General features: G+C 31.7%; 54 protein-coding genes (2 of these 54 only partly in view). 23 read left to right on the top strand and 31 right to left on the bottom strand.

Going from position 1 to position 57,671, the window contains the following annotated elements; translation table 11 throughout:
* The 6 genes from INR78_RS09365 to uvrB all read left to right on the top strand — a co-directional run.
* Positions 1-863: the final stretch of a T9SS type B sorting domain-containing protein gene (locus tag INR78_RS09365; protein ID WP_223076305.1), read on the top strand. It extends 2,461 nt beyond the left edge of the window; the window shows 863 of its 3,324 coding nt (coding positions 2,462-3,324); the start codon falls outside the window, past its left edge; it ends in the stop codon at positions 861-863.
* 33 nt (positions 864-896) lie between these two features.
* Positions 897-2,738 carry a gliding motility-associated C-terminal domain-containing protein gene (locus INR78_RS09360; RefSeq protein ID WP_223076304.1) on the top strand — a complete coding sequence of 614 codons (1,842 nt, stop codon included), beginning with the start codon at positions 897-899 and terminating at the stop codon, positions 2,736-2,738.
* Between the two features lie 104 nt (positions 2,739-2,842).
* Positions 2,843-7,681 (top strand): T9SS type B sorting domain-containing protein, encoded by a 4,839-nt coding sequence (locus INR78_RS09355; protein WP_223076303.1) that lies wholly within the window; start codon positions 2,843-2,845, stop codon positions 7,679-7,681.
* A 60-nt stretch (positions 7,682-7,741) separates the two neighbouring features.
* Complete coding sequence (locus tag INR78_RS09350) at positions 7,742-10,069, top strand: T9SS type B sorting domain-containing protein (protein ID WP_223076302.1); 2,328 nt, start codon at positions 7,742-7,744, stop codon at positions 10,067-10,069.
* 66 nt (positions 10,070-10,135) lie between these two features.
* Positions 10,136-13,252: a T9SS type B sorting domain-containing protein gene (locus tag INR78_RS09345; protein WP_223076301.1), complete on the top strand. Its 3,117-nt coding sequence runs from the start codon at positions 10,136-10,138 to the stop codon at positions 13,250-13,252.
* A 46-nt stretch (positions 13,253-13,298) separates the two neighbouring features.
* Positions 13,299-15,302, top strand: a complete 2,004-nt coding sequence (gene uvrB / locus INR78_RS09340; RefSeq protein ID WP_223076300.1) for an excinuclease ABC subunit UvrB — start codon at positions 13,299-13,301, stop codon at positions 15,300-15,302.
* Here the strand turns inward: uvrB and INR78_RS09335 are convergent.
* Positions 15,299-15,700: a TerB family tellurite resistance protein gene (locus INR78_RS09335; RefSeq protein ID WP_223076299.1), complete on the bottom strand. Its 402-nt coding sequence runs from the start codon at positions 15,698-15,700 to the stop codon at positions 15,299-15,301. The genes uvrB and INR78_RS09335 overlap by 4 nt on opposite strands.
* A 165-nt stretch (positions 15,701-15,865) precedes the next feature.
* On the opposite strand from INR78_RS09335, the gene INR78_RS09330 reads away from it, so the two are divergent.
* Positions 15,866-16,186 carry a DUF1456 family protein gene (locus INR78_RS09330; protein WP_223076298.1) on the top strand — a complete coding sequence of 107 codons (321 nt, stop codon included), beginning with the start codon at positions 15,866-15,868 and terminating at the stop codon, positions 16,184-16,186.
* A 149-nt stretch (positions 16,187-16,335) separates the two neighbouring features.
* The gene (locus tag INR78_RS09325; protein WP_051169886.1) at positions 16,336-17,037 is read left to right on the top strand and encodes a phosphoadenylyl-sulfate reductase; all 702 of its coding nucleotides are present in this window, start codon (positions 16,336-16,338) and stop codon (positions 17,035-17,037) included.
* A 67-nt stretch (positions 17,038-17,104) separates the two neighbouring features.
* On the opposite strand, the gene sucC is transcribed toward INR78_RS09325, so the two are convergent.
* The gene (gene sucC, locus INR78_RS09320; protein WP_027880780.1) at positions 17,105-18,298 is read right to left on the bottom strand and encodes an ADP-forming succinate--CoA ligase subunit beta; all 1,194 of its coding nucleotides are present in this window, start codon (positions 18,296-18,298) and stop codon (positions 17,105-17,107) included.
* A gap of 204 nt (positions 18,299-18,502) precedes the next feature.
* Here sucC and lysA point away from each other — a divergent pair, with 204 nt between their 5' ends.
* From lysA to INR78_RS09305, 3 genes are all read left to right on the top strand, one after another.
* Positions 18,503-19,711 (top strand): diaminopimelate decarboxylase, encoded by a 1,209-nt coding sequence (gene lysA, locus INR78_RS09315; RefSeq protein WP_223076297.1) that lies wholly within the window; start codon positions 18,503-18,505, stop codon positions 19,709-19,711.
* An 80-nt stretch (positions 19,712-19,791) separates the two neighbouring features.
* The gene (locus INR78_RS09310; RefSeq protein ID WP_223076296.1) at positions 19,792-20,901 is read left to right on the top strand and encodes an ATP-binding protein; all 1,110 of its coding nucleotides are present in this window, start codon (positions 19,792-19,794) and stop codon (positions 20,899-20,901) included.
* Entirely contained in the window at positions 20,898-21,296 is a 399-nt protein-coding gene (locus tag INR78_RS09305; RefSeq protein WP_223076295.1) for a response regulator, read from the top strand. Before INR78_RS09310 ends, INR78_RS09305 begins: the two co-directional genes overlap by 4 nt.
* A gap of 3 nt (positions 21,297-21,299) precedes the next feature.
* On the opposite strand, the gene INR78_RS09300 is transcribed toward INR78_RS09305, so the two are convergent.
* The 4 genes from INR78_RS09300 to INR78_RS09285 all read right to left on the bottom strand — a co-directional run bounded on the left by INR78_RS09300 (position 21,300) and on the right by INR78_RS09285 (position 24,271).
* Entirely contained in the window at positions 21,300-21,674 is a 375-nt protein-coding gene (locus INR78_RS09300; protein ID WP_223076294.1) for a VOC family protein, read from the bottom strand.
* 4 nt (positions 21,675-21,678) lie between these two features.
* A complete protein-coding gene (locus INR78_RS09295) occupies positions 21,679-21,888 on the bottom strand; it encodes a PLD nuclease N-terminal domain-containing protein (protein ID WP_027880775.1) in 210 nt (69 codons plus the stop codon).
* A gap of 11 nt (positions 21,889-21,899) precedes the next feature.
* Complete coding sequence (locus tag INR78_RS09290; protein WP_223076293.1) at positions 21,900-23,300, bottom strand: M20/M25/M40 family metallo-hydrolase; 1,401 nt, start codon at positions 23,298-23,300, stop codon at positions 21,900-21,902.
* Positions 23,301-23,392: 92 nt separating this feature from the next.
* Positions 23,393-24,271 carry a PPK2 family polyphosphate kinase gene (locus INR78_RS09285; protein ID WP_223076292.1) on the bottom strand — a complete coding sequence of 293 codons (879 nt, stop codon included), beginning with the start codon at positions 24,269-24,271 and terminating at the stop codon, positions 23,393-23,395.
* A 64-nt stretch (positions 24,272-24,335) separates the two neighbouring features.
* Between INR78_RS09285 and INR78_RS09280 the strand changes: the two genes are divergently transcribed.
* Entirely contained in the window at positions 24,336-25,547 is a 1,212-nt protein-coding gene (locus INR78_RS09280; protein WP_223076291.1) for a hypothetical protein, read from the top strand.
* A 34-nt stretch (positions 25,548-25,581) separates the two neighbouring features.
* Here INR78_RS09280 and INR78_RS09275 read toward each other — a convergent pair whose 3' ends face one another.
* The 7 genes from INR78_RS09275 to INR78_RS09245 all read right to left on the bottom strand — a co-directional run bounded on the left by INR78_RS09275 (position 25,582) and on the right by INR78_RS09245 (position 32,800).
* Entirely contained in the window at positions 25,582-26,745 is a 1,164-nt protein-coding gene (locus tag INR78_RS09275; protein WP_223076290.1) for a sigma-54 dependent transcriptional regulator, read from the bottom strand.
* A complete protein-coding gene (locus INR78_RS09270; protein WP_223076289.1) occupies positions 26,745-27,626 on the bottom strand; it encodes a DUF6268 family outer membrane beta-barrel protein in 882 nt (293 codons plus the stop codon). The genes INR78_RS09275 and INR78_RS09270 overlap by 1 nt, the downstream gene beginning before the upstream one ends.
* Complete coding sequence (locus INR78_RS09265; protein WP_223076288.1) at positions 27,607-28,515, bottom strand: mechanosensitive ion channel family protein; 909 nt, start codon at positions 28,513-28,515, stop codon at positions 27,607-27,609. Before INR78_RS09265 ends, INR78_RS09270 begins: the two co-directional genes overlap by 20 nt.
* Positions 28,515-29,828, bottom strand: coding sequence for an ABC transporter permease (locus tag INR78_RS09260; RefSeq protein ID WP_106679251.1), 1,314 nt, complete (start codon positions 29,826-29,828; stop codon positions 28,515-28,517). Before INR78_RS09260 ends, INR78_RS09265 begins: the two co-directional genes overlap by 1 nt.
* A 2-nt stretch (positions 29,829-29,830) precedes the next feature.
* Positions 29,831-30,754 (bottom strand): ABC transporter ATP-binding protein, encoded by a 924-nt coding sequence (locus INR78_RS09255; RefSeq protein ID WP_223076287.1) that lies wholly within the window; start codon positions 30,752-30,754, stop codon positions 29,831-29,833.
* Positions 30,755-31,074: 320 nt separating this feature from the next.
* On the bottom strand, positions 31,075-32,199 hold the full coding sequence (dnaJ, locus tag INR78_RS09250) for a molecular chaperone DnaJ (RefSeq protein ID WP_223076286.1): 1,125 nt from the start codon (positions 32,197-32,199) through the stop codon (positions 31,075-31,077).
* A gap of 43 nt (positions 32,200-32,242) precedes the next feature.
* Positions 32,243-32,800 (bottom strand): nucleotide exchange factor GrpE, encoded by a 558-nt coding sequence (locus INR78_RS09245; RefSeq protein ID WP_223076285.1) that lies wholly within the window; start codon positions 32,798-32,800, stop codon positions 32,243-32,245.
* A gap of 161 nt (positions 32,801-32,961) precedes the next feature.
* Here INR78_RS09245 and INR78_RS09240 point away from each other — a divergent pair, with 161 nt between their 5' ends.
* Positions 32,962-33,606, top strand: coding sequence for a YceI family protein (locus tag INR78_RS09240; protein WP_223076284.1), 645 nt, complete (start codon positions 32,962-32,964; stop codon positions 33,604-33,606).
* A 57-nt stretch (positions 33,607-33,663) separates the two neighbouring features.
* Here INR78_RS09240 and INR78_RS09235 read toward each other — a convergent pair whose 3' ends face one another.
* From INR78_RS09235 to INR78_RS09220, 4 genes are all read right to left on the bottom strand, one after another.
* Entirely contained in the window at positions 33,664-34,569 is a 906-nt protein-coding gene (locus INR78_RS09235) for a TIGR01777 family oxidoreductase (protein WP_223076283.1), read from the bottom strand.
* Between the two features lie 83 nt (positions 34,570-34,652).
* Positions 34,653-35,330, bottom strand: coding sequence for a tRNA (5-methylaminomethyl-2-thiouridine)(34)-methyltransferase MnmD (gene mnmD, locus INR78_RS09230; protein WP_255593048.1), 678 nt, complete (start codon positions 35,328-35,330; stop codon positions 34,653-34,655).
* A gap of 5 nt (positions 35,331-35,335) precedes the next feature.
* Positions 35,336-35,773 (bottom strand): hypothetical protein, encoded by a 438-nt coding sequence (locus INR78_RS09225; RefSeq protein ID WP_223076282.1) that lies wholly within the window; start codon positions 35,771-35,773, stop codon positions 35,336-35,338.
* 2 nt (positions 35,774-35,775) lie between these two features.
* A complete protein-coding gene (locus INR78_RS09220) occupies positions 35,776-36,291 on the bottom strand; it encodes a DUF4920 domain-containing protein (RefSeq protein WP_223076281.1) in 516 nt (171 codons plus the stop codon).
* 105 nt (positions 36,292-36,396) lie between these two features.
* Here INR78_RS09220 and INR78_RS09215 point away from each other — a divergent pair, with 105 nt between their 5' ends.
* A complete protein-coding gene (locus tag INR78_RS09215) occupies positions 36,397-37,464 on the top strand; it encodes a branched-chain amino acid aminotransferase (protein ID WP_223076280.1) in 1,068 nt (355 codons plus the stop codon).
* Between the two features lie 111 nt (positions 37,465-37,575).
* Here INR78_RS09215 and INR78_RS09210 read toward each other — a convergent pair whose 3' ends face one another.
* On the bottom strand, positions 37,576-37,965 hold the full coding sequence (locus tag INR78_RS09210) for a nucleoside triphosphate pyrophosphohydrolase family protein (RefSeq protein WP_223076279.1): 390 nt from the start codon (positions 37,963-37,965) through the stop codon (positions 37,576-37,578).
* A gap of 62 nt (positions 37,966-38,027) precedes the next feature.
* Here INR78_RS09210 and INR78_RS09205 point away from each other — a divergent pair, with 62 nt between their 5' ends.
* Positions 38,028-38,213 carry a hypothetical protein gene (locus INR78_RS09205; protein WP_027880757.1) on the top strand — a complete coding sequence of 62 codons (186 nt, stop codon included), beginning with the start codon at positions 38,028-38,030 and terminating at the stop codon, positions 38,211-38,213.
* A gap of 84 nt (positions 38,214-38,297) precedes the next feature.
* Here INR78_RS09205 and INR78_RS09200 read toward each other — a convergent pair whose 3' ends face one another.
* The gene (locus INR78_RS09200) at positions 38,298-40,337 is read right to left on the bottom strand and encodes a dipeptidyl peptidase 3 (protein ID WP_223076278.1); all 2,040 of its coding nucleotides are present in this window, start codon (positions 40,335-40,337) and stop codon (positions 38,298-38,300) included.
* Between the two features lie 92 nt (positions 40,338-40,429).
* Between INR78_RS09200 and INR78_RS09195 the strand changes: the two genes are divergently transcribed.
* Together INR78_RS09195 and crcB are read left to right on the top strand one after the other, a co-directional pair.
* On the top strand, positions 40,430-41,449 hold the full coding sequence (locus tag INR78_RS09195; protein ID WP_223076277.1) for an SRPBCC family protein: 1,020 nt from the start codon (positions 40,430-40,432) through the stop codon (positions 41,447-41,449).
* A 1-nt stretch (position 41,450) separates the two neighbouring features.
* A complete protein-coding gene (gene crcB, locus INR78_RS09190; RefSeq protein ID WP_223076276.1) occupies positions 41,451-41,816 on the top strand; it encodes a fluoride efflux transporter CrcB in 366 nt (121 codons plus the stop codon).
* A gap of 1 nt (position 41,817) precedes the next feature.
* On the opposite strand, the gene INR78_RS09185 is transcribed toward crcB, so the two are convergent.
* Entirely contained in the window at positions 41,818-42,420 is a 603-nt protein-coding gene (locus INR78_RS09185) for a DUF1684 domain-containing protein (RefSeq protein ID WP_223076275.1), read from the bottom strand.
* 275 nt (positions 42,421-42,695) lie between these two features.
* On the opposite strand from INR78_RS09185, the gene INR78_RS09180 reads away from it, so the two are divergent.
* On the top strand, positions 42,696-43,916 hold the full coding sequence (locus INR78_RS09180; RefSeq protein WP_223076274.1) for an MFS transporter: 1,221 nt from the start codon (positions 42,696-42,698) through the stop codon (positions 43,914-43,916).
* A 67-nt stretch (positions 43,917-43,983) separates the two neighbouring features.
* Entirely contained in the window at positions 43,984-44,955 is a 972-nt protein-coding gene (locus INR78_RS09175; protein WP_223076273.1) for a YpdA family putative bacillithiol disulfide reductase, read from the top strand.
* Here the strand turns inward: INR78_RS09175 and INR78_RS09170 are convergent.
* Positions 44,952-45,392, bottom strand: coding sequence for an Lrp/AsnC family transcriptional regulator (locus INR78_RS09170; protein WP_027880750.1), 441 nt, complete (start codon positions 45,390-45,392; stop codon positions 44,952-44,954). The genes INR78_RS09175 and INR78_RS09170 overlap by 4 nt on opposite strands.
* 116 nt (positions 45,393-45,508) lie before the next feature.
* Between INR78_RS09170 and INR78_RS09165 the strand changes: the two genes are divergently transcribed.
* Complete coding sequence (locus tag INR78_RS09165; protein WP_223078052.1) at positions 45,509-45,904, top strand: hypothetical protein; 396 nt, start codon at positions 45,509-45,511, stop codon at positions 45,902-45,904.
* Here INR78_RS09165 and INR78_RS09160 read toward each other — a convergent pair.
* The 7 genes from INR78_RS09160 to INR78_RS09130 form a co-directional block, all read right to left on the bottom strand.
* Positions 45,901-46,440: a sigma-70 family RNA polymerase sigma factor gene (locus tag INR78_RS09160; RefSeq protein ID WP_223076272.1), complete on the bottom strand. Its 540-nt coding sequence runs from the start codon at positions 46,438-46,440 to the stop codon at positions 45,901-45,903. The genes INR78_RS09165 and INR78_RS09160 overlap by 4 nt on opposite strands.
* 230 nt (positions 46,441-46,670) lie before the next feature.
* Entirely contained in the window at positions 46,671-47,756 is a 1,086-nt protein-coding gene (locus INR78_RS09155; RefSeq protein ID WP_223076271.1) for an SMP-30/gluconolactonase/LRE family protein, read from the bottom strand.
* Positions 47,757-47,767: 11 nt separating this feature from the next.
* Positions 47,768-48,280 (bottom strand): VOC family protein, encoded by a 513-nt coding sequence (locus tag INR78_RS09150; RefSeq protein ID WP_223076270.1) that lies wholly within the window; start codon positions 48,278-48,280, stop codon positions 47,768-47,770.
* Positions 48,281-48,357: 77 nt separating this feature from the next.
* Complete coding sequence (locus tag INR78_RS09145) at positions 48,358-48,975, bottom strand: DEAD/DEAH box helicase (protein ID WP_223076269.1); 618 nt, start codon at positions 48,973-48,975, stop codon at positions 48,358-48,360.
* 33 nt (positions 48,976-49,008) lie between these two features.
* Positions 49,009-49,467 (bottom strand): RES family NAD+ phosphorylase, encoded by a 459-nt coding sequence (locus tag INR78_RS09140; RefSeq protein ID WP_223076268.1) that lies wholly within the window; start codon positions 49,465-49,467, stop codon positions 49,009-49,011.
* Between the two features lie 4 nt (positions 49,468-49,471).
* Complete coding sequence (locus INR78_RS09135; RefSeq protein WP_223076267.1) at positions 49,472-49,975, bottom strand: antitoxin Xre-like helix-turn-helix domain-containing protein; 504 nt, start codon at positions 49,973-49,975, stop codon at positions 49,472-49,474.
* Positions 49,976-50,240: 265 nt separating this feature from the next.
* On the bottom strand, positions 50,241-53,684 hold the full coding sequence (locus tag INR78_RS09130) for a methylmalonyl-CoA mutase family protein (RefSeq protein WP_223076266.1): 3,444 nt from the start codon (positions 53,682-53,684) through the stop codon (positions 50,241-50,243).
* 146 nt (positions 53,685-53,830) lie between these two features.
* Between INR78_RS09130 and purU the strand changes: the two genes are divergently transcribed.
* From purU to INR78_RS09115, 3 genes are all read left to right on the top strand, one after another.
* Positions 53,831-54,679, top strand: coding sequence for a formyltetrahydrofolate deformylase (purU, locus tag INR78_RS09125; protein ID WP_223076265.1), 849 nt, complete (start codon positions 53,831-53,833; stop codon positions 54,677-54,679).
* Between the two features lie 183 nt (positions 54,680-54,862).
* On the top strand, positions 54,863-55,564 hold the full coding sequence (locus INR78_RS09120; protein ID WP_223076264.1) for a DUF4197 domain-containing protein: 702 nt from the start codon (positions 54,863-54,865) through the stop codon (positions 55,562-55,564).
* Positions 55,565-55,810: 246 nt separating this feature from the next.
* Complete coding sequence (locus tag INR78_RS09115; protein ID WP_223076263.1) at positions 55,811-56,008, top strand: Lacal_2735 family protein; 198 nt, start codon at positions 55,811-55,813, stop codon at positions 56,006-56,008.
* Here INR78_RS09115 and INR78_RS09110 read toward each other — a convergent pair.
* The 3 genes in view from INR78_RS09110 to INR78_RS09100 are tightly spaced (at most 24 nt apart) and all read right to left on the bottom strand, a layout consistent with a single transcriptional unit that may run on beyond the window.
* A complete protein-coding gene (locus tag INR78_RS09110) occupies positions 55,976-56,776 on the bottom strand; it encodes an ABC transporter substrate-binding protein (protein ID WP_223076262.1) in 801 nt (266 codons plus the stop codon). The two genes, INR78_RS09115 and INR78_RS09110, sit on opposite strands and share 33 nt — an antisense overlap.
* Positions 56,776-57,591 carry an orotidine-5'-phosphate decarboxylase gene (gene pyrF / locus INR78_RS09105; RefSeq protein ID WP_223076261.1) on the bottom strand — a complete coding sequence of 272 codons (816 nt, stop codon included), beginning with the start codon at positions 57,589-57,591 and terminating at the stop codon, positions 56,776-56,778. Before pyrF ends, INR78_RS09110 begins: the two co-directional genes overlap by 1 nt.
* Positions 57,592-57,615: 24 nt before the next feature.
* A protein-coding gene (locus INR78_RS09100; protein ID WP_223076260.1) for a hypothetical protein crosses the window boundary here: on the bottom strand, positions 57,616-57,671 show its end. It continues 391 nt past the right edge of the window; only the last 56 of its 447 coding nucleotides appear in the window; its start codon lies beyond the right edge, outside the window; the stop codon is at positions 57,616-57,618.

Genomic DNA, 57,671 nt, shown 5'->3' with positions numbered 1-57,671 from the left:
ACAATGATGCGTTGACAGAAAGTAATGCCTTACCTTCAAATTTTACCAATAATTCTGCTTACTTTCAAACTATATACGCTCGTGCAGAAAATAATAACAATTGTTATGGTATTAGCGAAGTCGATTTAATTATTAATGAAAGACCAGATTTAGATGAAGACGAAACTGTTTTTTACTGTCTTAATTTCTTCCCAGAAACTATTACATTAAGTGCTACTTCACCTATTAACAACAACTATTATTTTAATTGGTCAACAGGACAAAACACAAATAGTATAGAAGTAAATCAACCAGGAAATTATACCGTAACTGTTACAACGGTTGATGGTTGCGAAAAACTAAAAACTTTTACTGTAGAAGCATCTAATATTGCTACAATTGAAAATATCGATATTTTAGACGGAAATACAACTAATAATCAAGTTAGTATTTTAACCTCTGGAGAAGGTACTTATGAATACGAATTAATCAATAGTGAAGGAGAAAGTACAGGCTTCCAAAGTGACTCTGTTTTCACTCAAGTACCTCCAGGAATATATACCGTTAATATAATTGACGTAAAAAATGATTGCGGATTAATTTCAGACACATTATCTGTTATTGGTTTTCCTCAATTTTTTACACCTAATAACGATGCAATTAACGATTATTGGCAAATTTATGGTGTATCAAATCAATTTCAACCAAATTCTAAAATATATATTTTTGATAGATACGGTAAATTGTTAACCCAAATAGATCCTAAAAGCAAAGGTTGGGACGGTACTTATAATGGACAACCAATGCCAAGTAATGATTATTGGTTTTCTGTAACACTACAAGATGGTCGTGTTTTTAAAAGTCATTTTACTTTAAAAAGGTAGTTTTTTGTAATTTTAGAAAGTAATGTCCTAAATATGAAAAACTTTACTTTCTTATACTTAGTAATTTTACTTTGCTTTTTTAATACTTTAAAAGCTCAGGATATTACATTATTTCAGCAATTTAATGGTAGGTATGATTACACTGCAATTGGCAATACTTTAAATCCTGCAGAGAATAACCTTGATAGTAGTTTTTGTACGTTGCCTACCTCTGCTTCAGCTAATTTAAACTTACCTAATAATGTTAATATAATTGCGGCTTACCTGTTCTGGTCTGGCTCTGGTAATGGAGATACTCAAGTTTCATTAAACAATATAACTATTAATGCTCAAGACACTTATAACGTAAATTATGATGCTGGCAGCAATGGACAACTCACTTACTTTGCGTGCTCTGCAGATGTGACAAATCAAATAATTAACGAAGGTAACACAACATATAACCTTTCTAATTTAGATGTCAATTCTGACCTAATAAATACACCTGGCTTTTGTAATAATCGTACTAATTATGCTGGTTGGAGTTTATACGTTATTTACGAGGACAGCAACTTACCTCTTAATCAAATTAATCTTTTTCAAGGTTTAGAAATTATAAATTCTGAAGTTCAAGAAAAAACAATTATCCTAGACAATATTGATGTTTTAGATAATGACAATGCTAAAATTGGTTTTTTAGCTTGGGAAGGAGACAATGCTCTAAACTACGGAGAAAGTCTTTCTATAAACGGAAACATTCTATCCAATCCACCTTTAAACCTACCAGATAATGCTTTTAATGGCACAAACACATTTACAAATTCTACAAATTTTTACAATGCAGATTTAGATGTTTATAATATTGAAAACAACATATCTATAGGCGACACACAGGTTACCATTATAATGACTACTGGCGGTGTGGACCAATTTGGAATTTTTAGAGCAGATTTAATTATTCTTAACAACATAATTACGGTTTTAAACAGTCAATTACCAGACGCCACAATTACAATAAACAATTATGATGTGTTTTGTGCAAATCGGGAAATAGATATAAATTACACCGTTTACAACACTAATAGCACAGACGTTTTACCTGCCAATACACCTATTTCTTTTTATATTGATAATGTTCTAATTGGTCAAAGTACAACACAAAATGATATACCAATTAATGCTTCAGAAAATAACCAAACTACCTTAACAATACCGCCTAATTATCCCGATAATTTTATTTTAGAAATCGTCGTTGATGACGATGGTTCTGGTAACGGAATTGTTACTGAAACAAATGAAAATAATAATAACACGTTTCAAACTATTCAATTAATTCCATTACCTGAAACCATAATATTAAATCCTATTTTAGCTTGTGATGAAGGTAATAATCAAGCCTCTTTTGATTTAACTCAAGTACTATCGCAAATAAACCAAACAGATTATAACAGCTTTAGTTTTTTTGAAAGTTTAGAAGATATAAATGAAGATTACCCAATCCTTTCACCAGTAAATTACATTTCAAACTCTACGCCTCAAACAATATATATAACCGCAGAAACAGAAGATTGTTTTGATATTTTTCAATTTGATTTACAAACTGAAAATTGCCCACCTTACGTTCCGCAAGGTTTTTCTCCTAATGGAGACTCAAAAAACGATTTCTTCAATATTCAAGGATTATATGATATTTTTGAAAATCACGAGCTTTTAATATACAATCGCTACGGAAAGCTTATTTTTAAAGGCAATAATGATCTGAAGTGGCATGGTCAAACCAATCAAGGCATATTAGCTTTTAGTGATATTGTACCAACAGGAACTTATTTTTACGTATTAAAACTTCATGATCCTAAATACGATGATTTGGTTGGTTGGGTATATCTTAATAAATAGTTAATAACATTTTAACGCTAAAATTTGCATTTTATCGATTAATTAAATACGTTTGTTCGCAACATAAACGTACCCCAAGTTTATTTAATTGACTGATACATAGCATGAAAGCGCATAAAACCTACAAAAACAGCCTAATATTTTGGCTAACAGTAACTCATTTTCTTATAGGTTACTTAACTTTTGGACAGCAAATAACTGTAAATGACAGTTTTACCTCACAACAACTTATTGAAAATAATTTAGTACAAGGTTGTGTAGAGGTTAGCAACATAAATTCTAACTTTAATGGTCAAGTTGATGGTTTTCAAAGTTTTGGATATTTTGAAAGAGCAAACTCAAACTTTCCATTTGAAAATGGTATTGTTTTATCTACAGGACAAGTAACTTCTGCAGGAAATACAACTAACACTAGTGCCTTAAACGAAGGTAGCGATAGCTGGACTACAGATCCTGATTTAGAAGCTGCACTTGGAATAAATAATACACTTAATGCTACGTCTATTGAGTTTGATTTTATTTCTACCTCTAGTACAATTTCTTTTAATTACATATTAGCATCAGAAGAATATTTTGCAGATTACCCATGCCAATACTCAGATGGATTTGCTTTTTTAATTAGAGAAACAGGAAGCAGTAACCCGTATCAAAATATTGCATTGGTACCAGGCACATCAATACCTGTAAACACGAATACAATTCATGATGAAATAGTTGGTTTTTGCCCAGAAGAAAATAGTAATTATTTTGAAGGTTATAATATTGGAGACACTAACTTTAATGGTCGCACTACTGTAATGACAGCTTCGGCAAATATTACTCCTAACGTACAATACAGCATAAAACTAATCGTAGCCGATCAAACAGACAGAAACTTTGATACTGCTGTATTTATAGAAGGAAACAGCTTTACAGATTCTGTAGATTTAGGTGAAGATATTACAACTTGTGATGCTTTTGTAACTTTAGATGCAAATACTAACAATCCACAAGCTACATACCAATGGTTTTTAGACGGAAATATAATTAATAACGAAACTAGTAGTACTTTAAATGTAACTACAGATGGTAATTATACTGTTGAAGTTACAGTACCACTTAGCTCAGATTTTTGTTCTTTTCAAGATAGTATTAATGTTGTATTAAATACCATTCAAAATGGACCAACAATTTCTGATATTGAAGTATGTGATGATGCTTCAAATGATGGCACAGAGATATTTGATTTAACACCAAAAACTTCTGAAATCGAAGCTACGCTTCCGCCTTCAACTTATGACATTACATTTCATACTTCTCAAAATGATGCAACTAATGACCAAAACCCAACAACATCTGTAACTAGTACTACAGCTGTTCAACCTATCTTCTACAACGCTCAAGATACCACGTCAGGTTGTATTTACATAGGTACTTTCAACTTAATAATTAATCCTTTTCCTACAATAGTTAATCCATCTCCTTTATCAGTTTGTTCTGATGGTGGAGGCAATGTAGATATGACTGTTAAAGATGATGAAATAACGTCTTCAAACACAAACTATGTAGTGTCTTATCATTTTTCTAATGCAGATGCTTTAACAGGAGATAATCCAATACCTCAACCTTATACACCTTCTAACCCAACCGAAACTGTTTTTGTACGAGTTGTAGATATAACTACAGGCTGTTTTACAACTACAACGCTTGATATTGAAGTCAATACAAATCCACAAATTAACCCTGAAACTATTCAATTAGATGCTTGCGAGCAAGATGGCGATGGTTTTGACACATTTGATCTTACTCAAGAGATTGATCAAATACTACAAGGGTTAACAAACGTAACTGTGACTTATCACGAGTCTCAAGAAGATGCTAATAATGGAACAAATCCAATAGCTAATTCAACAAGTTATGATAATATAGACCAAGATGTACAAACTGTTTTTGTGCGTGTGGAAGACAATACAACTGGTTGTGCATCTGTCGTCCCAATGGAGCTTCATACATTTCTTTTAGAAACAGGTACAAATATTACCGATTTTTATGAATGTGATGATGCATCCAATGATCAAATTGTAGATTTTGATTTATACCATATAGGATTAGAAATTATTAATGATTTAGAAAACGTTACTATTGATTTTTACGAAACAGAAACTGATCAAATCAATAATACCAATGCTATTAATCAATCTGTACCATATACAATTAATGCTAGTCCTACTCTATTATACATAACATTAAATAGTAGTAGCTGTAGTCATTTTTCAAATATTCAACTATTAATAAACGAAGGTTTTGAAGTAATTTTAACAGATACACAAACTTACTGCGATACTGATGACGACGGATTTACAAGTATAGATTTAACCTCTTTTGATGCGTATTCTGGTAATGGTATACCTAATCCATCTGTAGATTACTTCTTAACACAAGCAGATGCAGATAATAATACTAATAGCTTGCCTGCATTTTATACTAACACGACAAATCCTTTAACATTATATGTACGTGTACAAAACACCATGACTGGTTGTTACGCAACGTCTTCTTTAGATATTGAAGTTTTACCAGCTCCAACCATTAATCAACCTTCAGATATTATAATTTGTGATGATGATCAAGATGGTTTTTTTATAGTAGATTTAGATGCAAAAATTCCAGAAATTGTTAATACCACTACAGATAGAGCTTTTAGTTTTCATAACTCACTAACTGATGCAGAAACTAATAGCAGTCCGATTACAGATACGCAAAATTACAATGCTAATACACAAACTGTATATTGTCGTGTAGAAAACACTAATACCGGTTGTTACGCTGTGCAATCTATTACTATAATAGTAAACACATTACCTATATTTACACCAATAGAAACTTATACCAATTGTGAAAATGATGGTAATCAAACCGCAGACTTTATCTTTCAAGAAAAAGATGCAGAAATTTTAAACGGTCAAACAGGAAAAGAAGTTTTATATTTTGAAACTGCTCAAAATGCTATAAACAACGTAGCTCCTATTGATAAAACTGTTGCGTATCAAAATACATCTTCGCCTCAAACTATTTTTGTTAGAGTACATAATATCACAGATCAAAGCTGTTACGATACAACTTCTTTTGATATAGAAGTTGGAGCTTACCCAATTTACAATACTCCAACAGATATATTTGTTTGTGACGACAACTCTAATGATGGATCAGAAACTTTTAATCTAGATGATATTACTTCAGAAATCACTCAAGGTTCATCAGAAAACTTGACTGTTACTTATTATTTATCTCTAACTGAAGCTGAAGCGCAAACTAATCCTTTACCAAATTCTTTTACAAATACAGTAAATCCTCAACAGATTTTTGCTGTTGTAGATAACGGCACTTATTGTAAAGGTATTTCTAGCTTTGAGTTTAATGTTATACAAGTCCCGTTAACAAACACACCAAACAGCTTAGAAACTTGCGATAATGATACAGACGGTTTTACAACTTTTGATTTAACCGTTTCAGAAATTGAAGTATTACCAATTAGACAGAATAATACAGAGATTGAATATTACACAAACCTTACAGATTTAGAGCAAGGTACAAACCAGATTGCTAACCCAGAAAACTTTACAAACACAGTAAATCCACAGACAGTGTTTATTAAAGTTGTAAATACTATTTCTAATTGTTATGCAGAAATTCCTTTAGATTTAATTGTTGAAGTACCACCTGTTATTAATCCAAATGTAACTACTCAAATTTGTGAAGAAAGCACTTTTTCATATAATTTAACTAATACATTACCAGACTTAGTAGACACAACACAAGCTATAGAAACTGAGTTTTATTTATCTTTAAACGACGCTCAACTTCAACAAAATGCTTTGGACTCAAATTACAATTACAACGTTGGTAATCAGACTATTTTTGTAAGAGCTAATTTTACTGGAAGTAACTGTTTTAACATAGAGTCTTTTACACTACGCGTAAACCCTTTACCAACAGCAAATAATATTCAAGATTTAGAAACTTGTGATGAAGATGATGACTTGTTTGCTAATTTTGATCTAGGCGAGCAAACTCAGGTTGTATTAGGTAATCAAAACTCTTCAAACTTTACGGTAAGCTATTATACATCTCAATTAGATGCTAATAATAATGAAAACGCCTTAACAGATTTAAATGTATTTAGTGAAGATGGCTCAACGTATTTTATCCGTATAGAAAACAACACTACAGGATGCTACAACACTACAAGCTTTAATACAATTGTACATAGAAAACCAGAATTAGATATTGAAGACCAAGTACTTTGCTTAGATAATTTACCATTGTTGGTTTCTGCCGAAACAAATGTACCAACAGACAGTTATTTATGGTCTAACGGAAGTACAAATTCTTATATTGAAATTAATCAAACTGGAACATATTCTGTAACTGTTACAACACAATTTGGTTGCTCTACTTCTACAAGTTTTTCTGTTTCTCAATCTGAAGCTGCTACTATTGACTTTACAGAAACTATAGACTTTTCAGACCCAAACAATGTTACTGTAGAAGTTTCAGGAATTGGAGATTATTTATATCAATTTGATGATGAAGATCCACAAGAATCTAATTTCTTTTACAACGTACCAATTGGTCCTCATACAATAACAGTAATAGATTTAAACGGATGTAATTCGACTTCAAAAGACATAGTAATTATTGATGTACCTAAATTTGTAACACCAAACAATGATGGATATTTTGATACTTGGCATATTACAGGTGTAGAGCAGTTAGAAGGAACAATAGTACATATCTTTGATCGTTACGGTAAACTTTTAAAAACACTAAATCATACCTCTCAAGGTTGGGACGGAACTTATAACGGAAATCTACTACCTGCAACAGATTATTGGTATGTTGCTAATGTTAAAAAAGGCGCTATAGAATTTGAAATTAAAGGGCATTTCACTTTAAAGCTTTAACATTTTTATAGTCCTAATAATTAGATTTGTTACGTACATTTGCATGCCAGTTTAAAATGTATGAGACAAGCATTTATTTTATTTATTTTACTAAGTATAAATTTAGCTGTATCACAAAATGTAACTACAGATTGGACATCTTACACACCACAACAATTAATTGAGGATGTTTTAATAGGTAATGCGTGTATATCTAATGTTCAAGTCACTAATGTTGTTGGTGGTAATTTTAATACAAACGATTTAAGTTACGGATATTTTAATGCTAACGGATCTTCATTTCCGTTTCAAGAAGGTGTTGTTTTAAGTACAGGTAAACTATCTAACGTAGATGGACCAAACACAAGTCTTAGTGATGATAATGCTAATAATTGGCAAGGTGACACAGATTTAGAACAAATTTTAAATGAAAGTAATACAATTAATGCTACCATTATAGAGTTTGAATTTACTGCTCCTGCAAACCAAATAAGCTTTAGATATTTATTTGCATCAGAAGAATATCAAGAAGGTAATCCCAACACCTGTCAATATTCAGATTTATTTGGATTTTTAATTAGGCAAAGTGGCACACAACAGTACGAAAACATCGCTTTGGTACCAGAAACCAATACTCCGGTAAAGGTAACGACTGTTCATCCAGGAATACCTGGTGCTTGTCAAGAAGAAAACCAAGCTTACTTTGGTAGTTGGAATAACAGCAATGCACCAATAAATTTTAATGGTCAAACAGCTGTACTTACTGCTATTGCAAACACAACTCCTAATGTTACTTATGAGGTTAAATTAGTTATCGCAGACGAGCAAAATTTCCGTTATGATTCAGCAGTATTTTTGGAAGCAAGTAGTTTTGAATTATACACAGACTTAGGTCCTAATCTATTGCAAGACACTAATAATGCATTATGCGAAAATGACACCACAACATTAGACGCCTCACAACCAAACGCAACAACTTACACATGGTTTAAAGATAATGTTTTACAGCCCGAAATTACTTCTGATTTTTTAGTAGATTCTCCAGGAACCTACAGTGTAGAAGTTACTTTAAATAATGGATGCATTTCTTATGGTGAAGTTGTTATTGAAGAGTTTCAACAACCTATTGTTCAAAACACATCACTAACAAATTGCGATATTGATCAAGATGGATATACCACATTTAACCTAAACTATGCAGAGCAGACTATTATAAACAATGATAGCAATTTATTTGTAGTAGATTATTTTACTGATTTTAATGATGCGCAACAACAAATTAATCCAATACAAACACCTGATAGTTTTAATAACACACAAATAAATCAAACTGTATTTGCACTGGTTAGCTCTACTCAATCTAATTGTTTTAACATAGCAGAAGTTAACTTAAGTATTTCAAATAATACATTATCAAGTTTTTCTTTAGACGCATGCGATGAAGGTGAATTAGACGGTTTTACAACCTTTGATTTAACCCAAGTACAATCTCAAATTGCTAATGCTGTTCCTGCAAATTCAACAATAACATTCTATCAAAATTTAGATAACGCTTTCGCGGAAACAAACCCTTTACCTTTAAGCTTTGAAAATACCGAAGTTAATTTTCAAACTATATATGCTAAAGTTACTAGTAATGGTAATGAATGTTTTGCAGTTACTAATGTAGATTTATCTGTGTTATACACACCACAAATAGAAGCAGATCAATCTTTAGATTACTGCTTAAATAGTTACCCTGAAACTATCACGCTTTATGGTGGTGTTTTAAATGACTCGCCAAGCAATTATTATTACCAATGGTTATTAAATGGTGTTGACACTGGAGTTAACACAAGTTTTATTGATATTAATGAAATTGGTACCTATACCGTAATTATTACAGATCCTAACGGTTGCTCAAACTCAAGAAATATAATTGTAAATCCAATTGAAGCACCAATAATAGAAAGTATAGATTACACCGACTTTTCTAATAACAATACAGTAACTATTAATTTAGAAAATACTGGTCAATTTAGTTACGCAATAGATGGTCAAGCTTATCAAAACAGTAATACATTTACTAATGTTTCAGCTGGTTTACATACTGTTTATGTTACAGAAATTAACGGTTGTCAAACTGTAGAGCAAACAATAGCAATAATTGGTTTTCCTAAATACTTTACACCAAATAATGATACAATACATGATTTTTGGAAACCATACGGAATGACAGATGGTTACAACACTAATCTTGATGTTAAAATTTTTGATCGCTACGGTAAACTTATACATATTATTAACCCAAACACAAAAGGCTGGGACGGAACTTACAGAGGACGGTTAATGCCAGCAAATGACTATTGGTTTTTACTTACAGACACAAATGGTAGAACATATAGAAGTCACTTCACTTTAAAAAGATAAACAACTAACTTTTACTTAACACAAATAAGATAAAATATTATTTTATTTGCCCTCTAATTTATACAAATGAAACATATTTATTTTCTATTAGCATTAATAGTTCTTTCAAGTAATACGCTTTTAGCTACAAGTTGTCCAGACCCAATAATTAATACAATTAACCCTAGTTCTGGTCCCGCAAACACGTTAATTACTATAAATGGCAGCAATTTTTCTACAACATCTCAAATCACTATTGATGGTATTTCTGCGACTTATAACATCATTGACAATACTCATATAGAAGTTCTTATTCCTACAGGAACTAATGGTTTATCAGATTTAATAATAAATACTTCTGGTGGTTGTTCTACAACAGCATCAACACAAATAAATGTATCAGATTCTTCTTGTAATGCTAGCGAAATTTATATTTCAGAAATATATGACTCAGAACCTGGAAGTTATGGAGTTATAGAACTTTACAATCCTTCCAACACTACTGTAACTTTAGATGGCATTTATGATATAGAACGCTACGGAGATATTGGTAATGCTACACCTTCTATAACTGTTCCTTTAGTTAACACTATTGGGCCACAACAGACTTACATCTTGCAAATGGGTAGCAATGGAAATACCTGTTCGGTTTCTGCAGACGCAAGTGTTGGTTCTGGTTTTAACGATAATGATGAATTTAAATTACTTAAAAATGGTGTCGTTATCGATGTAGTAGAAGCTTTAAACGAAAGAGGCTATAGTTTTATAAGAAACCCTAACGCTATTGCTCCTATTAGTATTTTTAACGCTTCAGACTGGTCTATATCTGGCACAGAAGACTGCAGTGATTTAGATAACCATACAACAAACTTTAATAGTAGTAATCCAACGATAACTCACCCAAACTCTCAAACAATTTGTGATAATTCAAATATAAGTTTTACAACAAATGTAGACACAGGTTCGTATACTTACCAATGGTTTACTTTAAATTCTGTTGGTGTTTGGATTCCATTAAATAACGACTCTACTTTTTCTGGAGTTAACACTAATACTTTATCGATTACAAATGCATCAATTGCTTTAGATAACAGTCAATATTACTGTCAAATGGTTTCTGCAGATTGCAATTTATATAGTAATACCGCTCAACTTTATATTTTAAATCCACAAGTTGATACTCTTTCAGACCAAACCGTTTGCCAAGATTATACCTTACCTACTCTAACTAACGGAAGTTATTTTTCTGGTGCTAACGGTAGCGGTACGATGCTAAACGCTGGCGATGTTATTTCTACATCACAAACTATCTATATTTATAATGAAATTGGTACTGCGCCAAATACTTGTAGCAACGAGTCTAGCTTTACGGTAACAGTTTCTGGGAATCCGCCAGTTGACACTATAACAGATCAAACCGTTTGTCAAGATTATACCTTACCTACTCTAACTAACGGTAATTATTTTTCTGGTGCCAATGGTAGCGGAACGATGTTAAACGCTGGAGATGTTATCTCAACATCGCAAACCATTTATATTTATAATGAAATTGGTACTGCGCCAAATACTTGTAGTAACGAGTCTAGCTTTACGGTAACAATTTCTGGGAATCCGCCAGTAGATACGATTGCTGACCAAACCGTTTGCCAAGATTATACCTTACCTACTCTAACTAACGGAAGTTATTTTACTGGTTCCAACGGTAGCGGAACCATGCTAAACGCTGGTGATGTCATTTCTACATCACAAACTATCTATATTTATAATGAAATTGGTACTGCGCCAAATACTTGTAGCAACGAGTCTAGCTTTACGGTAACAGTTTCAGGCAATCCAAATGTTGATACAATCTCAGATCAAACCGTTTGTCAAGATTATACCTTACCTACTCTAACTAACGGTAATTATTTTACTGGTGCTAACGGTAGCGGAACGATGTTAAACGCTGGAGATGTTATCTCAACATCGCAAACCATTTATATTTATAATGAAATTGGTACTGCGCCAAATACTTGTAGTAACGAGTCTAGCTTTACGGTAACAATTTCTGGGAATCCGCCTGTTGATACAATCTCAGACCAAACCGTTTGTCAAGATTATACATTACCAACATTAACTAACGGTAATTATTTTTCTGGTGCCAATGGTAGCGGAACGATGCTAAACGCTGGCGATGTCATTTCTACATCACAAACTATCTATATTTATAATGAAATTGGTACTGCGCCAAATACCTGTAGCAATGAGTCTAACTTTACCGTAACAATATCTGGTAATCCATCAGTAGATACGATTGCTGACCAAACCGTTTGTCAAGATTATACTTTACCAACATTAACTAACGGTAATTATTTTTCTGGTGCCAATGGTAGCGGAACGATGTTAAACGCTGGCGATGTTATTTCTACATCGCAAACTATCTATATTTATAATGAAATTGGTACTGCGCCAAATACTTGTAGCAACGAGTCTAGTTTTACGGTAACAATATCTGGTAATCCACCTGTTGATACTATCTCAGATCAAACCGTTTGTCAAGATTATACATTACCAACATTAACTAACGGTAATTATTTTTCTGGTGCTAACGGTAGCGGAACGATGCTAAACGCTGGTGATGTCATTTCTACATCACAAACTATCTATATTTATAATGAAATTGGTACTGCGCCAAATACTTGTAGCAACGAGTCTAGCTTTACGGTAACAGTTTTAAATATTGATTTCACTTTAGATCAAAACAACATAACAATTATTGAAGATACTATAACAGTTTCTATGTCAGACAATACTATATTTTATGAGTATTCTTTAGACAATACAACTTATCAAAACAGTAATATTTTTTCAAACTTATCAAACGGAACGTACACATTATTTGTAAGAGATATTAATGGTTGTGTAGTTAGACAGTTAAATTTTGATATTAATGTTTCTGTTGTAAATGAGCTTTTCATCCCTAAGTATTTCACTCCAAACGGAGATGCTTACAATCAAGTATGGCAAATTATAGATCCTAATCAAATCATAAAAGAAATTTACATTTTTGATAGGTATGGAAAATTATTAAAACAAGTTTCTACTGTTCATTTAAGTTGGAATGGTATGTATAACGGAAACGTTTTACCTACTAACGATTATTGGTATCTTATTAACTTAAAATCTGGAGAACAGCTTAAAGGTCACTTTACCTTAAAACGTTAACTTTTATAAAAGAAAATATCTGATTTTTATTCAGTAATTTTACAATATGAAATTCAAAATAAAATCAGAATTTAAGCCAACAGGTGATCAACCACAAGCTATTAAGCAATTAGCAAGTGGTTTAGATAATAATGAAAAATACCAAACCTTACTTGGTGTTACTGGATCTGGTAAAACATTTACAGTTGCTAATGTTATAGAAGAAGTACAAAAACCAACGTTAGTTTTAGCACATAACAAGACTTTAGCAGCTCAGTTATATTCTGAATTCAAACAGTTTTTCCCTGATAATGCTGTAGAGTATTTTGTATCGTACTATGATTATTACCAACCAGAAGCTTATATACCAACATCTGGTGTTTATATAGAAAAAGATTTATCAATTAATGAAGAAATCGAAAAAATGCGACTTAGCACAACATCATCTTTACTTTCTGGTAGACGCGATGTTTTAGTAGTTGCTTCTGTTTCGTGTTTATATGGTATTGGTAATCCTATTGAATTTCAAAAAAACATAATAAGTTTAGAAGTTGATCAAGAAATATCACGCACTAAACTACTTCACATGTTAGTTCAAAGCTTGTACTCTCGTACCGAAGCAGATTTCAGACATGGTAATTTTAGAATTAAAGGAGATACCATAGATGTATTTCCTAGTTATGCTGATGATGCATTTAGAATTCACTTTTTTGGTGACGAAATTGAAGATATAGAGCAATTTAACATCCAAACTAACGAAGTCATAGAGCATTATGATCGCTTAAACATTTATCCTGCAAATATGTTTGTAACATCACCAGATGTACTGCAAGGTGCAATAAGACAAATTCAGGATGATTTAGTTAAGCAACACGATTATTTTAAAGATATTGGTAAACATCTTGAAGCAAAACGACTTAAAGAACGTACCGAATTTGATCTTGAAATGATTAGAGAATTAGGCTATTGTTCTGGTATAGAAAATTACTCTAGATACTTAGATGGTCGCGAGCCTGGTACGCGTCCATTCTGTTTATTAGATTATTTTCCTGATGATTATTTAATGGTAGTAGACGAGAGTCACGTTACCATTTCTCAAGTTCACGCAATGTATGGTGGCGATAGAAGTCGTAAAGAAAATTTAGTAGAATATGGTTTTAGATTACCTGCTGCAATGGATAACAGACCTTTAAAATTTGAAGAGTTTGAAGCATTACAAAACCAAGTAATTTATGTATCTGCAACGCCTGCAGATTACGAACTTGAAAAAACAGATGGTGTTTACGTAGAACAAGTAATTAGACCAACAGGTTTATTAGATCCAATTATCGAGGTAAGACCAAGCTTAAATCAAATTGATGATTTAATTGAAGAAATCCAGCAACGTGTAGAAAAAGACGAGCGCACGTTAGTTACGACCTTAACAAAACGAATGGCTGAAGAGTTAACAAAATACCTAAGCCGAATTCAAATACGTGTACGCTACATACATAGTGATGTTGACACTTTAGAACGTGTTGAAATTATGCAAGACTTACGTAAAGGTTTGTTTGATGTATTAGTTGGTGTAAACTTGCTTCGTGAAGGTTTAGACTTACCAGAAGTATCTTTAGTTGCTATTTTAGATGCCGATAAAGAAGGGTTTTTAAGATCTAACAGATCCTTAACCCAAACTGTTGGTCGTGCTGCACGTAACTTAAATGGTAAAGCCATAATGTATGCAGACAAAATAACCAAAAGTATGCAACAAACTATTGACGAAACTGAGTACAGACGCCAAAAACAAATTGCTTACAACACAGACAATAACATCACACCAAAAGCACTAAAGAAAAATTTAGATAGTGTTTTAGCTAAAAACTCTGTTAGTACTTATAGTTACGAATTAGAAGCTGCTAAAGCAGCAGAACCAGAAAGCGAATATTTAAGCAAACCTGAGTTAGAAAAGAAAATTAGAGAAAAACGAAAAACTATGGAGCAAGCTGCAAAAGCTTTAGATTTTATTGTTGCTGCACAATTACGTGATGAGATTAAAGCCTATCAAGAAAAATTAGAAGCCATTAAAAGTTAATTATACTGAGTTCTAAATATATCTATTAAAACTGCAGCTGGAACAATACGATCTGGAAAACCGTCCATAAGATAAAGAACACGCAAAATAGAATCGTGATTTAAGCCCATTTTAAGCCCGTAATTAAATAATTTAGCTTCTTCTGCTGGATTTTTACTACTATCTAAATGGGCTAATAAAACTAACCTATGAAACTGTACAATACGTTCACTATAAGATTTTAAAGTAATACCTCCTATCGGGTTAGAAATTAAATAATCAAAATCTTCTCTAGAAATATTTAGTTGTTTAGATACACCTAATAAAAAATTAAACTCAATAGGTTTTAAAGTATCATCTTCTTTTGCAAAAGCGATCATTTCAGATAAAAGACTTAATTTCTCAACTCGGTTAGACATAACTTATTTTTAGTTTCATAAAATTACGTATAATGTTTTTTTTATAGTCGTTAAAAGTGTGCCACTTATCGAAAAATGAGTAGTTTTACAACCTATTAAAACGTATTTTATCTTTACAACCCAATAACAATACAGTTTTAATTATTGACTTTCAAATACTTAAACATGACAAACAACGATATTTTCAAAAAACTAAGAGTTGCTCATAAGCTTCGTGACACTGATATAATTGAAATTTTAGCTCTTGTTGATTTTAGAGTTACAAAGTCTGAATTAAGTGCTTTTTTTAGACGTGAAGATCATCCTAATTATGTAGAATGTGGCGACCAAATCTTACGTAATTTTTTAAACGGTCTTATTATTCATTTACGTGGACCAATGCCTAAAAAAGGAGAGCAACCAAAAGGTAATCCTACAACAAAAACAAACACAAAAAAATTTAATAACAAGAAAAACTTTAATAAGCCAAAGTCCAAAAAAGACTAATAAACAAGTTTTTATATTGTATTAAAAACACCATTAAACAGACAATTCAATAATTAAACTGTAGTTTTTATTGTAATTACTTAAAAATTTTTCGACAAATTTCATATCAAAAAAATCATTGCTATCTTGCAAGTTCGTAAAGATTGATTATGTTCGAGACAACTCCCAAAACAATAGTTAAGCCTAACATTTCTGAAGAAGAAATAAAAGCGCTAAATAAAAAGTATAAAACCTTATCGGTTACAGAAAGAATAGCAGAACTTTATAAAGATTTTAAACAAGAAGACGTGATGTTAACCAGCTCTTTTGCTGCAACATCCGCTTTTTTATTAAAATTAGTTTCTGATGTAAACAAAACTCAAAAAGTATATTTTATTGATACAGGTTATCATTTTGAAGATACTTTAAAATATAAAGAAGCATTAACTAAAAAATATGGTTTAAATGTTGCTTCCATAGGTGCTTTAAAAGAAGAACATGAGTTTACTACTAAAGACGAAACTTGGCGAAAAAACCCTGACTTTTGTTGCTCTATTAACAAAGTAAAACCCTTAGACCTTATTAAAAACCAATATAAAGTTTGGGTTTCTGGTTTAATGAAATGGCAAAGTGACCACAGAGCTACTTTGGATATTTTTGAGCTTAGAGGTGATATTTTAAAATTTTATCCGCTTTTAGATGTAACAAAAGAAGAGCGTGATGCTTATATTGAAGAGCATCAACTTCCTTTTCATCCTTTAGTATCTAAAGGGTATCACTCTATAGGTTGTAAGCATTGTACTGTTCCAGGAGAAGACCGATCTGGTCGATGGAATAACAACCCAAAAACAGAATGTGGTTTACATTTATAAGACAATAAAAACAAATAAAAAAAGAGCAACTATTAAGTTGCTCTTTTTTTTATATCTACTTAAAGTATTAAGATAATACTTCTTGTACTTTATCTGCAGCTTCTTGGAATTCAGTTGCACTTAATACATCTAATCCTGAGTTGTCAATTAATTCTTTTGCGATATCTGCGTTAGTACCTTGTAATCTTACAATAATTGGTACTTGTATTGCATCACCCATATTTTTATAAGCATCTACAACACCTTGCGCAACACGATCACAACGTACAATACCACCAAAAATATTAATTAAGATAGCTTTTACGTTTGGATCTTTTAAAATAATTCTAAAAGCAGCTTCTACACGAGCAGCATCTGCAGTACCACCAACATCTAAGAAGTTAGCTGGCTCACCACCTGCTTGCTTAATTAAATCCATTGTAGCCATAGCTAAACCAGCACCATTAACCATACAACCAACGTTTCCGTCAAGGTCTACATAGTTTAATCCTAATTCTCCAGCTTCAACTTCAATTGGGCTTTCTTCACGTAGGTCACGTAATTCTGCTAAATCTTTATGCCTGTATAATGCGTTAGCATCTAAAGTTACTTTAGCATCTACTGCCATAATTTTATCATCACTTGTTTTTAATACAGGATTAATTTCAAATAATGAAGCATCAGATTTGTCGTAAGCGGTATATAATGCTGTAACAAATTTTGTCATTTCTTTAAAAGCAGTACCGCTTAAACCTAAGTTAAAAGCTACACGACGTGCTTGGAAAGGTAAAATTCCTGTTGCTGGATCTATTTCTTCAGTAAAAATTAAATGAGGTGTTTTTTCTGCTACTTCTTCTATATCCATTCCTCCTTCTGTAGAGTACATAATCATGTTACGACCATTACCTCTATTTAAAAGTACAGACATGTAAAATTCGTTTGGCTCAGAATCTCCAGGATAGTATACATCTTCTGCTACTAATACTTGGTGAACACGTTTACCTTCGGCAGAAGTTTGAGGCGTTACAAGGTCCATTCCTATAATTTGACCAGCTATTTCTTTAACTTCGTCTAGGTTTTTAGCAAGTTTAACTCCGCCACCTTTACCACGTCCACCAGCGTGAACTTGTGCTTTAATAACGTGCCAACCTGTACCTGTCTCTTCTGTTAATTGTTTAGCTTTTGCAACTGCTTCGTCTGCTGTTTGGGCTACTAATCCGCGTTGGATGCGTACACCAAAACTGCTTAATAATTCTTTTCCTTGATATTCGTGTAAATTCATCTTGTTTAAAGTAAAATTTTAAGTTCAACAAAAATAAATAATCACATTTACTTACCCTAATATTTAGTTGCTAAAAAAGATATTTCTTTTAAATAGAATTATCTTATTTGTTAAATAATTAACAGTTTGTATCAAATTTGTAATATTATAAAGTATTCCTTTATATATCCTTCTAAAAAAATACCTTTGACAAAAAATTGATGTATGGAAAACAGTCAACTTCTACAAATTGCTATGGACTTTGGTAGTCCTGTTTACATTTATGATGCCGATAAGATTGTAAGTCAATATAATAGACTAACAGCTGCATTTAGTAATGTTAAAAGTTTAAAAATTAACTATGCTGTAAAAGCATTATCTAATGTTTCTGTACTAAAATTAATGAAAAAATTAGGATCAGGAATTGATACTGTTTCCATACAAGAAGTACAGCTTGGTTTAAAGGCTGGTTTTAAGCCAGAACAAATAATTTACACACCAAACGGAGTGTCTTTAGAAGAAATAGAAACCGCTGCAAAACTTGGTGTACAAATTAACATTGACAACCTTTCTATTTTAGAACAATTTGGCACTAAACATCCAAAAACACCTGTTTGTATTAGGATAAATCCACATGTTATGGCAGGTGGAAACACTAATATTTCTGTTGGTCATATTGATAGCAAATTTGGAATTTCTATACACCAAATCCCACATATACTTCGTATTGTAGAGAATACTAAAATGAACATTAACGGTATACACATGCATACTGGTAGTGATATTTTAGATATAGATGTGTTTTTATATGCTAGTGAGATTTTATTTGATACCGCTAAGCATTTTAAAAATTTAGATTTTATAGACTTTGGTTCTGGTTTTAAAGTCCCATATAGACAAGGTGATATAGAAACAAACATAGAAGAGTTAGGAGAAAAACTAAGTAAAAGGTTTAATGAGTTTTGCAAAAACTATGGAAAAAAATTAACCTTAGCTTTTGAGCCTGGAAAATTTTTAGTCAGTCAAGCTGGACAATTTTTAGTAAAAGTAAATGCTGTAAAGCAAACTACATCAACTGTTTTCGCGCAAGTAGATAGTGGTTTTAATCATTTAATTAGACCTATGCTTTATGGCGCACAACACGAAATAAGAAACATTTCTAACCCTGATGGACGCGAACGTTTTTACAGTGTTGTTGGCTACATATGCGAAACTGATACTTTTGCTAATAATCGAAGAATTACGGAGATTAACGAAGATGACATACTAGCTTTTAGTAACGCTGGTGCGTATTGTTATAGTATGTCTAGCAATTACAACTCAAGATACCGACCTGCAGAAGTACTAGTATATAATGGAGATGCGCATCTTATAAGAAAAAGAGAAACGTTTGAAGATATAATAAAAAATCAAATAGAAATTAATATTGAATAGATAATCATTATACTTTTTAATTTAAAAAAAAAAGCTATTTTTGAAGTCCCTTAAAAAAAACTGATTAATAGCATTTTAAATTGAAAAACGATTTTATTCTCCCAAAAACAGACATTTCACACAAAGACTTATTTTTATTCATACAACAAGCTGCAACAATTGGTAGTTGGGAATATGATATTGAAAATAACGATCTTACATGGAGTCAAGTTACTAAAGACATACATGAAGTAGAAGATGACTTTGTCCCTAATTTAGAAAACGCAATAGAATTTTATACTGAAAAAGAATGTAAAGAAACTATTACTAATGCAGTTAATGATGCTATAATAGAAAATAAAAGTTACGACCTAGAATTAAAAATTACAACTAAAAAAGGTAATAAAAAATGGGTAAGAGCTATAGGTTACCCAGTACATTCAAGTAATAAATGCGTTAAACTTTATGGTCTTTTTCAAGACATAACACCTTCTAAAAGTCTAGAGATTAACATTAAGTCTTTATTAAAGATAACAACTAACCAAAATAAGCGTTTATTAAACTTCGCGCATATCGTATCTCATAACTTAAGATCACACTCAACTAACTTTAACATGTTGCTAAATCTTATGAAGGATGAATATCCTGAAATAGAGAAAAACGAGTTTTATCCTATGCTTACTAAAGCGTCTGCAAAACTTAACGAAACAATACATAATTTAAATGAAGTTGCTCAAACAGATATTCATTTGAAAGAAAACTTTGTAGAAATTAATGTTTACGAAGAAATTAATAAAATAATAGAAAGCTTATCAGGTAAAATCAAATCTTCAAATGCTAAAATTGTCAATAAAGTTGATCGTAACATAAACATAAAAACAATACCTGCTTATTTTGAAAGTATTTTCTTAAATTTAATTTCTAATTCAATTAAATACAAAAAGGACAGTAAAGACCCCGAAATTTTAATAAGCTCCTTATTAAAAGACGAATTCTTTATAGTCAAATTTAAAGATAAAGGAAAAGGAATAGACCTAAAACTTAATAAACATAAGATTTTTGGTATGTATAATACTTTTCATGAAAACAAAGACTCTAGAGGATTAGGTCTATTTTTAATAAAGAACGAAATAGAAGCTATGCAAGGTAAAATTACCGTAAAAAGCAAACTAGACCTAGGAACCACTTTTTATCTACACTTTAAGTTATGAGAAAAATAAAACTTACCTACTTAATTGATGATGACGAAATATACATCTTCACAGCAAAAAAACTTATTAATAAAACAGACTTCTCAGAAGAGGTTAAGTTTTTTTATAACGGTAAAGAAGCTTTAGAAGCTATCAAATCAAAACTTTATAATGAAGAAGAATTACCTGAGGTTATCCTTCTTGATTTAAACATGCCAATTATGGATGGTTGGCAATTTTTAGATGAGTTTATAAGAATTAAAACAAAAAAAACAATAAAGGTTTATATTGTTAGCTCTTCTGTAAATCCAGTTGATTTAGAACGAGCAAAAACATATAACATGGTTAGTAACTATATAGTTAAACCTATATCTAGGGAAAAACTATATTCAATAACAGAAGAAGTATTTTCTTAATTATTAATTGTTTTGATAAAATACTAAACCATTCTTATCAATATCATAAAAGGCAAACTCTTTTGTACCCCAATCTGTATTTCTAACTTTGGTATCTTTATTAAAAACGTTTTTAAAGTTATATTCTTGAAATAGGATGTCTACATTTTCTGTGACAATTCTTAGCATTGGTCGGTCTACCTCAACGTCCCATTCTTTTGCATCGTGCCACTGCAAGTGTATTTCTATATCATCACGTCTAATTCCTGCATAGGTTGGTTGCTTACTATCATTTGCAAAAGCGATAGTAAATCCAAGTTTATTGACATAAAACTTTAACGATTCTAATACATTTTTTACAGGTAAAACAGGATGTATCTGATGTAGTTTAGCTTGCATTACCCTATTTTTTTATTTTTTGACGTGTACCTATTAAAAAATACAGTAAAGCGCCAAAAATATTTAAAAACAAAATAACTAATACCCATATTAATTTATCATTTGACCCTTTAAAATTGCTTCTTATTACATCTACTAAGGCTATTATTGGTAATAATAAACCAACTAATAAAATTAATACTTGCCAAGGTCCTACCATTCCTAATATTTTCATTACTCCTTATTTTAATTTTTAAATTCTTTAACTTCTGGGATATTATCTACACCATATTTATCAAATAAGTAAATAAGACTCGTCATAGTTGCTGCACCTAATTCTAACTCACGTTTATTTACTGCGTCAAACGTATCGTTAGCTGCGTGATGATGATCAAAATAGCGCTGAGAATCTGGTCTTAATCCTGCTAAAACATTACTTGTAGTTTTTAATGGTCCTACGTCTGCGCCACTTCCTCCTTTTTCAAAATAATGAATGAGATAAGGTTTAAATAATGATTTCCAACTTAATACTTTTTCAAAATTAGCATCGCTACAATCAAAACTAAATCCACGAGGTGTAAATCCTCCTGCATCACTTTCTAAAGCAAAAACATGAGTTTCTTTATTAGCTTTTGCTTCTTCTGCGTATTTTTTTCCGCCACGTAATCCGTTTTCTTCATTCATAAACAACACAACCCTAATACTGTGTTTTGGTTTAATACCGCTTTCTTTTAATAATCTTAAAACATCCATAGATTGTACTACGCCTGCACCGTCATCATGTGATCCGTCTCCTAGATCCCAAGAGTCTAAATGTCCACCAACAATCATATATTGATTAGGAAATTCTGTTCCTGTAATTTCTCCTATAACATTGTAAGATAAAACATCATCAAACTGCTGGCAGTTTTGCTTAAAATAAAACTTTAGATTACTGTCTTTTTTTAAGGCTTCTGAAAGTTTATCGGCATCATTTGTACTAATTGCTGCAGATGGGATGTGTTGATTGTTTGGTAAATCTCCGTAAGACATACTTCCGGTATGAGGTAAATCGTCTTGACGTAAATTCATAGATCGTACAATTACGCCAACTGCTCCGTATTTTATAGCTTCCATTGCACCTGCATAACGTTGGTTTACACAACCTCCATATGCCATAAAGGTTTGTATTAAATCTGCTTGCATCGGTCTGTTGTAAAAAACTATTTTTCCTTTTATTTTTTCTTCTCCAAGTGCTGCTAATTCTTCAAAATTATGGACTTCAATAACATTAGCTGTTATTCCTTTTTTTGGCGTTGCTATAGATCCGCCAAGTGCACAAATATTAACATTAGTAGTAGTTGAATTGTAAGTAAAATGCGCCACTTCTTTATCGCCTCTTACCCATTTTGGTACCATTACTGGTTGTAACCAAACTTTATCTAAACCTAGTTTTTCTAATTCAGATTTTGTGTATTGTACTGCTTTTTCTGCATTTTCTGAACCTGATAATCTACCGCCTATTTTATTTGATAAGTGGTCTAACCATTGATAACTTTTACCGTTGGTTAAAGATTGTGTATAAATGGTTTTTAATACATCTTGGTCTGTTTGCGCATTGACGTTTGCAAATAGTAGTAGTGCTAAGATTATTGTAAGCTGTTTCATTGTATGTGCGTTAGCGATTAAACGGTTTGTTTGAGCGCCTCGTAGAGCGCGAGTAGTGAAAGTGCGACCCTTGTGGTAACGCCAAAAAAAGACTACTCGTTATTTAATTGTTCTCTGTAAAGATGCAGATTAGCTTTGGTTTTTTCGTCTAATTCTGGCTCTTCTATGTCTGTGTATTCTTTTAAAGTGTCGTACAAAATAGAGGCTACGATTAATCGTGCTGTTGGCTTATCATCTGCCGGAATGTTGTACCAAGGTGCTTTATTTGTACTGGTACGGTTTATGGCATCTTCGTAACAAGTCATATAATTATCCCAAAGTTTGCGCTCTTTTAAGTCGCCAGCAGAAAATTTCCAGTTTTTACGCTTTAGATCTAAACGTCTTATTAATCTATTTTTTTGCTCTTCTTTTGAAAGGTTTAAAAAGAATTTAAAAATGATGGTTCCGTTTTCGGCTAAATGATTTTCAAAATTTTTAATTTGCTCAAATCGTTGATGCCAAAAGGCGTCATCTACATCTTCTACACTATTTACAAACGGTAACTTTTCATTTAAAATATATTCTGGATGTACGCGTGTTACTAAGACATTTTCATAATGTGTACGATTGTGAACACCAAATTTACCACGCGCAGGCAAATGCAAATAATGACGCCAAAGATAGTCGTGTTTTAGCTCTAAGTCGGTTGGTACTTTAAAACTCATGACTTCTACACCACGCGCGTTAAAATCTTTAAAAACTTCACGTATCAAACTGTCTTTACCTGCTGTATCCATACCTTGTAAGCATACTAAAACCGAGTACTTTCCGTGTGCGTACATGGTATCTTGAAGTTCGCCTAATTTGCGCCTTACTTTTCTTAATGCTTTTTCGGTTTCCTTTTTATCTGCATCTAAATCTACTTTGCTTGGTAAATCGGTTATTTGAACTTTTTGTGTGATTTTATGATTGGCTATATCTATAGATTTCATCTTAAATTTAAGTTTGGATAATAAATATACAGAAGATTTTGTAGTTTGCAATTAAAAACCATCAATGATACAACGCTTTTTTTGTTTTGTAGTTTTAGTTTTAATCGCTCAACTAGGTGTAAGTCAAACTAAGGACAGTTTATATTTTAGTAAAGAAAACATTAATAAGCCTAACCTACTCTCAACACATAGTTTTGGTGTGTTTTTTATGAGATTGCAAGGTCATTTTGAAATGAATGCACCCAAAAAAACATCTTTTAATATTAGTGTTGAAAGTGGAAATGTTTGGAGTCCTCCTTTAAAAGTCTACATCCCAAAAAACGAAGCAGATCGTGAAGTAATTAGAGAATACGATTGGGATTTTGCTCATACTGCTTTTGATGAAAACACCATAGAAAAAGACTCTTTTAGCATCTCTAATGACGGCGTAATTAAAGGTTTTAAAGCTAACTTAAACTTTAGATTAGCAAGAAAACATGAGTTACAAATTGGATTTAGAACTTATCTTCTAACAAAAGGAAAAACACCTTTTACAATACTTACCGGTGATGAGTTTATTGAGAACTTTCATAGAGATATTGCTGGTGGTGATGATCCATTTGACAGAAAAGTATTTGGGTTAAACCAAGCCAATATCAATTATACTGACAGAAACGGTAATAATATGAATATTAATGCTGGAGATTTTTTTGCAACTGGCATAGAAACTAGTTACTATTACTATCCTGACAGCTTTAAATCTAAAAACAATACGCTTGCTTTTAATGTTGGCGCACATTTGGGCACAAACCTTTCTAAACACAATCAATCTATTGATTTTGGACTATCTACAAACGGAGTTAAAACCTTTAAGATTAACGACAAAAGCCTAATAAATATAGGATTAAACTTAGGTTTCTTAAAAAAAGGACTGATTGACTTTAATAGCTCTAACCTTGAATTTGGCACCAATAATTTTATAGCTAACCTAGAAAACGCAGTTGAGTACAGTTTTAAAACTAGTAAAAACTTTGTGCATTCTTTTGGTGCAAACTTTTATCTTCAAACTAGTCTTAATAAAAAAGATGAATTTGAATACATTATACCCATACGCCATCCAGACGCTTTTAAATCTTGGGGACAAGGTGCATTAAACCTCTATAAAAACAATAATTACTGGAGCTTTATTTATTCATTCTCAAGAAAAACAACAACATACTTTTACTTGCAACAAGATTTAACTTTAAACAATAACCCTGACTTACAAACTGGTATTGGATATAAATTTTATTTATAAAAAAACTCAATAATATTTATTGAGTTTTTTAGTTTTATTTACTAGCAAATAACTTCACATCTTTTTCGCTAACTTCTTTTTCTCCTAAAATAAGTAAACGTTCTACGACATTTCTTAGCTCTCGTATATTTCCTGTCCAATCATATTCTTGAAGTAATTTAATCGCCTTTTCTGAAAATGATTTTTGTGCTGTACCTTGTTCTTCTGCTATTTTTTTAGAAAAATGACTAATAAGTAAAGGGATATCCTCTCTTCTTTCATTTAAAGCAGGAACTTTAACTAAAATTACTGCTAACCTATGGTATAAATCCTCACGAAATTTACCGTCTTCAATTTCTTTTTTTAAATCTTTATTAGTTGCTGCTACAACACGTACATCTACTTTTATATCCTTATCGCTACCTACACGTTGTATACGGCTTTCTTGCAATGCGCGTAATACTTTTGCTTGAGCAGAAAGAGACATGTCGCCTATTTCATCTAGAAAAATAGTTCCGCCGTTTGCTGCTTCAAATTTTCCTGCACGGTCTTTATTTGCACTGGTAAAAGCGCCTTTAACATGTCCAAACAATTCGCTTTCTATTAATTCTGAAGGTATTGCTGCACAGTTAACCTCTATCATTGGTCCTTTACTACGTTGACTTTTTTGATGTAACCAATGTGCCACAAGTTCTTTACCTGTTCCGTTTGGTCCTGTAATTAAAACTCTTGCATCTGTTGGTGCTACTTTATCTATTATCTCTTTGATTTGAGATATGGCGTCGCTTTCTCCAATCATTTCGTATTTTTTGCTGACTTTCTTTTTAAGAATTTTGTTTTCTATAACTAATTCTTTTCGGTCTAACGCATTACGAACAGTATTTAGTAATCGGTTTAAGTCTGGCGGTTTTGAGATATAGTCAAACGCACCTAAACGCATTGTATTTACTGCGGTATCTAAATCTCCGTGACCAGAAATCATTACCATTGGTATTTCTGGTTTTATTTTTTTTACTGCTTCTAAAACTTCAACACCATCCATTTTTGGCATTTTGATGTCGCAAAGTATTAAATCGTAATCTTCTTTTTTAACTTTTTCTATACCGGCTAATCCGTCTTCGGCTTCTTCAACTTGATATTTGCTGTTTTCTTCAGAAAGTATTTTTACTAAAACTCTTCTAATTGCAGCTTCATCTTCTATTACTAATATTTTTGACATTATATCTTAAATTTTAATCCGGTTCTTAAATAAAACGTATTGGTTTTGTCTAGTGTATAAACATCGTTACGATCTTTGTCTCTTAATACATTATTCATCATAAATGTGCATCCTGCATAGGTATATAAAACTAAATGATCTGTAAAGTTATAATCGTATCCTAGACCAAATACAGCTACTGATAATGAGATGTTATCTACTTGTTTACCTAAAACACTAGTTGGTTTTTGTAAGTGTGCAAAATAACCATCTAAACCTACAAAAGCTTCTAAAGAATGTTTATCGTTAAAATAATAAGTAGCATTAGATTTTGGCACACCTAAACTTAAAGACCAATTTTCGTTTACTTGTCTAAAATAATTTACAAATGGTAATGGAAAAGGCATACCTGCTGTAGTATTATAGGTTAATCCTAAAATTAATCTATATGGTCTTTTAATATCGGCATCTCTTCTATCCTTTATGGCGTATACTCCTCCATTTAAAAACAAATCGTCTGATGTTATTTTTTGGGTTAATGTAGAAGCTATTCTTGGTGTTATTTTAGCGCCTACACGCCAATTTTCGTTCCATTTAAATGTGTAGCCTATGTTAAGATCTATTACATTTAAGGTCTTTAAAGGTTCTGTATCAAAGGGATAGTTATCTTCTAGATTTAAGATAATTCTGTTGTATTCTCCTCCAAAAATTAAATATGAATCTTCTTTAGTTTTAATAGGAAAGTTTAGCAACGCTCTAAGACGCGTGTATTGATCTTCAGATTTTCCTTTAGGAATAAAAGAATACTCTAACCGTGCTAAATCTGTTAATTGTGCTGATGCCGAAAAACAAAAGCTAAATAGCAGTAAGGTTAATAATATTTTAGTTTGGGTTTTCTTCATGTGAATCTTTTATAATATGAACATCTCTTTGAGGGAAAGGAATACTTATATTGTTATCTTTAAATAATTTATTGATTTTAAATCTAATTTCGCTTTGCGGTATTGCTGCTGTAAAGCTATCGTTAAGTGTAAAGATAAGTTTAAAATTAAGTGAGCTGTCTGCAAAATCTGTAAATAAAACTAATGGAGGAGGAAATTTTAATACTTTAGGATGCTCTTTTGCTGCCTGAAGTAAGAGTTTTTTTACTAATTCTACATCACTTCCATAAGCAACGCCAACAGAGACGCTTTCTCTTGTTGTAGTTCCGTTTTGCGTCCAATTATATAAACTATTAGTTAAGTATAAATGATTAGGTATAATTAACACTTTATTATCAATAGTTACAGCTCTTGTGGTACGTAATTTAATTTCTTCAACACGCCCAACTTTACCATCTATTTCAATAATATCACCTACATGTGCAGATTGGTCTATCAAAATAAAAACACCAGAAATTATATCCTGAAAAAAAGTTTGCAACGCTAAACCAATACCTATTAAAAGTGCAGCAGATGCAGCAAAAACAGCGGTAACATTTACACCAATAGCATTTAGCGTTATTAATAAGATAATAACATAAATAAGCCATCTAAAATACCCGTAAACTACCGAAAATTTCCCTTTATCATGTTCGGGTAAGCGTTTTGTTAATATCTTAAATACTGTTCTTAACACTACTGTTGTGATAAAAATAACAAAACTGATGACTAATAAATCTTTTATAGATACAGAGATTTCTTCAGTAAAATCTACATGTAGGTTTAAAAACTCGTTAAGTTTTTCCCACATAGAGCTTTCTACTATAACGTCTTCTAGGTCTTCTATTTTCTGTTCTACTTTATTTTGCATTAATATTTAATCCATTTAATTAGTTCTTTATAGCTAGGTTTTTTGCCATACATTAAAATACCTACTCTATATATTTTTGCAGCAAACCAAACTGTAAATAAAAAGGTACCTACTAATAATAATAAAGATACTATTTGTTGCCATAACGGTACACCAAAAGGAATACGCATTAACATAACTACAGGAGATGTAAATGGTATAAATGAAAAAACAGTACTTACTGTACCATGCGGATCTTCTATCACTGTAAACATACCAACATAAACTGCCAAAATTAATGGCATTAGTATTGGCAACATAAATTGTTGTGTATCTGTCTCGTTATCTACTGCTGCTCCAATTGCTGCATATAAAGAACTATATAGCAAATAACCACTAATAAAGAACAGTAAAAAAGCTATAATCAAGTTGGCTAAAGGTAAATTAAAAAATGCCGAAAATATAATTTGTGCTTTTTCTGCTGCATCTGGATCGGTCATTGCTTGCTGCATCATTTGTTGTTGTGGTGATTGGATTTGTGTCATATCAATACCAAATATAGCTGTAACAACAACCATTAAAACACCTCCTAAAATTAACCAAATTACAAACTGTGTAATTCCGGCTAAAGAGGTACCTATAATCTTACCAAGCATTAATTGTATTGGTTTTACTGACGAAATGATAACCTCTATAATTCGGCTAGTTTTTTCTTCAATAACACTGCGCATAATCATATTACCATAAATAATAATAAACATAAAAAGCAAATATCCTGCTGCACCACCAAATGCTAATTTAACAACACTATCAAATTTTGAAGTTTTCTCTCCTGAAAAATTTTCCTGAGTTATATCAATATTAATTTTTGAATCATCAATTAGTTTTGTGTCTATATTTTTTTCGGCAAGATTTTTATGAGTTAATTCGATTTCAATAAGTTTTTCTAAATCTGAAATTAATGATAAAGATGGCGTTTCTTCAGAATAAAACTCTACACTATTTTTAGCTTCAGATAGACTATTCATCTTTTTAATATGAAGCAAACCGTAATTATCTGCTTCTTTTACAATTTGCTTTGCATTTTCAAGATTTTTATCTGTTAAGATATTATATTTTATACTTTCAGAGTCTTTAAAAACTCCAGTTAAATAACCAGACTCATCCAATACTGAAATTTGTCTTTGTGAGTCATTATTTAACTGCGATAAATACGCAACAACTGCTATAAGTGCTATAAAAATTAGCGGACTTAAAATAGTCATAATTAAAAACGCTTTGTTTTTAACTTTATTTAAATATTCTCTTTTTATAATAAGTGGAAGATGGTTCATAATTAGTTATTCTTAACCGTTTGAATAAATATGTCGTTTGCACTTGGGATTATTTCTACAAAATGAGAAACTTGTCCCTTGGTGGTTAAATAGTTTAGTAAATCGTTAGCTGTTTCGTTTTCTGAAAGTTTAATATTTAGTTTTAAATCGTTTCCTAATGTTTTAAAACTTGCAGGTGTGATGCTAAATTTTTGTGCTAACTCTTGTTCTAAATTGTCTTGTTTTGGATTTATACCAATTTCAAAAGTATTGGTTTTGTATTGACGTTTTACATCCATTAAATTACCATCCAAAATTTTGTTTGATTTGTTTAACAAAGCTATATGATCACATAATTCTTCTACAGATTCCATACGATGTGTAGAGAATATTACCGTAGCGCCTTCGTCTCGTAACCTTAAAATTTCATCTTTTATTAAGTTGGCATTTATTGGATCAAATCCTGAAAATGGCTCATCAAAAATCAATAGTTTAGGCTCATGCAATACAGTAACAACAAACTGAATTTTTTGCGCCATACCTTTAGATAACTCTTGGATTTTTTTGTTCCACCAATCGCCTATTTCTAACCTTTCAAACCACATTTTAAGACGTTTCTTGGCTTCAGATTTATCCATTCCTTTTAACTGCGCAAGGTATAATGCTTGCTCACCAACTTTCATAGACTTATACAAGCCACGCTCTTCAGGTAAGTAACCAATATCTTTTATATGGTGATTTTTTAAGATTTCGCCATCTAAAAAAACTTGTCCAGTATCTGGCATTGTAATTTGGTTAACTATTCTAATTAATGTAGTTTTTCCTGCTCCGTTTGGACCAAGCAATCCAAAAATACTTCCTTTAGGTACAGCTATAGACACATTGTTTAATGCCGTAAAATCTCCAAATTTTTTAGAAACCGATTGGACTTCTAATAAGTTACTCATATTGTTGTTTAAAATTGATTAGTTTGTGCTTTACACACAAATGTAAATATAGAAAATGTTAAAAAAGTAACACTGCTGATTAGTGTATTTTTAACTTAAAAGCTTAAACAGCATAATTAGATAAGGCATAAAAAACAAAACCCACCCTTTAAAAAGATAAAGGATGGGAAAAAATTGCTATGAAAAAGAAAAATTACCGTTGGTTTAATCCAACGATAAATCAAATATACTATTTTTTATTAAAACAGATGTAAATTGACATAAATAGTTAAACAAAAAGTCTGCTTTTAGCAGACTTTTATGTTTTGTTTATGTGATATTTAGGAAAACATGTCTTTTACTTTCTCGAAAAATGACTTATCTCCTCTTTCTGGTTTTGGAGTAAAATGGTCATCTTCTCTCATGCTTTCAAAAAATTCTTTTTGAGATTTACTTAAAGTTTTTGGTGTCCAAACATTTACGTGTACTAATAAATCTCCTTTACCATATCCGTTTATGCTTGGTATACCTTTTCCGCGTAAGCGTAAAATTTTACCAGATTGTACACCTGCTTCTATTTTAATTCTTACTTTACCTGTTACGGTATCAATTTCTTTAGATGTACCTAATATAGCGTCTGGTAGACTTACATATAAATCGTAATGTAAGTTATCTCCTTCACGTTGTAAATTATCGTGTTCTAACTCTTCAATTGCTACTAATAAATCACCAGAAATACCATTACCTGGCGCTTCGTTACCTTTACCTGACACTTTTAGTTGCATACCATCTACAACTCCTGCAGGAATATTAACTGGTATAGTTTCTTCTTTTATTATTAAACCTTGTGCATCTGCATCGTTTGGTTTTTTATCTATAATCTGTCCTGCACCACCGCAAGTATTACACGGTGCGGATGTTTGCATACGTCCTAAAATGGTATTAGTGACTCTTGTTACTTGTCCTGTACCGTTACATGTTGTACAAGTTTTATAGGTGGTTCCTGGTGCTTGAACTTTACGTTTTACTTTTATTTTTTTCTCTACACCATTAGCTATTTCTTCTAAGGTAAGCTTTAATCTTACACGAAGGTTACTTCCTTTAACACGACGTTGTCCGCCACCAAAGCCGCCACCAAAACCAGAGAATCCGCCGCCACCAAAAGCACCGCCAAAAATATCTCCAAATTGGCTAAAGATGTCGTCCATATTCATGCCGCCACCGCCAAAACCACCAGCGCCTTCAAAAGCTTGATGACCAAATTGATCATAACGTGCTTTCTTATTCTCGTCACTTAGCACTTCATAAGCTTCGGCTGCTTCTTTAAATTTAGCTTCTGCTTCTGCATTATCAGGGTTTTTATCTGGATGGTATTTTATTGCCTGCTTACGATAAGCCTTTTTTATTTCGGCTTGTGACGCAGATTTATCTATACCTAATATTTCGTAATAATCTCTTTTTGTCATATTTATTTTGCTTTTAGCTGTTTGCTTTTAGCGTTTTATATTTTTACTGACCAATAACTACTTTAGGGAAACGTATTACAGTTTCTCCTAATTTGTAGCCTTTTTCTATAACGTCTACAATTTTTCCTTTTAGATCATCTGTTGGTGCTGGTATTTGTGTAACAGCTTCATGATGATCTGGATCAAATTTATCGCCTTTTTCTACTTCTATTTTAGCTAAACCTTTTTGCTGAAGTGTTTGTATTAATTTGTTATAAATTAATAAGACACCTTTTCTTAATTCTTCTGCCTCTTTGTCTTCTTCTATATGTAACAAAGCGCGTTCAAAATCATCTAAAACAGGTAGCATTGCAACCATTACATCTTTACTAGCAGTTTGAAATAATTCTATACGCTCTCTAGAGGTACGTTTTTTATAGTTTTCAAACTCTGCAAATAGACGTAAATATTTGTCTTTTTCTTGCTGTACTTGCTCTTTTAACTGCTCTTCTACAGAAACTTCTTCCGTTTTTTCTTCTGTTGCTGTAGCTGTTTCTGCTTGTTCTGAAGCATTTTTTGCTTCGTCTTCTATATGCTTTTCTTCTTTATTGTTTTTACTCATGTTGTACTTACTTTAAAATACTTTACAATAGTAGGCAAAAGTACTGCCATTAATAATAAAATGTCAAAATGTCACAATATTTTTTTAACAATTATTTAATTATCTTCCATGGAATATTTTTTATATATTTGCATATCAAATAAAAATAAATAAGATAAACCATGAAAAAATTAGTATTTAACCTATTTACTTTTGCTGCTATAGGTTTAGCAGTTGTAAGCTGTAAAAATGAAAATAAAGCTGAAACTTCTGATGCTAAAGAAGTAAAAGAAGTTGTTGCTTCTGCAAATTATAAAGCGGTACCAGAAAGCTCTATGATTATGTGGAGAGCAAACAAAGTTGTTGGTGGACACGAAGGAACTATTAACGTATCTGAAGGTGTTGCAAAATTAGAAGGCGACCAATTAGTTGGCGGTAATTTTGTTTTTGATATTAACACAATTAACCCAACAGACATACCTGCAGACGATGAAAATCATGCAAAATTAACTGGTCACTTAAAAAATGCTGACTTTTTTGATGTTGAAAAACATGATACTGCAACCTTTGAAATTACTAATGTAGAAGGAAACAATATTAGCGGTAACTTAACAATGAAAGGTATTACAAAAAACGTAACTTTCCCTGCTAATATCTCTGTTAACGGTGATGAATTAAACATTACTAGTGATAAATTTACGATTGACAGAACTGAATGGGGAATTGAGTACAATTCTGGAAAAGTAATGGATGCTGCTAAATTAGGTGACTACTTAATTAAAGACGACGTAGTATTACAAGTTAAAGTAAAAGCAGATAAAGCTTAGTTTTTAGTTGAAACTATTTTATAAGTGAAATTGCCACAACAAATGTTGTGGCTTTTTTTATTTTAACTCTGCAGTTAGAGCACTTTTAAGTTTGTAGTATTTAAAATTAAATCCTGTAGCTTCTATTTTTTTAGAACTTACTCTTTGACTTTCAAATAGTAAAATATGCATTTCTCCTAATATCATTTTTAAAATACCTTTAGGCACATTAGGTAGAAAAAATGGTCTGTTTAATGTTTTTGCAATTAGCTTACTTAATGTTTGGTTAGTTTCTGGGTTTGGGGCTACTGCATTGTAAGTACCGGTTAACTCTTCTTCTAAAACATGAATAAATAATCTGGCTAAATCCTTTATATGTATCCAAGATTGCCATTGTTTACCAGAACCTAAAGCGGCACCTAAACCAAACTTAAATGGCTTTATCATTTCTGGTAGTGCTCCTCCTTTTTGGGATAACACTAAACCTATTCTTACCTTAGAAACCTCGACACCTATCTCTTTAAAAGCATCTACTGCATGTTCCCATTTTTCTACAACTTGTCCTAAAAACGAAGGACTAATACTAGTTTCATCTTCAGTATAATAATTGGTTAAAGAATCTGGATATATACCTATTGCACTTGCAGATATAATTTGTTTGATATGATGTGAATTATTCTGTAATGTATTAAATAGTAATTGTGTAGATTGGGTACGACTTAAAATAATTTCCTTTTTATAAGTCTCTGTCCAACGCTTAGAGATAGTCGCTCCAACTAGATTTATTATAACATCAACATCTTTAATACAATCTGTATCAATTTCATTTTTAGAAGGGTTCCATAAAAATCCTTTATAATTATTGTCTTTACTAAGTTTAGATTGGCTGGTGGTTAAGAAGTTAACTGCTATATTTTTATCGTGACATAATTTAACAATTTCAGTTCCTATTAATCCAGTTGCTCCTGTTATTAATACACGCATTTTCATTTCAATTTTATACAAAAATAACCAATAATTAGCAGCTAAAAACGGGCTTTAAGTAGGATTTAACAGTAAATAAAAACTTATTTTATTGCTCGTAACATATGTCTTTTGTTTGGTGGACCAGGACATCGTTGCACAGTAAAACCAACACTTTGCATTGCACGTCTTGCTGCGCCTTGCGCGCAATATGTAACTAAAACACCTTTATCTTTTAATGATTTATAAAGAATTTCAAAAATTGGAGCTGTCCATAATTCTGGTTGTGATCCAGGACCAAAAGCGTCATAAAAAATTAGATCATAATAGTTTTCATCTTTAAAGTTGAAAATATCTTGTTGACGTTTTTCTAAAGTGAAATTTTTTGAAATTTTCACAGACTTCTCCCATTCTGTATCATGCATTTTATAAAAAGTAGATTGCAAATCTTCTCTTTTAAATGCTTTAGGAAAATTTAATTGAGATACTGTTTCTGTAGATATTGGGTATTGTTCTACTCCAACATAATCTATGTTTAATGCTAATTCTTCTGAAGAAATTAATGTATTAAATGCATTTAAACCACTACCAAACCCTACTTCTAAAATGCGACATGTATCGTTTTGTAGGTTAGTTTTTATAAATTTTAAACCTGCATCAATAAAGACATGATTAGACTCTTCTATTGCTCCAAAAATCGAGTGATAATGTGTGTTAAATTTGGGATGCAATAAAGTATTAGAACCATCTTTAGTAACTTCGATTTTAGGACTTATAGCCATGATAATTATTTAATTATCAACTTTTTTATACGTGGTATTGGTCCTGTACATTCGGTAGTATGACACGATATACAAATACCAATTGCAGTATTAAAACGTGTTTCTATTGGTACTTTAGAGTTTGGATTAAAAACTTCTTTTTCTGCCTGAATGTATAAATTAGAGAAGCTTTTAAACGTTTCATTTCGGCTTTTAAAATCTGATAATTGCGCGGTATGAATGTTTAAAAACTTCTCTGGAAATTCTGTAGGTATTTTACCTTCTATAATATCTTTTTTTAGCTGTTCGTTATAGGTATACATTTCGTTCATAAGATTTGCCATCTCAGAAGGTGTATACATATCGTAAACTTTCTCAACTTTTTCAGTAGTTTGTGCTTGGTCTTTTTTATCGTGACAAGCAAATAAAATAAAGACTATTAAAAGGTAAAATATAGATTTCATGTTTATTTTTCTACTAATAAAACACCATCTGCAACTAACGCATAAGTGCGCTTTGGTTCTGTGATAGCTTCTATTTCTTCTTTTGTCTTACCTGCGTCTTCTGCATAATGACGTAATTCTTCTACAGGCATTTCTTTAACAAACGCTTGACCGTTTACAATTACCTCTTCACCAGAAATATTTTTTGGCATAAAAAATCCATAATCTTTAAAAGTAACTCTTACTTCGTTACCATCTCCTAAATCTGCTGTCATCCAACATCCTTTAGCTTGGCAAACTTCGTTTACTTTTAATTTAACTTTTGTATTTATACTGTCTCCAACTTTTAAATCTTTGTAATGATCTAACATCGAATTAGCAGCAATAGCATCGTCTGCCATAATTTCCTTCCCAAAAGATTTATAATTTACATCTACAGTTTCTGTTTCTGTTTCTATCGTTTGTGTTTCTTGCTTTGCTTCGTTTTTACAAGCTAGAAAAGAAACAGCAACAGCCATCATTAAAAAATATTTTTTCATGTTTTTAGTTTTAGTTATTTATACCTCAAAGATAGTATTTTAGGTCGAAATTACTGTTTTTAAAGCTTATTTCTGTATTTTTGCAGCCTAAAACCAAGCCTATTTATGAATTCTATAAATAAAAACGATATTAAAGTATTTAGAACAGAAAATTCTAAATTAGATCAAACCGATTTTGAAAACTTAGCTTTTGGACAGATTTTTTCTGACCATATGCTAACTTGCGACTTTAAAGATGGTATCTGGCAAAAGCCAATTATTGAGCCTTATGGGCCTATATCTTTAATGCCTTCTGCAAAGATTTTTCATTACGGACAGTCTATTTTTGAAGGTATGAAAGCCTACAAAGACAAAGACGGTAAAGTGTTTTTATTTAGACCTATGGAAAACGTAAAACGTTTAAATAAATCTGCAAAACGTCTTGCTATTCCAGAACTTCCTGAAGTTTTTTTTATGGAAGGCTTAAAAGCACTTTTAGAAGTAGAAAAAGATTGGATACCAGAAAAAGAAGGTAGCTCTTTATATATAAGACCATTTGTTTTTGCTACAGGTGAAGGTTTTCATGCATCGCCTGCAAACCAATATAAATTTATAATTGCATTAGCTCCTTCTGGTGCTTATTTTGCTGGTAAAGTAAAGGTTTTAATTGAAGAAAAATACTCACGTTCGGCAAATGGTGGTGTTGGTTACGCTAAAGCTGGTGGTAATTATGCAGGACAATTTTATCCTACACAATTAGCAAAAGATAAAGGATATCAGCAAGTGATTTGGACAGACGATACGTCCCATGAATACATTGAAGAAGCTGGTGCTATGAATGTTTTTGTAAGAATAAAAGATACCTTATTAACGTCTCCAACTAGTGATCGTATATTAGATGGTGTAACTAGAAAAAGTGTTTTAAAAATTGCTGAAGACGAAGGAATTAAAACAGAAGTTAGAAAAGTAAAAGTTAGCGAAATTGTTGAAGCTGCTAGAAATGGTGATCTTAAAGAAATGTTTGGAGCTGGTACAGCTGCTGTAATTTCGCCTATTTCTGGATTTGGATTTAGGGATGAAGATTTTGACTTACCAGAATTAGAAAACTCTTATGCTATGCGTATTAAAAAGCGTATTGTAGATATACAAACTAACAAAGCTGAAGATCCTTTTGGATGGAGAGTACAGGTTTAAGTGCTAAGTAAGTGACATATATTATAAAAAAAGCAACCAAAATGGTTGCTTTTTTTATGTCTTCTGTCTTCTGTCTTCTTCTTCAAACTTCAAGCTTAACGCTTCAAGCTTTTAACTTTTCTCTAAAATTTCTTTAATGTTTGGCTTAAAATAGTTTGGTCCTTTTAATACTTTCCCGTCTTCGCGGTAAATTGGTTCGCCATCTTCACCTAATTTACTCATATTACTGCGTTGAATTTCTTCAAAAACTTCTTCTATTTTATGCTGTAAACCATGTTCTATAATGGTGCCACATAAAATATAAAGCATATCGCCTAAAGCATCTGCAACTTCTACTAAATCATCATTATTTGCTGCTTCAAGATATTCTTCATTTTCTTCACGCATTAATTTATAACGCAATAGATTTTTGTCAGTTCCTAAGTCGGCTTTCGGTGTTTCTCTATGTCCTATTTTAAAAGCTGTATGAAAGGCTTTTACTGCGTCTATTTTATCTTGCATAATACTTTATATTCTTTTTGTTTGGAGGTATTGGTTTTAGTAATTTTGCTTAAAAATAAATTATGTTTAGTAAAGGGCAAATCATTTTTGGAGTTTTATTCGCTATCGCTTTTATAATTGTGATGGTTTTTATGTATCGTAAAGACCTAAAACTTCATAAAATACATTATCGTGGTGTACTTTGGATTTTATTAGCTTTTATTGCTTTTATCGGACTTATTGCTTCTATTAAATTTATTTTTATGTAGACTTATTAATTAATACATATTCATAAAAAAAGACCTCACAAATTTTAGAAATCTGTGAGGTCTTTTTTTTGTTGTAATTAAAACTTAATTACGTGCTGGTAAAAAATTGTAGTTAGCACTGTAATCTAACATTTGTCCTTCAAAAGTATCTGGTTGTGTTACTTTTATTGCTGTAATTTCTCCTGCGTCATTAGTTTCTGGTACTAAAACAGGATTTACAAATCCGCTGTAAGGTGCAGATTTGAACTGTTTGTTACGTTCTAAAACTTCGGCATGAATAGCTTGATCTACTTTTACACCGTAATCTTCTACTAAAGCTTCTACTGCTGCATAATCGCCTTCTGATTTTATACGTTGTGTCTCGCGTAATAACTGACCGAATAATTCATGTAATTTTTCATAATCATTAATGTTGAAATACGTTTTACCATCACGAGTTACTTTTTCTATCACATTATCTGCTTTTCCTTTTTCGAAAACCCAAGCACTTACCCATTGTCTGTTACGCATATGTGCTTCTTCTACATCATCTCCTAAATTTAAACGAATTAATTGCGTCATTAATCCATTACGTATGTAACCATCGTAAGCTGCTTTTCCTACAGATTTCCAATCGTCTACCAACCCTAATTCTTGTAATTTCGGGTTATATAAATAGTAAAGTCCAACTAAATCTGCACGACCTTCTTCTAAGGTAGATGCATAATTTTTAAGCGTCTCTTTAGTCTCTCCAACTCCAGGATTTAATTGTCCTGATGCGTGACCAATTACTTCATGTAATGCTGTGTGTAACTTATCTGCTAATTGTCCATGTTTTTCTTCTAGTTGAAGTTCTTCTTCATCATGAACAAATTCTTTTAATCGTCCTGTGCTTCCTGCATTGTTATAAGCTTCAATTATATTTCCTAAAGATACAGACTTACTTCCTACTGCTGCTCTAATCCAGTTTGCATTTGGTAAGTTTACACCTATTGGTGTACTTGGTGAAGCATCACCAGCTTCTCCAGCAACATTAACTACTTTGTAAGTAACACCAACGACGTTTTTCTTTTTATGCTCGTCCATTAAAGGTGAATTATCTTCGAACCATTGCGCATTTTCAGATAACACTGCCATTTTTTTAGACATATCAAAATCTTTGATTTGTACGATAGTTTCGTAACTTCCTCTGTATCCTAACGGATCGTTATACACTTCAATAAAACTATTTATGTAGTCTATATCACCATCGGTAGCAGCAGTCCAAGCAACATTGTAATCGTCCCAAGTTTGTAAATCTCCTGTTTTATAATAGTCGATTAACAATCCTAATGCGTTACCTTGAGCTTCATTTTCAGCAACACTTTTTGCTTTTTCTAGCCATTTAATAATTTCGTCAATTGCGCTTCCGTATAATCCACCAGATTTATACACGCGTTCTTTTAATTGACCGTTTTCTTTTACTAATTGCGAGTTTAATCCAAAAGATAATGGCTTCTCTGGATTAGGAGATTTTTTTTGTTTGTAGAAAGAAATCACATCTTCATTAGTTACATTTGGACCATAAAAATTAACTGCAGAAAGCGCTACATTATCTACGCCTTTTGCTTGATTTACTTTTTTAAGATCTTGATCATTAAATATAACATCAAACGCTTCGCCTTCTAAAGTTGTTTCTGTATCAGCTAATAATTGCTTTAAATAATCTGAAGAAAACTCAGGTTTAAGCTTATCGTTTGAATAGTGATGATGAATACCATTACTAAACCAAACACGCTTTAAATAGGTAGTAAATGCTTGCCAATCTGCCGAAGTTTTATCGCCTTCATACGTTTTATAAACATTTTCTAAAGCTGCTCTAATAGCTAAGTTATGTCTGTAGTTTTGATCCCACATAATATCACGACCTGCTAATCCAGCTTGGGTTAAATAATAGGCTAATTGTTGTTGTTTAAGACTTAAATTATCCCAACTTGGAATTTGATAACGTAAGATTTTTATATCAGCAAAAGTATCTACGTTATAATCAAAAGTAGATTCTTTTTTAACTGAAGTGTCTTCGGTTGTTTGTGCTTTTTTGTCTTCTCCACAAGAAAATAAAAGTGAAGTTAATAATGCAGCACTAAATATTGTTTTTAGTTTCATTGAATAAAATTTTTAAAAGTGCCTAAAGATATAAATATTTAACCTATTAAATTTGATTATATTTGAATTAATAACCACAAATTTTACAGATAATGAAATTCTTAAAATATATATTTTTCATCTTACTAATAGCCATCATTGCAGTATCTATTTATGTTGCTGTCCAACCTAGTAATTTTGAAGTTTCAAGAACCAGAATAATCAATGCGCCTTCTGGAGTTGTGTATAATAATGTAGCCGATTTAAAGCTTTGGGAAAACTGGTCTCCTTGGAAAGAAAAAGATCCAACAATGAAGATTATGTACAACGACCAAACCAAAGGTGTTGGTGCAAGCTATAGCTGGACAGGAAAAGACGGAAATGGCAACATGAAAATTGTTAATACAAATCCACCAAAATCTATAGAACACCAATTACAATTTGAAGATTATGATCCTTCTAAAATCAATTGGACTTTTATACCAACTAACGGCGGAAAAACCGAAGTAAAATGGCAAATGAATAGCGAAAATATCCCGTTTATGTTTAAAGTATTTGGTTTAATGTCTGGCGGATTTGATAAAATGATTGGTCCTGATTTTGAGCGCGGATTAGAAAAATTAGATAGCGTTACAACAACTCAAATTAGACAATATAATATTGAAGTTAATGGTGTTACAGAACATAGTGGCGGTTATTATTTATACAATACAACGTCTTGTAAGATTAGTGATTTTCAAAAAAAAATGGCAGAAATGCTACCTAAAGTTGGACAGTTTGTCGCAGAAAATAATATAACAGTTTCTGGATCTGCATTTGTAATTTATCACAAATGGGATGAAGAAAATAATACTGTTATGTTCTCTTGTGCTATGCCAACGCCAAATAAAGTAGTTACTACAACAAGCGACATTTTAACTGGTCAATTAGAACCTTTTAAAGCAGTAAAAACGACCCTAAAAGGCGATTACAGCAACCTAAAAGAAGCTTGGGATAAAGGCATGAAATATATAGAACAGTACAATCTTGTTTTTGATGAAGATGGTGTTGCTATTGAAAGCTACGTTACCGATCCATCAAATGAGCCAAACCCTGCAAAATGGATTACAGAAATCTATATGCCTGTAGAATAACATGAAGCAACTAGTATTAGTTTTTATTGGTGGTGGCTTTGGTAGCGTATTACGTTTTATTATTGGTAAATGGCTAAACAGCAATCAATCAGGAATACCTTATGGTACATTTTTAGCTAATATTTTAGGTTCGCTTTTAATTGGATTTATTTTAGGATATGCCTTAAAAAACAATAGCTTAAACCAAAACCAAACCTTATTATTAGCAACTGGTTTTTGTGGCGGTTTCACTACCTTTTCTACCTTTGCCTATGAAAACCATTTGTTTTTAAAAAGTGGCGATTTTACCAGCTTTGCTATCTATACAATCGCCAGTTTTATTTTAGGATTTTTAGCGGTATTTTTAGGTATTTGGCTAGCTAAATAAATTATTTTTTAAACACTTTAACTCCAGCTTTTACAGCAACATCAAGATAATTTTCTCTTGGAACAATTGGGCAAGAAAATTTTTCGTTATAAGCGCAATAAGGATTGTACGCTTTGTTAAAATCTATGTCTATAGCATTACCTTCTGGTATTCTTAAATCTATATAACGACCGCCGCCATATGTTGTATCTCCGTTAGTATCATCCAAAAAAGGTAAGAATAAATAATCCTCAAAGCCTTCTTTTGTCATTAACTCTTTACCTTGATAGACATTAAGTGTATATGCTTTTCCTTTTAATTGAAAGTTTAAAACACCATAAACACGCTCGTCTGTAGTTTCATTTAAGGTCCTTTTCATTTTAAACCATTTAGAGTTTGGTGTGCGTTTTAATGTTGCTTTAGCAACAAAAGTACTATCAAATTGAAAAAAATCTAAACCTTTAAAATTTTGTCTATCTCTATCTTTTAAAGGCGATTTAGAAGCATCTTTAAACATGGCGTTTTGATCTTTTTGCCAATCAGTTGCTCCTAAAATTGGTTGTTTACCTTCTTTACAGTTAAAAATTATTAGTACAACACAGAAAATAGAAAAGAAGTTTTTCATTTTTAAAAAATTAAATTATTTAGTTTCAAAAATACGACTTATTAAAAATTTTACTTAGCTTTGATTTAAACTTTTAAGAAAAGAATGAAAAGAGTCAACACATATTGTAAGCAACAAACCACTTCTATCAAGGATTGCAATAGAAGAAGGACGCTTTATATGTTTTGATGATTTAGATATCAATTTTAAGAATATAAAAAGTCCAGCTTCATTGTTGGACTTTTCTATTTTTAAGCAGCAATGAAGTCAATCTTTTTTAAAACCAACCAAAAAAAATGAAAAGATTACTTAAACTTTATTTAAACACCTTTGATGGACTATCAAGAGAAGTTTGGTGGCTAGCATTAATTACGTTAATCAATCGTGCTGGTACGATGGTTATTCCTTTTTTATCATTATATCTTACTGAAGATTTAGAGTTCTCTCCGTCTACAGTTGGATCGATTATGGCTGCTTTTGGATTAGGATCTGTTGTAGGGTCTTGGTTAGGCGGAAAATTAACCGATAAAATTGGCTACTACAAAATTATGGTATTTAGCCTTTTTGTATCTGGTTTGTTATTTATTTACCTGCAATATTTAAAAACAGTACTTAGCTTATCCATTGGTATTTTTGTTTTAATGCTAGTTGCAGATATGTTTAGACCTGCCATGTTTGTGGCGTTAAGCGCATATAGCAAACCCGAAAACAAAACACGAAGTGTGACATTAATTAGACTAGCTATTAATTTAGGATTTTCGGCTGGTCCTGCAGTTGGAGGATTGATAATTGCAGGATTGGGTTACAGCGGATTATTTTGGGTAGATGGTATAACTTGCATTTTGGCTACCTTACTTTTAATTCAACTATTAAATCCTAAAAAATCTAAGGTTTTAGACGAAGTTAAAGTTGAAGAGCCTTACTCAGCATACAAAGACAAAGCTTTTATTATCTTCCTATTTGCTTTATTTTTATTCGGAGTTATGTTCTTGCAATATTTCTCTACCATGCCAATATATTACAGAGACAGTCACTTTTTAACAGAACCTGAAATTGGTTTACTGTTAGGTGCTAATGGTTTTTTTATCTTTTTATTAGAAATGCCTCTTATAAAATGGTTAGAAAACACAAGATTTAATAAAGTAACACTTATATGGTTTGGTGCGTTATTAACAAGTTTAAGCCTTTTAATTTTAAACTTTACAACGTGGTCTGGCATACTAATTATCGGTATGTTTTTAATGACAGTTGGAGAGATGATTGCTTTTCCGTTTGCCAACGCATTTGCTTTACAACAGGCTAAAAAAGGTAATCAAGGAGAATATATGGCATTATACTCTATTGCGTTTTCTTTTGCTCATATTTTTGGTCATAAAGCAGGCTTAGAAAGTGTTAGCGCATACGGTTTTGATAACACATGGTACATATTTACAGTAGTTGGTGCATTGTGTATGTTTTTACTTTTTGTTTTAAAACAGTTTTTAAAAGCAAAAAAACATAATAAGTTTAGCATTTAAAACTTTGTTAATGTATTTCCTCTAATCTAAGTTTTTTTTATCTAATTACATTAACTTTGTATTGCTTATGAAAACGACAAATTTAGACATCATCATCATTGGCGCAGGTCCAATTGGTATTGCCTGTGCTTTAGAATGCAAAAAACGTAACTGGAATTATTTAGTAATAGAAAAAGGCGCGTTAACCAATTCATTATTTAATTACCCTTTAAATATGACATTCTTTTCTACTTCAGAAAAGTTAGAAATAGATAATATTCCGTTTATTAGTAATAACCCAAAACCTACACGTAATGAGGCTTTAGAATATTACCGAAGAGTAGTGACATCTAATCAATTAAATATTAAGTTATACGAAGAGGTATCTACTATTAAAAAAGTAAATGATGACTTTAACATTAAGACAAGCAAAAACCAATACAAAGCAAAAAAGGTGATTATAGCTACTGGCTTTTACGATATCCCTAATTTGTTGGATGTGCCTGGTGAAGATTTACCAAAAGTATTTCATTATTACAAAGAAGCACATCCGTTTACCTTACAAAATATAGCAGTTGTTGGTGCAAGTAACTCGTCTGTAGATGCTGCTTTAGAAATTTACCGTAAAGGCGGAAACGTAACTATGATTGTTAGAGGCGAATCTATTGGCGAACGCGTTAAATATTGGGTAAGACCAGATATTTTAAACCGAATTGAAGAAGGTAGCATTAAAGCTTATTTTAATTCTGAAATCACTAAAATTGAAGAACACCAAATTAAAATTAAAACACCGGAAGGTCAAATTACCTTACCAAACGATTATGTTATTGCTTTAACTGGTTACCAACCTAACTTTAAGTTTTTAGATCAAGCTGGAATTAAATTTTCTGAAGACAAAAAACACATCCCAAATTATAATCCAGATACTATGGAATCTAACGTTGAAGGACTGTATCTTGCTGGTGTTATTTGTGGCGGTATGGAAACACATAAATGGTTTATAGAGAACTCTCGCATTCATGCAAAACTAATTGCAGAAGATATTGCCTCTGAAAGCTAAAGCTTTTTTATCGCATTGTTTTTTACCACATGAGATAAGATAATTTGCGTTTTACATTCGCCATAAACAATTAATTGATCAATAAAACTCTCTAAGTGCTTTTGGTTTTTTAGGATTACTTCCATAACGATGTTTTCGTTACCAGTAATTCGATAGCAATTAACAACTTCATCAAACGTTTTTACCTTTTCTAAAAACGGTTTTAGTTTTCCCATAAAAGCTTGTAATGTAATTAAGGCTTTTAATTGATAACCAACTTCAAAAGGAGATATTAATGTAATATGATTTTGGATAATTCCTAAATCTTCCATCTTCTTTATACGTTCAGAAACTGCAGGAGAAGTTATACCAACCTGCCTTCCTATTTCTGCATTAGATTGCCTAGCATTTTGCTGTAAACACCTCAAAATCTTCCAGTTAAGATTATCTATATTCATTTCTAAAGAATTTTCAAAAAATAATTTAATTATTAAAGCAAATATATAGCTTTACTTTAACATCTAAAGACGAAAACGTTATCATGTTAGTAATTTTGGTAAAAAGAAAAATTAAAATGTCGGCTCAAGTCCCTTCACACCTATCAGATTTACCAGTTTACAAACAGGCTATACAAATTTTTACACTGTCTAGAAGTATTTCGTCTTATTTAAATCAAGATTTAGCCTATTTATATGAAGATGGAAAAGAGGATAACAACATCTATTTTTCTGGAGATATTGTGCAACAATCTGAATCTCTAGCTCCAGAAATTATTAATGCCGAATTGCAACGCCATTCTGATAAAAAACACAAACATGCTGCATCTGTTAGACGATTAACTAATAGACTTTACAGAAACTGTAAAAGACTAGAAAGGTGTAATAGTAATGGTAAAGACTTTCTTCCGTTGTTAAAAAAAGAACTTAGAGTATTTAGAAAGTTACAACGTAATTGGATGATGACGCTTTAATTGCAAATCTTACAATCGTCCTTGTCCTTTAATTCGCCAACTAAGTAACCATCATTGTTCATTTCGTAACCACAACAATCCATAAAACCTTGTGCTATTTGTTTTCTGCCACGTTGTATTTGAGATTTTACGGTAGATAATGAAAGGTTTAAACGCTTAGCGACTTCTTTTTGTTTTAAACCCATAATGTCTGACAAGAAAATAGGTTCTCTGTATTTTTTAGGAAGATTGACTAAAATACCTCTTAAGCAATCTTTTTCTGTATGCTCATGGTTTTCTAGAGTGTCTGTTACTTCAAAATCATTTAGCTCTACTTTAATTTTTTTAGTTTTAAAATAGTCCATAAGCGTATAGCGCGCGACAGAAAATAACCATGGTTTTAGTTTATCATCATTCTTCAAGGTTTGTAATTTGGTATGTACTTTTATAAAAGTCTCTTGCAAAATATCATCTGCAACGCTTTCATCTTTAGTTTTACTTAAGATAAAACGTTTTATATCTTGCGCATAGGTATCCCAAACGTGCTTTGTAGTCATATTTTAATATAAAAAAATCAGCTTAAATTTTCAAAAAAACTTAAGCCGATTTTAGGTTTAACAATTACAATTGCTGCAAGTGCAATTTTGGCAAGTACAGTCTGCACATCTTCCGTTATTACAAGGTTCGCAATTACAATTACAAGATTTATCAGTTTTCATAAATGAATAAATTTTTAGGGTTCACTTAATAGACGATAAAACTTTAAAAAAGATGCATAATTCTTACGTTATTTTGGTAATTCAACTTTATTTATAGTAAAACTTAAGTCACTTATATCGCCTGAAGCCTCGTTAATTCTAGAATTGGTGTAGTATAAATACCCATCGTAAATACTAAAAGTATCTGCCCATTTTACCTTATCGCCTTCAATTAATGTTTTAATAGTGCCGTTTGGTGTGATATAATCAATTTTATTGTGTTCTAAATCGGCATAATACAGATTACCCTTTTGATCAAAAATCATTCCGTCTGGTGCTGCAGTTTTGGCTTCAAATGTTACAGAAGCTTCAATTTTAGCTTTATCTTTTAAATTGAAACTACTCACAGGAATAGAGTATAAACTGTAACCTGTTAGTGCGTGGTAAAATAAGCGTTGCTTTTTTTGGTCAAACGCTATTCCGTCAGAATGTACTGTATTTTTCCAAATAGCGTTATCAAAAGTAAGCTCAGAGACTTCCGCTATTGTACTTTTGTGGTTATCTAAAATTCGGATACTTTTTCCTGTGTTTAAATCTAAAGCGACTAATCCTGCGTGACCAGAATCTGTAAAATATAGTTTATTATTTACCTTATCTACACGCAAATCGTTAATGTAAGAATCGCTATGATAACTATCTTTATCTAACTTGTAAGTTTGCTCTAAAGTATTAGTCTTTAAGTTGAACACAAACACTCTTGGCACATCTACAACACCAGAAAATTTAGGATTTCTCGTATCTAAAACATATAATTTATCCTCAAAAGCAACTACAGATTGTACACCTAAAAATTGATCGTCTTTTGGCTGATCGTCTGGTTGCCATAAATTCCAAATGTCATTTGGGTACGACTTAGATGAACCATCTTCAAACACCTCGACTACCGAATATTTAACCGTATCACGCCATCTAGGAAAGTTAGCAAATACACGACCATTTTCTGTTACCGTTACTCCTGTAACTTGCTGACCTTTAAAACTTGCTACTTCAATAATCTCTTGCTTATTTTCAGAAGTTGATTCTGTTGTTTTAGCGGTTTCTGCTCCTTTTTTTGTATCATTATTACAAGCAAAAAACGATACAACAGATAACAATAATATGATTATCTTTTTCATTTTAAACTATTTTATTTGTGTTCATTTGCATAAGCACCAGACGAATAGGTTAACTCATAACTGTGCGTATAAATCTCAAAAACAATCCCAAAAGGATCTTCTACATAACACATTTTATAAGGCTTATCGTTTGGATAATATTCTCTAATTGGCATACGTTGTTTTCCGCCAGCAGCAACAATTTTTTCAATTAAACCTTCAATATCAGGATCTTGTACACAAAAATGAAACAAACCTGTATTGAATGGATTAAATTCTGGTGCTTCTTTTTTTCCGTGAGGAAAACTAAATAGCTCTACACCTATACCGTCTGACGTTGTCAAATGTGCAATTTCAAAGGTTTCCCAATCGTCGCCAAACACATCTATACACATTTGCCCTATAGCGGTATCGGTTTCTTTTTTTACTAAAGATGGTGGCATAATGGTGTACCAACCCATTACTTCTGAATAAAATTTTGCAGCTTTATTAATATCTGGTACTGTAATACCAATGTGCGAAAATCGTTTTGGATATGTTGTCATAACTTTGTTTTATAATTATTATAGCTAGCAAAGTTATTGGGTAATTAAAAGAAAGCATGTTATAGGTATTATAAAATTTATGATTTTACCTTCACCATTCTTGCATTAAACATAAAGCTATCTTGATACGCTGCTATTTTAGAATTGAAATTTTCAGAGAAAATTACAAACTGCGCTTTGGGTGTACTTTCGGTTAATCTTAAAATATAATTATGATTATTATCTCTATTTATAAAATCTGCATCATGTACCACAAACAATTTTAACTCGCCAGTATGCACACTATTTAAGTGATATAATTTGCTTAACTGTTTTGGTGTTGCTATTAAAATATCTACACCATAATAAATGTCTTCGCGTTGAGTTTCTAAGTTTTTAGCGGCATATGCACAATACAATCGTAAATCTGTATTTGCTGTAAAGGCTTCAAATTTTTCTTTTAATTGTAATGCTTCTTGCCTGTCCTTTACCAAAATTAATGCTCTTGGCGAATCTTCAAAAGCTTCAGCTTTTAATTTTTGAATCACAGAAATAATTAAAGTAGTCGTTTTACCACATCCTTTTGGTCCAATACCATACACACTTGCACCACTTTTTATAATGGGTAATATTTTTTTCTGAAAAGCATTAGGCTGTTCAATACCTAATGTTTCCAAAGACTCTTTTAATAAAGGATGGTATTTTTTAAAAGACATGTAATTTAGTTTACAATTAAATTTTAGTTTGAATTATAAAAATACTCTAGCATCTAAATTTAATAGCTCGGATCTTATAATTTTTATTTTTTTAAATTCTGAATGTTTGGGATTAATAATTACATTATTTTCTAAAGGAAGAATTGCCGAAGGTACTTTAAGTCCCAAACTAGCACCTTCATCTGCCCAATTAGTACCATAATTTTGAGTACTATGATGTGGCGGATTTACTCTTAGATGTTCTGAAATTTCAGTAAAATTTTCTTCATCATTAATTAATTTATCTAGCACATCTATTTCTATAAAATACAGATCAGTTGGTGCTAAATCTTGATTAAAATGAACTAAAACTTCTAAAACACATAAAGATAAAGACGTCGAAAAATAAAGCATATTTGTTCCTCTTTTATTCCATCGTCCACCAAATAACCTAGCGCCTTCACCACTTAAATCTTCGATGTAATTTTTTTTGGCTATTCTAAATAATCTCATGATTTTAAGAATATACACCGTGTTCTATACGTCCAAGAATATCCAAAACCATTTTAGTACCAAAACTAGTATCTAAATAATTTAATGGTTTTTGAAAATTTAAATATCTAATATCTTGATGTAACCACTTTGTAAAAACCTCTAAAGAATTAAATACTTCTATACCTTTAGAAATAACTTCTGCAATTTCTAAGATTTGCTCTGTACTATAAACGTTAAGTAAATCATCAGATTTTTTACGCTGTATTGTACGATGTGAAATATGAATTAAATCACTCATTTTCTCCATAGAAATACCCAATAAACCACTTAATGTTACTATTACAGACTTAGGTAATCCTTTACGGCTAATATCTATAAGATCTAATTCATTATTAATTGGTTGTCCTAAATTTAAACTTCCTCCTAAAACACTAACCATTTTATCATACTTAGAGTTTAAATTATAAAACTGTTCTGGCTCATTAGCCAAACTATGTATTGTATTTTCTGTTTTATACGTTTTCATAACAACGACATTTGTCACAAATATAATTATTTTTGTCGTGTTTTAAAAATTTTTATCCCTTTTTAACTTAATTATTAAGCTAGAGGAATAAAAAAAGACAATCTTGTAATAAAGATTGCCTTTCTTTTAACTAGTATTTTTTTCACTAAAGCAAACGATATTTAAAATTCTAAAAAAGTTTACTTAAAAGATACTTCGATTTTGCTCAGTATAAACGATATTCACAATTTTGAATGCGCTATGCTTTTCAAAACTGGAATCCTGCTTACATATTTCTTCTATATTGTCCACCAACTTCAAATAATGCTGAAGTGATTTGACCTAAACTACATACTTTACAAACATCCATTAAGGCTTCAAAAATATTTTCGTTGTTTATGGCTTTTTGCTGAAGCTCTTTAAGCATATTTTCAGTTTCATTTCCTTTGTGTAAATTTTCTAAGGTTTTAATCTGATTTTGCTTCTCTTCTTCTGTTGCTCTAATCACTTCCGCAGGTATTACTGTTGGCGATCCTATACTACTTAAGAAGGTATTTACTCCAATTATAGGGAAATCTCCGTTGTGCTTCAACGTTTCATAATACAAGCTTTCTTCTTGAATTTTACTACGTTGGTACATCGTTTCCATAGCTCCTAAAACGCCGCCACGTTCTGTAATACGATCAAATTCTGCTAACACAGCTTCTTCAACTAAATCGGTTAATTCTTCTATGATGAAAGATCCTTGTAACGGATTTTCGTTCTTTGCTAACCCTAACTCTTTGTTGATAATTAACTGAATTGCCATAGCACGACGTACAGATTCTTCTGTTGGCGTTGTAATCGCTTCATCATAGGCATTAGTATGCAACGAATTACAGTTATCGTAAATCGCATAAAGCGCTTGCAGCGTTGTACGAATATCATTAAAATCTATCTCTTGCGCGTGTAAACTACGACCAGATGTTTGGATATGATATTTTAACATCTGCGCTCTAGCGTTAGCACCGTATTTATTTTTTAAAGCTTTTGCCCAAATACGTCTTGCTACACGACCAATTACAGCGTATTCTGGATCGATTCCGTTTGAGAAAAAGAAGGATAAGTTTGGTCCAAACTTATTAATATCCATACCGCGACTTAAATAATATTCCACGTAAGTGAATCCATTAGATAATGTCAACGCTAACTGTGTAATTGGATTTGCACCAGCTTCTGCAATATGGTAACCAGAAATAGATACCGAATAGAAGTTACGTACATTATTATCTATAAAATACTCTTGCACATCACCCATTAAACGTAATGCAAACTCTGTGGAGAATATACACGTATTTTGAGCTTGATCTTCTTTTAAAATATCGGCTTGAACTGTACCTCTTACTTGGGCAATGGTTTTGATTTTAATGTCGTTATAAACAGCTTCTGGTAATACTTGATCACCAGTAACACCTAATAACATTAACCCTAAACCGTCGTTACCTTCTGGTAAATCTCCGTGGTATTTTGGTCGTTCTACACCTTTATCTTTGTAAATCTTAGCTATTTTAGTTTCAACGTCTTTTTCAAGACCATTTTCTTTGATATAAATCTCGCATTGTTGGTCTATTGCAGCATTCATAAAAAAGCCTAATAACATTGGTGCAGGACCATTAATAGTCATACTTACCGATGTTTTTACATCTGCCAAATTAAATCCTGAATACAGTTTTTTAGCATCGTCTAAGCAACAAATACTAACTCCTGCATTACCAATTTTACCATAAATATCTGGACGTAAATCTGGATCATTACCATAAAGGGTTACACTATCAAAAGCTGTAGATAAACGCTTTGCTGGCATACCTTGACTTACATAATGAAAACGCTTATTGGTACGTTCTGGTCCACCTTCTCCAGCAAACATACGTGCTGGATCTTCACCTTTACGTTTAAACGGATATAATCCAGAAGTATATGGGAATTCTCCAGGTACATTTTCTTGCAACGTCCATTTTAAAATATCTCCCCAAGCTTGATACTTTGGCAACGCTACTTTTGGAATTTGTAAATGCGAAAGTGACTCGGTATGCGTTTCAATCTTTATTTCTTTATCACGCACTTTAAAGCTATAAATTGGCGCTTTGTATTTATTTACTTTATCTTCCCAACCTGTGATGACTTCCCAATTGTAAGGATCTAGGTTTAGTTTGACACGATCAAATTCTGCGATAAGCATTTTAATGAAATCCTTTTTGTCATCCTGAACTTGATTCAGGATCTCATCTTGATCTAAACCTTGTTTTCCTAAAAAAGACCTTTCGACTGCGCTCAAGGTGACATCACCAACTGAACATATCGTCTTATAAATTCCATATAATTTTTGAGCGACTTCAACTTGAACTTCAGCTGTATTATCATAAGCGCGATTGCTCTCTGCTATTTCTGATAAGTAACGCGTACGGTTTGGTGGAATAACAAAAACCTTCTCACTCATTTGATCTGTAATTTCAAATGTCGAATTTAAATCAGTTTCTGTTTTTTCAACTAATTTATCCATTACCGTTTTGTACAACGTATTCATTCCTGGATCATTAAACTGCGATGCGATAGTCCCGAAAACAGGCAATTTATCTTGCGGAATGTCCCAAAGGTTATTGTTACGCATGTATTGTTTACGCACATCTCTTAAAGCATCTAAAGCGCCTCTTTTGTCAAACTTATTAATAGCTACTAAGTCTGCAAAGTCAAGCATATCTATCTTTTCCAGCTGTGTTGCAGCACCAAATTCTGGTGTCATCACGTAAAGTGAAACATTAGAATGTTCTATAATTTCGGTATCAGATTGACCAATACCAGACGTTTCTAAAATAATTAAATCGTATTCGGCAGCTTTTAAAACCTCAACTGCTTCATTAACATATTTTGATAAGGCTAAGTTAGATTGACGCGTTGCCAAACTACGCATATACACACGTGGTGAGTTAATAGCATTCATACGAATACGGTCACCTAACAATGCGCCACCAGTTTTTCGTTTTGATGGATCTACTGAAATTAAACCAATGGTTTTCTCAGGAAAATCGATTAAAAAACGTCTAACAAGCTCGTCTACCAAACTCGATTTTCCTGCGCCACCAGTACCGGTAATCCCTAAAACTGGTGTTTTTGATGTTTTATTTTTATTGTGTATTTGATCTAAAGTGTCTTTAGCTACTTCAGGAAAATTCTCGGCAGAAGAAATTACTCGCGCTAAATCTTTTGAGTTTTTCTTTGCTAAATCTTCAACTTTTACATCCAACTTATCTCCTATTGCAAAGTCAGATTGTTGCACAAGATCGTTAATCATACCTTGTAATCCAAGCTCACGACCATCGTCTGGCGAGTAGATACGTGTAATCCCGTAATCCATCAATTCTTTAATTTCAGAAGGGAGAATTACTCCGCCGCCACCACCAAAAATTTTGATGTGTCCAGCGCCTTTTTCATTTAAAAGGTCGTACATGTATTTAAAATACTCGTTATGACCACCTTGATAAGATGTTAATGCAATAGCATTTACATCTTCTTGAATAGCTGTGTTTACAACTTCTTCTACACTACGGTCATGTCCTAAATGAATAACCTCTACGCCTGTAGCTTGTATAATACGGCGCATGATATTTATGGATGCATCGTGCCCATCAAAAAGTGATGCTGCAGTTACGATACGTACTTTATGTTTTGGTTTGTATGGTGCGATTTGTTCCATTCGTAAAAATCTATCTTTTTATGAGCTGCAATTTACGGATAATTCAAAAAAATTGCGATTAAAATTAAAATATTCTAAAAGAATAAATAAAGATTTTTTTTAGCCTCATTTATAGTAATTTAGTTAACCAACTATACAAGTTATCAATGACTAAAATAACGCTTTTAATTAATTGCAATGACCAATCTGGTATTATTGCAGCTGTCACCAATTTTATAGCTAATAATAACGGAAACATTGTTTATATAGATCAACATGTAGATAGAGAGCAAGATATATTTTTTATGCGTCTAGAAAGTGAGTTTGAACAATTTAACATGATGGCATTTAAAGCTGATTTTAAATCTATTTTAGCCGATAAATTTAAAATGAAATGGCGCATTTACGATACCGAGGATTTACCTAATATGGCCATTTTTGTTTCTAAATATGATCATTGCTTATACGATATTTTAGGTCGCTACAATAGTGGTGAATTGCACGCAAATATTCCTTTTACAATTAGCAATCACAATACATTAAAACCAATTGCAGACAGCTTTAACATACCGTTTTATCATATCCCTGTTACTAAAGACACGAAAAAAGAAGCCGAAACAAAGCAATTAGAATTGTTAAAAAAACACAATGTAAACTTTATTGTTTTAGCGCGTTATATGCAAATTGTTTCTAATAGATTAATTGATGTGTATCCTAATAAAATTATAAATATACATCACTCGTTTTTACCTGCTTTTGTCGGCGCAAAACCTTATCATAGTGCTTATAAACGTGGTGTTAAAATTATTGGTGCAACAAGCCATTATGTGACCGAAGATTTAGATGCTGGTCCAATTATTGAACAAGATGTAGAACGCGTATCACATACACATGCTATTGAAGATTTGATTGCCAAAGGAAGAGATCTTGAAAAAATAGTTTTAGCTAACGCTATAAAACTACATTTAAAAAGAAAAGTTATGGTGTTTAACAATAAGACTGTTATTTTTTCTTAATCCTAAGTCTCGCAAAAACGATTGAGGCTTTGTTGAAGCTCTTTTTGTGTTGTTGCACCTATGCAACACAAAAAAGCGACTGCCGAAAGCGTGGTATTTTGTTGAATTTACGTTGCAGACAACGTAAGTTTAACAAAATATTTGCCCTAATAATTAGTACCTTTAACCTTTAAATAATTTACAATGAAACGATTTTTTGCTTTTATACTATTAATTTCTTTTACCTCATGTGCAGAATTACAAGGTGTTGTCAACCAATTACCGCAAGGAGGAACAGTATCTGAATTAGATATTGCTAACGGTTTACGACAAGCTTTAGATTTAGGAATTGACAAACAAGTCTCTAAACTAACTCAAACTGATGGGTTTTATAAAAACGAATTGGCTAAAATTTTACTTCCTGAAGAGTTACAGAAAGTAGACAAGGCTTTAAGAGACATTGGTTTAGGTAACCTTGCAGACGAAGGTATTAAAGCACTTAACCGAGCTGCTGAAGATGCTGTTAGCGAAGCGACACCTATCTTTGTTAATGCGGTTAAAGGGATTACTTTTAATGATGCTAAAAACATCTTGTTAGGTAATGACACCGCTGCAACAGATTACTTAGAAAGCAGAACTAAAACTGAGCTTTACAACAAATTTAATCCAGTGATTAAAAATAGTTTTGATAAGGTTGGCGCTGATCAAATTTGGGCTAATTTAATTACAAAATATAATGCTATACCTTTTACTAACAATGTAAATCCAGACTTAACAGATTATGTTACTAACGAAGCATTAAAAGGTGTTTACACTATGATTGCTGTTGAAGAAGGAGAAATAAGAAACAAGGTTAGCTCTAGAGGTACAGAATTATTAAAAAAGGTTTTTGCACTACAAGACTAACTTTATATAATAATTGCATAATGTTAAGGTAACATTTAAACTAGCAATTTGTCACATCTTTGCACTGCAAAAGTGAAGGAGTTATCTCATTTTCTTTTACTTGAGTTAGTTTAGTTAGTTATTAAAAGAGTCTGTTTTGAAGAAAAAGCGAATGGACTCTTTTTTTTATAAAAAATTTAGAGATTTATTTTTTTTCCTCAAATAAATAAACTAATTTAAATAACTGAAAATCAACCTCTAAAAGTTATGAGTCGTAGAGATAAATTAAAACAACAGCAGTTAAAACTTAACAAACGTTACAAACAACTTGTTGAAGAAGCTTATAATTTGCGTCAAACTAACCATGAAGAAAGCGACTTATCTGAATATAGAGCTTTAAAGCTTTTAGATAAGCTTAATAAACTTAAGTTTTTAGTTAGAGAAAGTCCTCAATCGCTTTCTTAACTCTATAAAATAATCAAACGCTTTTATAAGTCTAGAGCCATACCACGAAAAATACTCTCCATCTACAAAAACGGTTTTTGCATGATGTGTTTTACGTCCAATTTCAAAAGCGTGTTCATCTTTAAAAGGATAAGGTTCGCTAGACAAAAAGACAATTTCTGGATCGCCTTGTAATCTTATTTTTTTTAGTTCGACTTCTGGATAACGCTCTAAATTTGCGTAAATATTTTGATATTTATTTAGCTCTAATAAATGATTAATAAACGTATTGTTTGCTGCTACCATCCATGGTTCTCTCCAAATAAAATAGGCGACTTTTAAAACTTTTTCGGCTTTAATAAATGTTTTAAAATTGTTTAAATGAAATTGAATTTTATCTGAAATACGTTGCGCGTTGGTGCGTTTTTTAAAAATTACTCCATAATCTGTTATTAAATCCAAACAGTCTTCTATAGTTACAATATCTGACACATGAACTTGACAAATCTCTTGACAAGCTTCTACAATTTCTGGCGTATTTTCTTCTTTATTACATAGAATAATATCAGGATTAAGCTGCTTAATCTTTTCTATTTTAATGTTTTTTGTACCACCTACAACTTGTTTTGTACTTTTAAAATGAAGTGGATGCACACAAAATTTTGTAATACCTACAATGCTTTCTTCTAAACCTAAATCATAAAGCAGTTCGGTTTGAGAAGGTACCAAACTAACAATACGTTTTGGCGTAACACTTATATCAATATGATTACCTAAATGGTCTGTCATTATGCTTCTAAAATGGCTTGCATTTCTTTTTGTAATACTTCTGCTTTTTGTGCTGCTGCATGTGCAAAGTCTTCTTGGTTTGAAGCATAGATAATACCTCTTGACGAGTTAATTAACAAACCTACATCTTTGGTCATACCATATTTACATACCTCTTGAATGTTACCTCCTTGTGCACCAACACCAGGAACTAATAAAAAACTATTTGGTATTATTTTTCTAATTTCAGATAAATACTCAGCTTTTGTAGCACCAACTACGTACATTAAGTTTTCTGAATTAGCGTATGTTTTAGAGGTCTCTAACACTTGTTTGTAAAGTTCTTTACCATCAACAAGTTTAGTTTGAAAATCAAAAGCACCTTGATTAGAGGTTAACGCTAAAAGTATGGTATGTTTGTCTTTAAATGCTAAAAAAGGCTCGACTGAATCTTTACCCATATATGGAGCTATGGTTACACTATCAAACGCTAAATCTTCAAAAAAGGCTTTAGCGTACATAGTGCTAGTATTACCAATATCACCACGTTTTGCATCTGCTATTGTAAAAATTTCTGGGTGATTTTTGTTTATATAATTAATTGTTTTTTCTAAAGCTTGCCAACCTTTTAAACCATACGCTTCAAAAAATGCAATGTTTGGTTTGTATGCCACACAAAGATGATGTGTTGCATCTATTATAGCTTTATTAAACTCGAAAATAGGATCTTCGGTTTGTAAAAGATGCTGTGGTATTTTATTTAAATCTACATCTAATCCCACACAAAGGAAGGATTTCTTTTTTTTGATTTGGTCTATTAGTTGTTGTGTTGTCATGTTTAGTACTTTAAATAAAAATAATTAATAGATAGTATATGAAACCATAAAAGTTGTTGTTGTATCGCTTTCATAAGACA

Source organism: Mesoflavibacter sp. SCSIO 43206 (assembly GCF_019904215.1).
Taxonomy (GTDB): Bacteria; Bacteroidota; Bacteroidia; order Flavobacteriales; family Flavobacteriaceae; genus Mesoflavibacter; species Mesoflavibacter zeaxanthinifaciens.
The sequence above is the reverse complement of the archived record's forward strand: the minus strand, read 5'-3'. Positions and strand labels throughout refer to the sequence as shown.

Coding starts and splice junctions, on each gene's coding strand:
- INR78_RS09360 (WP_223076304.1), top strand. CDS start 897: ATGAAAAACTTTACTTTCTTATACTTAGTAATTTTACTTTGCTTTTTT.
- INR78_RS09355 (WP_223076303.1), top strand. CDS start 2,843: ATGAAAGCGCATAAAACCTACAAAAACAGCCTAATATTTTGGCTAACA.
- INR78_RS09350 (WP_223076302.1), top strand. CDS start 7,742: ATGAGACAAGCATTTATTTTATTTATTTTACTAAGTATAAATTTAGCT.
- INR78_RS09345 (WP_223076301.1), top strand. CDS start 10,136: ATGAAACATATTTATTTTCTATTAGCATTAATAGTTCTTTCAAGTAAT.
- uvrB (WP_223076300.1), top strand. CDS start 13,299: ATGAAATTCAAAATAAAATCAGAATTTAAGCCAACAGGTGATCAACCA.
- INR78_RS09335 (WP_223076299.1), bottom strand. CDS start 15,700: ATGTCTAACCGAGTTGAGAAATTAAGTCTTTTATCTGAAATGATCGCT.
- INR78_RS09330 (WP_223076298.1), top strand. CDS start 15,866: ATGACAAACAACGATATTTTCAAAAAACTAAGAGTTGCTCATAAGCTT.
- INR78_RS09325 (WP_051169886.1), top strand. CDS start 16,336: ATGTTCGAGACAACTCCCAAAACAATAGTTAAGCCTAACATTTCTGAA.
- sucC (WP_027880780.1), bottom strand. CDS start 18,298: ATGAATTTACACGAATATCAAGGAAAAGAATTATTAAGCAGTTTTGGT.
- lysA (WP_223076297.1), top strand. CDS start 18,503: ATGGAAAACAGTCAACTTCTACAAATTGCTATGGACTTTGGTAGTCCT.
- INR78_RS09305 (WP_223076295.1), top strand. CDS start 20,898: ATGAGAAAAATAAAACTTACCTACTTAATTGATGATGACGAAATATAC.
- INR78_RS09300 (WP_223076294.1), bottom strand. CDS start 21,674: ATGCAAGCTAAACTACATCAGATACATCCTGTTTTACCTGTAAAAAAT.
- INR78_RS09295 (WP_027880775.1), bottom strand. CDS start 21,888: ATGAAAATATTAGGAATGGTAGGACCTTGGCAAGTATTAATTTTATTA.
- INR78_RS09290 (WP_223076293.1), bottom strand. CDS start 23,300: ATGAAACAGCTTACAATAATCTTAGCACTACTACTATTTGCAAACGTC.
- INR78_RS09285 (WP_223076292.1), bottom strand. CDS start 24,271: ATGAAATCTATAGATATAGCCAATCATAAAATCACACAAAAAGTTCAA.
- INR78_RS09280 (WP_223076291.1), top strand. CDS start 24,336: ATGATACAACGCTTTTTTTGTTTTGTAGTTTTAGTTTTAATCGCTCAA.
- INR78_RS09275 (WP_223076290.1), bottom strand. CDS start 26,745: ATGTCAAAAATATTAGTAATAGAAGATGAAGCTGCAATTAGAAGAGTT.
- INR78_RS09270 (WP_223076289.1), bottom strand. CDS start 27,626: ATGAAGAAAACCCAAACTAAAATATTATTAACCTTACTGCTATTTAGC.
- INR78_RS09265 (WP_223076288.1), bottom strand. CDS start 28,515: ATGCAAAATAAAGTAGAACAGAAAATAGAAGACCTAGAAGACGTTATA.
- INR78_RS09260 (WP_106679251.1), bottom strand. CDS start 29,828: ATGAACCATCTTCCACTTATTATAAAAAGAGAATATTTAAATAAAGTT.
- INR78_RS09255 (WP_223076287.1), bottom strand. CDS start 30,754: ATGAGTAACTTATTAGAAGTCCAATCGGTTTCTAAAAAATTTGGAGAT.
- dnaJ (WP_223076286.1), bottom strand. CDS start 32,199: ATGACAAAAAGAGATTATTACGAAATATTAGGTATAGATAAATCTGCG.
- INR78_RS09245 (WP_223076285.1), bottom strand. CDS start 32,800: ATGAGTAAAAACAATAAAGAAGAAAAGCATATAGAAGACGAAGCAAAA.
- INR78_RS09240 (WP_223076284.1), top strand. CDS start 32,962: ATGAAAAAATTAGTATTTAACCTATTTACTTTTGCTGCTATAGGTTTA.
- INR78_RS09235 (WP_223076283.1), bottom strand. CDS start 34,569: ATGCGTGTATTAATAACAGGAGCAACTGGATTAATAGGAACTGAAATT.
- mnmD (WP_255593048.1), bottom strand. CDS start 35,330: ATGGCTATAAGTCCTAAAATCGAAGTTACTAAAGATGGTTCTAATACT.
- INR78_RS09225 (WP_223076282.1), bottom strand. CDS start 35,773: ATGAAATCTATATTTTACCTTTTAATAGTCTTTATTTTATTTGCTTGT.
- INR78_RS09220 (WP_223076281.1), bottom strand. CDS start 36,291: ATGAAAAAATATTTTTTAATGATGGCTGTTGCTGTTTCTTTTCTAGCT.
- INR78_RS09215 (WP_223076280.1), top strand. CDS start 36,397: ATGAATTCTATAAATAAAAACGATATTAAAGTATTTAGAACAGAAAAT.
- INR78_RS09210 (WP_223076279.1), bottom strand. CDS start 37,965: ATGCAAGATAAAATAGACGCAGTAAAAGCCTTTCATACAGCTTTTAAA.
- INR78_RS09205 (WP_027880757.1), top strand. CDS start 38,028: ATGTTTAGTAAAGGGCAAATCATTTTTGGAGTTTTATTCGCTATCGCT.
- INR78_RS09200 (WP_223076278.1), bottom strand. CDS start 40,337: ATGAAACTAAAAACAATATTTAGTGCTGCATTATTAACTTCACTTTTA.
- INR78_RS09195 (WP_223076277.1), top strand. CDS start 40,430: ATGAAATTCTTAAAATATATATTTTTCATCTTACTAATAGCCATCATT.
- crcB (WP_223076276.1), top strand. CDS start 41,451: ATGAAGCAACTAGTATTAGTTTTTATTGGTGGTGGCTTTGGTAGCGTA.
- INR78_RS09185 (WP_223076275.1), bottom strand. CDS start 42,420: ATGAAAAACTTCTTTTCTATTTTCTGTGTTGTACTAATAATTTTTAAC.
- INR78_RS09180 (WP_223076274.1), top strand. CDS start 42,696: ATGAAAAGATTACTTAAACTTTATTTAAACACCTTTGATGGACTATCA.
- INR78_RS09175 (WP_223076273.1), top strand. CDS start 43,984: ATGAAAACGACAAATTTAGACATCATCATCATTGGCGCAGGTCCAATT.
- INR78_RS09170 (WP_027880750.1), bottom strand. CDS start 45,392: ATGAATATAGATAATCTTAACTGGAAGATTTTGAGGTGTTTACAGCAA.
- INR78_RS09165 (WP_223078052.1), top strand. CDS start 45,509: ATGTCGGCTCAAGTCCCTTCACACCTATCAGATTTACCAGTTTACAAA.
- INR78_RS09160 (WP_223076272.1), bottom strand. CDS start 46,440: ATGACTACAAAGCACGTTTGGGATACCTATGCGCAAGATATAAAACGT.
- INR78_RS09155 (WP_223076271.1), bottom strand. CDS start 47,756: ATGAAAAAGATAATCATATTATTGTTATCTGTTGTATCGTTTTTTGCT.
- INR78_RS09150 (WP_223076270.1), bottom strand. CDS start 48,280: ATGACAACATATCCAAAACGATTTTCGCACATTGGTATTACAGTACCA.
- INR78_RS09145 (WP_223076269.1), bottom strand. CDS start 48,975: ATGTCTTTTAAAAAATACCATCCTTTATTAAAAGAGTCTTTGGAAACA.
- INR78_RS09140 (WP_223076268.1), bottom strand. CDS start 49,467: ATGAGATTATTTAGAATAGCCAAAAAAAATTACATCGAAGATTTAAGT.
- INR78_RS09135 (WP_223076267.1), bottom strand. CDS start 49,975: ATGAAAACGTATAAAACAGAAAATACAATACATAGTTTGGCTAATGAG.
- INR78_RS09130 (WP_223076266.1), bottom strand. CDS start 53,684: ATGGAACAAATCGCACCATACAAACCAAAACATAAAGTACGTATCGTA.
- purU (WP_223076265.1), top strand. CDS start 53,831: ATGACTAAAATAACGCTTTTAATTAATTGCAATGACCAATCTGGTATT.
- INR78_RS09120 (WP_223076264.1), top strand. CDS start 54,863: ATGAAACGATTTTTTGCTTTTATACTATTAATTTCTTTTACCTCATGT.
- INR78_RS09115 (WP_223076263.1), top strand. CDS start 55,811: ATGAGTCGTAGAGATAAATTAAAACAACAGCAGTTAAAACTTAACAAA.
- INR78_RS09110 (WP_223076262.1), bottom strand. CDS start 56,776: ATGACAGACCATTTAGGTAATCATATTGATATAAGTGTTACGCCAAAA.
- pyrF (WP_223076261.1), bottom strand. CDS start 57,591: ATGACAACACAACAACTAATAGACCAAATCAAAAAAAAGAAATCCTTC.